The following is a 51036-nucleotide window of genomic DNA, read 5'->3' as shown; positions in this document are numbered from 1 at the left end:
GTAACTGTCCCAGATTTTGAAGTATTGCCGGTTATGATAGATGCCGCCATTTTTGAAACCGATACAGTCTTTCCGTAGAGGTATCCAGCCTAAAGAGCGGCGCACACCGCCAGACTTACGCCAGTTCAGGCGGGGTTTTTTGAACTGTTTTCTTCGGGTGACGTATTCATGACCGATCATTTGAACCGTAGCAGAATTAAGCCCCAGTTCTTTAGCTGAACCTTTGGTGTAATCCTGCAGGTCGTAGCCGGACAGCCAGGTCTGGCGTTCCTTGATACTGCGATGGCTCAGCTCATTGCAATAATTCCATACCTGATTCACAGAAAAAGCCCAAGTCCTTAGCACTTTGGCGTGCTTATCACGAACTCTAACCTTCAATGTTTTTGTATGGCAGGTATTTCTCATAAGTGATAATTTAGCAAAAAATATTATTGGTGTAAATCCAATGAAGTCACACTATCACTGCGTTTATGATATGAAATACCATTTGGTATTAGTCTCAAAATATAGAAGAAAATGCTTCACGGATGAAATGCTTAAGCGATTGGAAGCTATCTCTAATGAGCTTTGCGCTAAATGGGACATTGAGTTGCTTGAGTTTGGCGGTGAATCCGACCATATCCATCTTTTACTTGCGCTAAACCCAACGATTCAGCCATCTAAGCTGGTCAACAGCCTAAAGACGGTCACAAGCCGAAGGATTAGGAAGGAGTTTTCGGAGCACCTAAAAGAGTATTATTGGAAGCCAGTGCTCTGGAGTCGAGCTTACTGCCTGCTGACTGCAGGCGGAGCGCCAGTTGAAGTGCTTAGAGAGTATATTGAGAATCAAGATAGGCCAACTTGACGTTGGCCGCGCTATCCATCTCCCACCAAAATATCTCGCCTAGGCTCGTTAGTTTTGGAAGGAGAATTACGCGCTATCCGTTAAATAATTAAGTCTTTGTACAATTAATTCCTTGTACGATTAAGTCTTTGTACAACGCGGTACTCGGTTTAAGCGCTAAACGGTGCCAGACTCAAGTTCGTCATCATAACGCCTTGGAAAACGCCATGCAGATTCGCTTTATCAACCAGATCAGCCAGATCTCTGAGCAACAGTTTCAGCAACTGAGCAACCGTGATAACAACCCCTTTATCCGGCAGTCATTTTTGCGAGCTTTGGAGTGTTCCGGTGTCGCCAGTGAGAAAGGTGGTTGGCAGCCCCATCATCTGGTTATCAACGATGATGGTTCATTGATCGCCTTTATGCCGCTGTATATTAAAAGCCACTCCTATGGCGAATATGTCTTTGATTGGTCTTGGGCTGAAGCCTACCAGCGCTACGGTTTAACCTATTATCCGAAATTGGTGACAGCGATCCCTTACACCCCCAGTCAGGGGGAGCGCCTACTGGTAAAAGCTGGTTATCAAAAAGCAGATCTAATGCCTTTAATCGTTACCGCAATAAAGACCGAAGCCAAACGATTGGGTGCATCTAGCTGGCATCTACTTTTTCCGCAGAATGATGAGCTATCCCTGGTTGAGCAACAGCAACTTCATACCCGGCTGACGTGTCAATTTCATTGGTTTAATACCGAACATTGGCAAACATTCGATGATTTTCTGGGTAGTTTCAGCGCTAAAAAGCGTAAAAATGTAAAACAGGAGCGGCGTAAGGTCGCTCAACAAGGCCTAACCCTAAGACGCATAGAGGGCGGTGATATTACCCCCGAGCAGTTGGAACATTTCTATCACTGTTACCACCTTACTTACTTGCAGCGAGGGCGGCAGGGCTATCTTAATCGAGCCTTTTTTCAGCAGCTGATTCAAGAGATGTCAGAACAGCTAATGTTGGTTATCGCCTATGAAGAGATGTCCAATACGCCGGTGGCAGCAGCTTTGTTCTTGCATGATAAAACCAGCTTATATGGCCGTTACTGGGGCAGTAAGGTAGACGCTAACAGCCTGCATTTTGAAGCCTGTTACTACCAAGGTATTGAATATTGCTTAGAAAAAGGTCTTCGTCATTTTGACCCCGGCACCCAGGGCGAGCATAAAATCAGCCGCGGTTTTCACCCTATACTCACGGGGTCAACCCACTGGCTAGTGGAATCGGGCTTTGATGATGCGATACGGGATTTTGTGGAGGAAGAAGCAAGGCATGTTCAGCAGTATGCAGAGCAGGCCCGTGAAATGCTACCCTTTAAAGAATAGAAATAGAAAGAGCAGGTTAAAGAATAGAGCGCGGTAAAAAAACAGCGAGCCAATATAATCCACCTTGCAAATCAGATAAATCGATCATTCAGCTGCTTTACGCATAAATATAAATAAGAAATTCGCGCAGATACTTCTTTAGGCAGATGAAATACTTGGTTATTCGTTTATACTAAATTAGTTTTAAAGAACAATGACTTGAAGCGACACGGTTATTTTTCGAAGAAAAGCAATACAACCGGAGCCTTTCAGCCTCTCAGGGAATGCTTTCAGCCTTTCAGGGAATAGGAGTGGTTAGCGTTTTTCTCTATTAAGCGACATATAATACCACCGTACATACGATGGCAGACTGCCGACAGACCAACGCGCCTCCCCTAATAATGAAACATCCAGACTAAGAACCGTCATCCGCTGACAAATATTCAACAGGGAGAAAAACGTGAAACGAGCAATAACGGGCGTGATTTTAATACTGGTCGCCGCCGGTGGCTGGGTGCTATGGCAATCCTTTCAAGAACCCGCACTACCGGTCAGTATCGCCTCAGGTAATGGGCGAATTGAAGCGGTGCAAATCGATGTTTCAACAAAAATAGCTGGGCGTGTCGCCTCTGTTTTGGTGAAAGAAGGTGATCTTGTTAAGCCAGGTCAGGTCGTTGCTACGATTGATACCACCCAATTGATGGCGGAACAATTAAGAGCTGAAGCTGAGATTGCCGGTGCAGAAAGTCAAGTTGCTGCCGCAGAAGCCTCTATTGCACAGGCTAAGGCTAAGCTTATTTTGGCACAGCAAGAGTTGCGCCGTGTTCAGGAGCTACTCAAAAAAGGCCATGCCAGCAAAGAAACCTACGATATACGCACCAGTGAAGTTGCTGTTGCTAAAGCCAATCTTAAGGCCTCTGAGGCAATGCTGGTTGCTCGTCAGCGTAGTGTTGATGCGGCTCAAGCCGTTGCACAGGGTATTCAATCCCAGATCGACGATGCCACCTTAGTTGCCCCAAGCCTTGGCCGTGTCTTGTATCGTCTGTCGGAGTCTGGAGAGGTTCTCGGCAATGGCGGTAAAGTATTAACCCTGGTTAATCTCACCGATATTTATATGGAAACCTTTCTGCCTTCCTCTCAAGCCCACCGTGTTGCTATCGGTGCCGAGGCTCGGGTTAAGTTGGATATTTTGGATATAGCCATTCCCGCTACCGTTAGTTTTGTGTCCCCTGAATCCCAATTTACCCCGAAAGAGGTTGAAACGGCCAGCGAGCGTGAAAAACTGATGTTCCGCGTTAAAGTGCGTGTACCAGAAGAACTGGTGATGGCCTACATTGATCGCGTTAAAACAGGGATACGAGGTATGGCCTATATTCGCTTATCACCCTTGTCCGGTGAAGCGCCTGAACCATGGCCAGATTTTTTGCAGAAACTACCTTCAACCGTTCATTCAGCTAACACTCATTAACAGCCCATAGATACCGTCATTGATAACGAAACGGCCTATGGCTGGGGATTCAACTATTCATGGTAGGGCATAACTATCCATGGTTTAGGTTTTAGGGCATAACGACTTGTGGTTTAGGGATAACGATGGCTGAACAAAACCGACTGATCGCACGTATTCAGGGTGTGACTCATACCTATAAGAAGATACATGCGGTTGATGATATAACGCTGGATATTCCTTCAGGTTTGATGGTTGGCTTACTCGGGCCTGATGGTGTTGGTAAATCAACACTGATGGGGCTTATTTCAGGGGCTCGCAAACTGCAACAAGGTCATCTTGAGGTGCTGGGTGGCGATATGGCCTCTGCGGCGCACCGTAACATGATCGGCCCGAGTATCGCCTATATGCCTCAGGGACTTGGCAAAAACCTTTACGCAGAACTCAGTGTTGAAGAAAATCTGGACTTTTTTGGCAAGCTATTTGGCCAAAGCTCTGCCGAGCGCCGTGCCCGCATCAATCGACTAACAAAAGCGACAGGACTGCATGGCTTTCTGTCGCGACCAGCCGGTAAATTATCCGGCGGTATGAAACAGAAGCTAGGGCTTTGCTGCTCTCTTATTCATGATCCCGATCTGCTGATCCTGGATGAGCCAACCACTGGCGTTGACCCGCTTTCACGGCGTCAGTTTTGGCAGTTAATCGCTACGATCCGCCAGGAACGCCCCAGCATGAGCGTTTTGGTCTCCACCGCCTATATGGATGAGGCGGAGGGCTTTGATTGGCTGGTTGCTATGGATGCCGGGCGTGTGCTGGATACAGGCACCCCTGAAGCCCTTAAGGCCCGAACCGGTGCTGAAGATCTGGAAACCGCCTTTGTGCGTCTGTTACCGAAAGAGAAACGCGGTGATATCACCGAGCTGGTGATCCCACCTTTAGAACAGAGTGAGGCAACCCCTGCTATTGTCGCTAAAGGGCTGACCCGGCGTTTTGGCAGTTTCACCGCCGTCGATAATGTGAGTTTTGAGATTCAGGCGGGAGAGATCTTTGGCTTTCTTGGCTCAAACGGCTGCGGAAAAACCACCACCATGAAGATGCTCACCGGCCTATTACCCGTCTCTGAAGGTGAGGCATTTTTGTTCGGTAAGCCCGTGGATGCCGGTGATTTAGAAACCCGTAAACGGGTGGGCTTTATGACCCAAGCCTTCTCCCTTTACGGCGAACTAACCGTAGCACAAAACCTAAAGCTACACGCCCGCTTATTCCATTTAACACCGGAGAAAACCCTAGAGCGCATCAATACCTTGGTTGAGCGTTTTAGCTTGGCAGAGCATTTGGATGCTCTGGCCTCATCTCTACCCTTAGGGATGCGCCAGCGCCTTTCTTTAGCGGTAGCTGTGATCCATGAGCCGGAGATGTTGATCCTTGATGAACCCACTTCAGGTGTTGACCCCGTTGCTCGGGATGGATTCTGGCAGTTATTGGTGGAGCTGTCCCGTCAGGACAAAGTGACCATTTTTATCTCTACCCACTTTATGAATGAGGCCCTGCGCTGTGATCGTATTTCACTGATGCATGCCGGTCAGGTACTGGTCTATGATAAACCTCAGCATCTGGTTGCAGCGAAAGGCGCAGATTCTTTAGAAGAGGCTTTTATTGGCTATCTGGAAGATGCCATCAGTGAGCAAGAGCAGAAACAAGACGTTCATAAAAAAGAGAAAGAGAAGCAAGGCGCACAAAAACAAGAGAAACAGCAACAAGCTCCCCTTGATCAAAGCGCTCTTTCAGCTGTTGCGGAAACCACGGAAGAACCCAAAAAGGCTAAGCTGCACCGTTTCAGCGTGAGTCGACTGCTGGCCTATAGTTATCGTGAAATCATGGAGGTGATCCGTGACCCTGTGCGTATGGGCTTTGCTTTTCTCGGTAGTGCACTGCTGCTGATTGTTATCGCCTACGGAATATCACTGGATGTTGAGAACCTCAACTATGCAGCCCTTGACCATGATCAAACCCCTGCAAGCCGCGACTATCTCAGCAATTTTGAAGGCTCCCGATATTTTAACAAACAGCCGGATCTGCACAGCAAAGAGGCACTCGATCAGGGGCTGAAATCAGGCGATATTACTCTGGCAGTAGAGATTCCGCCGGGTTTTGGCAGAAGCCTGAAAAAAGGGGAAACACCGGAAATCTCAGCGTGGATTGATGGTGCGAACACCACTCGGGCGAATACTATTTCCGGCTATGTCAGTGGTGCCCATATTAACTATCTGTCGGAACTGGCCGCCAATGCCGGTGTGGATGCTAGCGCCGTATCCAAAGTAACCTTAGAGCCGCGCTACCGCTATAATCCAACCTTTGAGACTATTTACTCCATTGGACCAAAAGCCCCTGCCGTACTGTTGTTGCTGTTTCCGGCCATTCTGATGGCGGTCAGTATGGCTCGGGAAAAAGAGATCGGTACTATTACCAATTTTTATGTTACCCCAACCAGGCGACTGGAATTTCTTATCGGCAAACAGCTGCCCTATATCGGCATCGGTATGGTTAACTTTGTTACCTTAACCTTGCTGGTGGTCTTTCTGCTCGATGTTCCTTTAAAGGGCAGCTTTTGGGGGTTGGCATTAGGAGCCCTGCTCTATGTTTTCACATCCACCAGTTTTGGCCTGCTGGTCTCTACGTTAACCAAATCACAGGTCGCGGCGGTATTTGCCACCGCTATTTTGCTGATTATGCCGACGATCAATTTTTCGGGTCTCGTACAGCCAACCTCAACCATGGAAGGGGGCGGTCATATTATCGGCCTGTTATGGCCTGCAAGCTACTATATGCACCTCAGTGTTGCCGCTTTTACTAAAGGGCTTGGGTTTACAGATCTGATCGGAGATATCCTTGTACTCTCATTATTCGGGCCTATTTTAATCGCCATAACCGCCGCATTTCTGAAAAAGCAGGAGGCTTAAGCAATGAAAGCTTGGATTAATATTTTCTGGCTTGGCACTAAGGAGTTGCGCAGCGTTTTCAGTGATATTGTGATGGTCGTGCTGATTCTCTATTCATTCAGCCTCGCCATATACTCCCAGGCAACAGCGACCAGCGAGTCGGTTAATAATGCCTCCGTTGCTATTGTGGATGAAGATCACTCTACGTTATCACGGGCCATAGCCAACGCGCTGTATCCGCCCTATTTTAAAGCGCCAGAACTAATTGCGCCTAATCAGGTTGATCAAAGTATGGATCTGGATCACTTTATGTTTGTGATCGAAATCCCGCCGCAATTTGAAGAGGATGTACGTAAAGGCCGTCAACCCAGCGTAAAGATTAATATTGATGCCACCGCAGTCACCCAAGCGGCTCTTGGTAATCAGTATATTCAGAATATCATCGTGGATGAGGTTAACCACTTTATCAATCGTTCAGATAAAACAACGCCCTATCCCGTGACACAGGTACAGCGGCGAGCGTTTAATCCCAATGGTACCGGCATGTGGTTTGGGGCGATGAACGCCCTGATCAACCAGATCTCACTGATTACGATTATCCTGACCGGGGCAGCACTGCTGCGGGAGCGGGAGCACGGCACTATCGAGCATTTGCTTGTGATGCCACTTAATTCATTTCAGATTGTGATGTCTAAGGTTTGGGCTAATGGCTTAATTATTTTGGTGGCCTTCACCCTATCCATGCAGCTTGTGGTGGAAACTATCCTGGATGTGCCCATTAGTGGCTCTCGGGTGTTATTGTTGAGCGGTACAACGCTCTATCTGCTGGCCGCCGCCGCTATCGGGATCTTTTTGGGTACGATCGCCCGCACCATGGCACAATTTGCTCTATTGATGATTATGGTGATTGTCCCCATCACCATGCTTTCCGGCGGCTTAACACCCGTAGAAAGCCAACCTGAAATCATACAGCCGATGACATGGCTATTGCCTTCACGTCACTATATGTCCTTTGCCCAAGCGGTTGTTTTCCGTGGTGCAGACCTGAGTATTATCTGGCCGCAACTGCTCATTATTACCGGTTTAGGGGGAATATTTTTCAGCGCCAGTCTGGCGCTGTTCCGCCGTTCAATCGCTACCAGCCATTAAGGGAACAGCCAGATCTTAGAATCTGGCTTTATTGACTGTCTATTTAGCGATATTAGATTAGCCCTAATACTATGCCGTTAAAAAAGCCTCAATATCCCGATACCTGAGCAACTCGCAGCTACCAAAGCCGTTAATCTGGCGAGCTTTGATTTTGGTAAAGATGGGTTGAGTCAGCCCGGCTAAAAAACGAGCACTGAGGGTGTATTTCTCTTCTTCGGTTAATTCCAGAGGGCTATCTGCGTTTAATTTCTGCAAAAATGCCTGCACATTGGCTTTAAGCTGCGCTTGATCCGGCCAATGGGGTTCCTTTACATAGCTCAGCTGGGCAACCTGCCCTCGACAAACAGAGCAATGGCCGCAGGCGTTGGGGCTGGAATTTTCATCAAAATAACGGGATAGGTTGTGAGTCAGGCAGCGATCCAGCTGGAAGAAGCGAAGCAGAGTTGCAATCCGCTCGATCTCTTTTTGCTCTTTCTCGGTCACATAAGCGTAGAGTTTGGCAACAGGGTCATCATTTTTTAGGCGGTGGGTATCCACTCGAAACACTTCGGTCATCCTGGAGGCGGACAGTTCGATCAAGCCCTGTTCATGGAGGTAGTCCAGCGCCGCTATGACTCTATGGCGCTCTGCCCCTGAATTATAAGTCTGGTAAAGAGAATCAAAATTCGGCACACCCCAGATTTTTTTAAATGCCGTGTTTGCAAATATGGCCTGCAGAAAAGACGCACGCTCACCAGAAAACTTTGCCAGTATCGCCTCTTTATCAGCCACAAACTTGTATTTGTACTCGGCAAAGTAACTACGCAGCGGTTCCAGAATGCCCATCAGTTCCAGCTGCACCAACAGGGTTTTCAGCGGCAGTTGGCGAATGTTGGTTTGGTTGGAAAGACTATACAGCTGCACTTCCCAGTGGGAGGCTGAGCTTCCGGCAACAAAGCTCTCCTCCTCTATGGCCTGAATCAGTCGCTGAATATCGGAATGCAGCGGCGTATCGCCATAGACAAAGTTTTCCAGCACCGGCACACCATCAAGACTGGCCAGGGTGATGCAATTAGACGGCTGACCATCCCGCCCTGCCCGACCGATTTCCTGACTGTAGTTCTCGATGGATTTCGGCAGATCATAGTGCACCACAAAGCGGATATCAGACTTATCAATACCCATACCAAAGGCGATGGTGGCCACAACGACACGGATGCTACCGGCCATAAAATCGGATTGAATCTGCTGGCGCTGATCGTTGGGCAATCCCGCATGATAGGCAGTGGCCTGAATACCTTGCTGGCTTAAATAGCTGGCAACCTCTTCAGCAGTATGTTGTAGGGTGACGTAAACGATACCTGCACCTTCTTGCTGATCAATAACTTCTTTTAGCGCCGCTTTCGGCTGCTTGTCGGATCGCAACGGCAGCACGCTAAGGTCAAGATTAGGGCGATAAAAGCCGGTCTGTACAATATGTTCCGGCGCGATACCAAACTTCAGTGCCATATCCTTTTTCACCCGACGGGTGGCGGTGGCGGTCAACAGCAGCACCAGTGGAATATTTAATTGAGCGCAGTATTCCGGCAGTTTCAGGTAATCAGGCCGAAAATTATGGCCCCATTCGGAGATGCAGTGAGCCTCATCGACTACCAGCATAGAAATCGGCACGGATTCGATAAACTGACGGAAGCGCTCATTCTTAAAACGCTCCACCGATACCATCAGGATTTTCAGCCGACCGGAACGGGCATCCTGCACCACCTGCTGATGCTCTTCGTTAGTCAGGGTGGAATCAATACTGGCCGCCGCGATGCCTTTACTGTGCAGAAATTCCAGCTGATCTTTCATCAGCGCCAGCAGCGGCGACACCACCAAGGTCAGATGTGGCAATTGCAGCGCCGTAAACTGATAACAGAGGGATTTACCGGAACCGGTGGGGAAGATCGCCAGCGAAGAGTGCCCCGCTAACAGCTGCTCAACAGTTTGTTGCTGACCACCCCGAAAAGCGGGGAAGCCAAAGGTTTGCTGGAGTTTGCTGTTTAGTTCCTGCACAGAAACGGACGACGGTTGTTGCTCAGACATAAACGCTCCTTGTTATTAATATGAATGGAGAGCCAGTAGAAATGGAAAATCAAGAAGATTCAGGGCCGCTCATCCCTCGGCGCACTCTGATCGCATTTCTTACACTCAAGTTGTGAGCCTAACATACTCGCTCGCCCTTCTGGTGTTATCACCCAAGGCCGTTCCTGCCAGGGTGGATTGTGCCGCACATGCTGGTTATGGCCGCAGGCCAGTTGGGCCACCCAATGGCCTTCTTCGTCGGTATGGTAGCCGGAAATCGGTTGTTGCATATTCAATCTCGCCAAAGTTACTGGCAATAATATCTCTGTTTCGAGCTTCTCGGTTTATCGGGAATTTCCAGATACAGCCAACCCGCATCCAGTAGCGGTTTCAGAACACTTTTGCGGAAGTTTTCCCTGTCTTTTAAACCACAAAACGCCTGCAACTCCTGCCTTGAACGTGGCTTAAGGCAGTAACTTTCAAGGCCGGAATAACGCCCCAGAATATCAAGCACTACTTGCGGGGTAACTTGCGGGGTAACTTGCGGGGTAACTTGCGGGTTCAGCTGCTCTTTCAAAGTTTCATCGATCACCTGCAGCATAAACTCAATAAACGGAGCGCAATCCGTAGCCTGAGTGCTTGACCCAATCGCCTGATAGTATTCAGCCTGATGCTGATGCACGAGGCTTTCAATTGGCAGGTTAGCAAACAGCGCATTCCAGCGGGCCAGAATAAGACTTTGCCACAAGCGCCCCATTCGCCCGTTACCATCTGCAAAGGGGTGAATAAACTCAAACTCGTAGTGAAATACAGCACTGGCGATCAAGGGGTGATGATCGGTTCGACCCAACCAAGCAAAAAGATCCGACATCAATCTTGGCACCTGATTAGCCGGAGGTGCCATGTGTATTACCTCTGAGCCACTCATCACGCCAACACCGCCACTGCGGTAATTCCCCTCGCCATCGACTAACCCCATCATCAGAATACGATGGGCTTCCAGCATGTCCGCTTCCCGACCGGGTAACCAGTGCTCAAACCGTTCATAGACCGCCAAGGCATTCTTAACTTCCTGCACTTCTTTCTGAGGCGCGATAACCGGCTTACCTTCTAACACCGCTGTTATCTGTTCAACCGTAAGGGTGTTGCCTTCAATCGCTAATGAACCCTGAATTGTGCGGATCTGATTTGCCCGGCGTAAACGCAACGCCTGTGCCTGTTCAGTCAAAGCAGACAAGCGTCCCAGCTGCTCACTGATTGAAGCGATCAGATTGAGCGTGGTTGCGGAGATCGAAAAAGGTGGTTCGTAGGCCATCTGTTTTACTCAAAACGGTACTAAAACGGGGTCGTATAAACAGTTTACTCAGAGGAATAACCTGCGTCACTTCCTGCCGGAATACCGGCAGGAGGCAACTCGTCTGCTCTAAATCACGAATTCAGAATCTTCAGCGGCAGTGCCAATAGGTCATCTCCAGTTCCCGCCAGATAAAGAATAACGGCACAGAAACCGGCGACGGTTATCACATACCAAACCGCAGAGAAAATTTGGCCGTAACGATCCAAGGGCAAAAGATGACTTTGATGGCGTTGCTTCCATTCAAAGAAGATCTCTGCGGTGCCGATCAGTAGCAGAAAACCAAGTAACGCTAGGCCAAAGCTGTAGCTGATCAGTACGCCCAAGCCTGCTCCGGCACCGCACAGCAACAGACCTGCGATGGAGTTCATGGAGAAACTGACACTTTTCAGCACATGGCCCCCATCCAACGGTAAAATGGGTAAGAGGTTGAACAGGTTCAGTAAGCTATTAAATGCGGCGATACCGGCAAAGAAAATATTGCCGGTGATCCAGTAGGCGAGTAAAGCCAGCAGCGACATACCCAGACCAAAAAACGGCCCCATTAGAGAGATCACCACGTCTTGCCAGCGGGTGTTGATTTTGGCATCACCCAAGGCCAAGCCACCCATAAATGGAATGAGGTAGATGCCTTTGGTTTTCATGCCGAAGTGCTGCATAGCGCGTATATGGCCGTACTCGTGTACGACGAGGCAGGCGATTAAGCTTAATGCAAAGGGCAGAGAAAACAGCCAAGAATAAGCCGCAAGACTGGCTCCGGCCAAGACAACTTTAATCACCTTGGCGCTTTTTAATAGCTTAAAGCCTAAAGAGAGCAAACCTATGGTGCTCGGTTTACGTGTCACTTTTGGTGCTACTTCTGGGGTTTGGCGCTCAATATCTTTAACGTCTCGCTCGCCATTGGCCAAGGTTTGCTCAGCAACGGTTAGCTGATACTCAAAGCTGAAGGGTTGCCAATGGAGCTTAAAGGCCAGTTCACAGGGGATCACTTGTCCGCTGTTCTGATCCTTAAGTTCAAAATGCAGGTTAAAATCGCCCTCTGCATTACCGTCGGCATTTTTACCGGCGACGGGCTGCCCACCCCAGTAAAGTATCTGCCAACCCGCCATAGAAGCTTCTAGCCGTAGCGATTGGCCCAAACAATCAATATTTAGCAGTTCCAAGGTCATCCCCGTTACAAATCAAACGCTTAAAATGACTCGCTATTATGCCTGAAGTCGGCTTAATTCACAGGCTGATTAACCTTGCCTTGGTCAGGATATTTGCGGTGTCATTATTTCGAGCGTGATGATCTTTTCTGCTATGGCAGCCATTACTGGGCACTAAAACTTAGATTGCCATAAAAAGCTTCGGCACTACTTTTAGAATTGTCGGTATCGGTCATTACCGCAACGGCTTTAACCGTGGTGATATCTTTGCCGAATAGTTGTTTTAGGTCGGCCTTTAAATTGCGATTCTCGGTATACCAAGTATCACCGGCCGCTTGCTGGCGCACGGATACCATCATGGCGCTTTTACCGGTAAAAGGGTTTGGCCACTGTTGGCCTTCGGGAATCTTTGCTGACCAAACGTAGCTGATCGCTTGAGTTGAAAGAAAAGTCCAGCCATCGTTCACCACGATATAAATACGGGCGGCAAAGTCATCGCCATTTTTCTTTAATTCATTGTCAAGCATGGGTAGCTGGGTAATCTTCCAGCGCCAGCTTAAGTAGGGCGTTTTATTCAAGTCGATCTCGGTTTCATAGAAAAGACCTGAAGCAGTTCCTTGGCTGTTTGCCCTTAGCACTTGTTCTCCGTCCTCTAAAACAAGCCGATACTGTGTTGTTCCTTCAAATATTTTTGCATCCCAGTTAAATATCTCGCCGGGGGTAAAGTGTGTATCAGGGGGTGGTGTTTTTTCTGGGGTATCAGCAGCAAAGGCCGCCCCGCTAGCCAATCCCCCGCTAACCAATACCCCGCTAAAAAAGAGGGAAGCCCAGCGGTTCAGCCTAGAAAAAATGCGGCTGTCAGATGAAAGAACATGGCCTATCAATAGCATAGAATTACTCCAAATCGCGGTTATTCATTTCTAAATACTTGTCGATATACGCAGCAAACACTATTCTGTATTCATTTTTGTCTACGACTTTTATCGTAAGACCTTTATCGTAATATCTTTGTCATAAAGCTGAATATTTCGATAGCGGTGCTTGCGCTAAAGGAGCGAGACGTAACAAGCCAATGTGTAAGGATAAATCAGAAAATGGCAGAACATATCACGGTAATTAAAGGTAGCAAGGCTCAGCAATATCAAAGTCTACTACCTCAGATTGAAGCATTAGTTAGCACAGAAGCAGATGTTATTGCTAATTTGGCTAATATTTGTGCGGCATTAAAAGAGAGTATGGGGTTTTTCTGGGTGGGATTTTATCGTGCAGAAACACCGGATATGCTCGTTTTAGGACCATTTCAAGGGCCGGTTGCTTGCACACGTATTCCTAGAGGTAAAGGGGTTTGCGGCGTGGTATTAGAGCAGCGGAAAACTTTGATTGTGCCGAATGTGGATGAATTTCCAGGACATATCGCCTGTTCTAGCGCCTCAAAGTCTGAGATTGTGTTGCCTATTTTTAGCAAAGGCAAGGTTGCCTGGGTCTTGGATGTTGACAGTGACCGTCTCAATGATTTTGACGAGACTGATCAACATTGGCTGGAAAAAATTACCGTAATGGTTGGTCTTATGCTCTAGTCAGTGAAAACTTAGGCAGAGAGTCGCGCGTAAACTCGCGTAAAAAGTCTCGTGTAAAATATTGACAGCGCCCGTGAGAGCGGGCGCTTATTTTAGTCGTTAGTAGTCATATTTAACTTGTATCTTTTTTCGATAACGCCAACTCTGGTCGCTTTAAAATCCAACGCCCCAAGAGCCAAGCCGTGCCGTAACAGATATAACCGGCAAAGATAATATCACTGAGGAAGTGCCCACCCTGTATCACTCTAACTCCACCGACAAACAGACCTAAGCCTAAACCAATAACCAACCATAAACGGCTTTGTAGCACCCAAGCTAAAGCGATAAAAGCAAACCCCATCGCCGCATGACCACTGGTAAATGAGCAGTTTTTATCACACTGATCACTAACAACCAATGGGGGGGTGAACTGATGATTGCCGCCAAATTCAACCACGTTTCTTGGTCGTGCCCGATCCCAGTTATCTTTAAACCCTGTGTGGACAATTAAGCCTGGACCTAATAATAGAAATATCAGCATAAACGCATAGTTCAGCCGGTTTTTTCGACAGGTTCTGGGGCATTTTTTTAATAGACTTATACCGCATAAGCCCAATAATAACGGCACAATAACCGTTGGCATAACTTTAAAAAGCCAGTACACAAACTTGACAACAAGGTTGTCATTGGCGGGGAAACGCCCTGTTTCAGGATCAAAAAATAATCGTGAAACCTGTATGTCCAGCTCAGGCCAGAGGCTAAATAACAGGACAAAAAATAAAAAACTACCGAACATCCAGTTACCAAGCATCCAGCTTGTATTAAAAAATCGTAATTTCATTTTAAAACCTGTGTTCAGTTAATGTTATTAGGAAGGCCCATCTCGGCTGCTCCGTACTGTAGCAAATAATCTGACGCGCCTTGGTAAAAACTAATAGCACGATTAATCATTACTTGAATCTCTGGTTGAGATTGATCGACAACAGTACCGCTTTCAGCTTCAACAACCCTTACTTGTTGTTTAGGTCGTAACTCTACTATCAAACCAGACTCCATATAACCTAAGGTCAGATAATTGGCCATAAATGCCCTAGGTTTGTAGTGAGGCGTATTCTGTAGGTTCTGCCCAAACAAGCAAGAATCATGCTCAATTCCCATTAAACTCAATAGCGTTGGCGCAACATCAATCTGAGAGGCCATACGCTCATCTCGCTCAGGTAGAATAAAGTTAGGGCTATCAATAATCAAAGGAATACGGTAATTTTCCGGCGGTATATCGGTGCGCCCCTATGTGGGATGAAATTGAAACCCAATGTTTAGAGTAAGCGTAAGAACGGTGGTTTGAGGTTGTCATCACATGGGCAAATAATTTCCGACTGGCTTCCGCTTTTTGATCCAGCTCTTTGCCTCTACCTTGCCTCTGCTTTCTTAACGAATACTTAACGCTTTATTTTTGACCTCTTTTGTTTCTTTTTAGCCGTCAAAAGGTCAATCTGCCTAGGGTAGGTTATAATCCAAAAACATCCTTCATCTCGGAAATAATTAAGATGTCAAAAGAGACTCGTGGTCGATTAACGACCCGTACCATTGCAATGCCTGCGGATACGAACCCTTCTGGTGATATTTTTGGAGGCTGGGTTTTATCTCAAATGGATATCGCCGCTGGAATATGTGCAAGCCAACGGGCGCAGGAGCGGGTTGTAACCGCTTCATTAGAAGGTATGAGCTTTATTAAACCGGTAAAAGTTGGTGATATATTGGGGGTGTACACCGAGGTTGTAGAGGTGGGTCGTACATCAATGAAAGTCCATGTTGAAGCTTGGGTTCGGCGTGGAAAAATTGGCCTTAGGGAAAAAGTGACCGAGGCTATATTTAAATTTGTCGCCCTTGATGCCGATGGCAACCCAACCCCTGTACCTGACGAAAGCCAACTGCCGGATTATGCCACCGGTGATTTCTTGCTGTAGCGGGTCAAATTAACTAACGGTCAAACTTAGCCGAGCGACAAGGAAGTCAACGGCTGCTTTAATTTTGGGTACTTGATAACGATTTTGAGGGTATAGCAGATAAATACCTAACGTATCGTTACGAGAAACCGCCACCGGTGACGGCAGCGTAACTTCTAACAGTAACCCTTGATCGAGCGCTTTCTGCAATGCCCAGCGAGGTAACATAATCAATCCCTGACCCTTGATCGCTTTGTCTATCAGCCAAGACCCCGCATTACTCACCGCAAGTGCCTGTGGTGATACATCTTGCCACTTACCTTCGATGAAGCTTAACCAGGGTAAAATACCCTGTGGTGCTCGGTACAGCAGGCCGTTATGTTGTTTTAGTGCTAATGCATCAGCGGGCATCCCCTGTTGATCCAAGTAATGGGGCGAAGCCGCAAGAATAAAACGATTGTCTTTTAATTTTACGGCCACGACTCGTTCATCCGGTATATAGCCTCCCCGAATGGCAATATCCACGTCATCCCTACCCAAGGCAGAAAGTGCATCACTTAACTCAATATCCAGCACCACATCAGGGTAACGTTGACTAAATTCATCCATCAGGGGCAGTAGCAAGCTTTCGCCAAAACCGACCGTTGCACTAATTTTTAACTGTCCCATGGGCTTACTTTGGTAGCTGCCCACAAGCTCATCCGTTGCGGATAAGCGCGCCAGAATATCCCGCACCTGTTGCTGATAAACACGACCAATCTCGGTGAGGCGCACCACGCGAGTTGATCGTTTAAGCAGTACCGCCCCAAGATGGTTTTCTAGATCCGCCACCCGTCGGGATAAGGATGATGCCGGCACATCAAAATGTTGAGCGGCCTTCGTAAAACTGCCGGTTTCGGCAACCTTGACAAAATAACGCATCGCTTTGAGTTGATCCATGGGCACTTCCGTTAATTAAAAAATGCTAACGCTATTATTATTGTCATTAAGACAAAGATGATTCTTATTTTAGTACCTATATCTCTTGAATTCAGCCGTTAAAATAGCCTCATTAGCAACAATCATGATTCAATAAGGTTTACTCAAATGTCTTCTATAACACAAAATACGCAAATTAAACTGATTGCTCGTCCACAGGGCGCGCCAACGGCTGAACTGTTTAAAGTAGAAACCCAGCCAGTACCCAAGATTGAGACAGGTCAGTTTCTTGTTAAGCAAAGCCATATGTCCCTTGACCCTGCGATGCTCGGTTGGATGTCTGCTGACCGTGACAGCTATATTCCGCCGGTTGAGTTAAATGATGTGATGCGCTCCAGTGGCTATGCTGAAGTGATTGAAAGCCAGCACCCTGATTTTGCCGTTGGTGACTCTGTGACCGGCATGTTTGGCTGGCAAGAATATGCGGTCAGTAATGGTCAGGGGATCAATAAGGTTGATCCGTCTCTTCCTGCGGATATGGTGCTTTCGGTTTTAGCACTACCTGGCTTAACCGCCACCCAAGGGCTGTTACGAATGGCTCAGCCTAAGTCAGGGGATACACTCGTTGTGACAGGTGCGGCAGGTTCCGTGGGATCTATTGTTGGTCAGCTTGCAAAAGCAAAAGGTCTGCGTGTTATTGGTGTGGTTGGCAGCGATGATAAAGCCGACTGGATCGTTAACATCCTGGGTTTTGACGGTGCAATTAACTATAAAACGGATAACCTGAACGAGAAACTGACCGAGCTAACCCCCGACGGTATTGATCTATTCTTTGAGAATACCGGTGGCCCGATTCAATCGTTGATTTTCCAGCGTATGAACGCCCACGGACAGATCATTGTTTGCGGTATGATCGCGGATTACACCGTCGCAGAACCCGCACCAGGGCCAAACTGGATCAATATCATTAAGAAGCGGCTAACCATTCAAGGTTTCACCATGCCGGACCACTTCCATGAAGTACCTCAGATACTGGAGCTGTTGGTACCCTTTGTACAAAAAGGCCAGATTCAGTACCGCAGCCATACCTTAAAAGGGCTAACCTCGGCTATCGGCGGACTGAATTTGCTCTTTACCGGTGGTAATCAAGGTAAGTTGATCGTAGAGCTCTAGCCTTATTCTTGGCGCTGTTTTAAAACAGCGCCTTGATGTTTTTATCTATGTATTTCCTTTATTTTCTAGTCTAATCAACTAGATATAGCGTAAAAAGACAAAATACTGGCCTAAAAAAATGCTTTTGGGTAGTATCCCCGCCTATTCAAACTCTTATATCACTTCACGTCATAATGACGACAATACTGGGGGCAACAGGTGGCATCCACTCGCTTTTTAGGTAGTACACTTCTCGTAGCAGGGACGGCATTAGGCGCAGGTATGCTTGCTATTCCAATGGTTTTAGCGCCTCTTGGGTTAGCCATGGGTTTAGGCTTGCTGTTTTTTGTTTGGGCATTTACAACCCTTGCTGCTTTGCTTCTACTGGAAGTGAATGTCAACCATCATCCCGGTGAAAACATGCACGCGATGTCCGGCCACTGGTTAGGGCGGGTTGGGCAGCTAATCACCAATATCAGCATGATTTTTCTGCTGGTTTTTCTATTGATGGCCTATATCTTGGGGGCTAGTGAGTTGCTACAGGCGGCTCTTAGCTATATTGGGGTTGAAGTGAGTCTTGGTTTTAGCCGAATACTATTTACTCTGCTTGCGGGTATTACTATCGTACTCGGCACTGGGGCGGTAGATCGCTTAAATCGCTTCTTTTTCGTGGTCATGCTGATGACTATGGCATTTGCCCTTTACTCCTTAGCGACACTGGATGCGGAGCATTCTGTTCACTTAGCACTAGCCCGTGTTCAGACCGGAGATACGGCGTCTCAGATAATGATGGCGCTGCCTGTATTGTTTACCTCATTTGGCTTTATGGTGGTGATTCCACCGTTGGTGCGTTACACCGGTGATGCAGAAGGTAAGCATTTTAGTCATGTGGTGATTATCGGTAGTCTGATTCCCCTCATCTGCTATATCGCTTGGTTTTGGGCCTGCATGAGCGCGGTTGATCCGGCTAAACTCGCCCAGCTTAGCGGCGTTGAACAGCTCGTTAGCACTGTTGGTGAAAGCGAAGCAGGCTTAGGTTCTATACTGAAGTGGTTTGCGGCGATGGCGCTGTTAACCTCTTTTCTTGGGGTCGCCTTGGCTCTGTTCGGCTTTATTCGTGAGATGTGCGATCAAAAACCGATGGTTAACGGTAAATTACCAGCGATCATATTAACGCTGGTTCCTTCTTTGATCATGGCCTCTAGTGCGCCAGGGGAATTTATTAAGGCCTTGAGCTATGCCGGTTTAGCCTTAACGATCTTAGCTATTTTTATTCCTGTAGCGATGGTCTGGCGTAGCCGCCAACAAGGTGAAATGGCCTATATAACCCCCGGCGGTCAGCTAACACTTATCAGTACATTGTTATTTGGGTTCTTACTGGTCGGTGCTCAGTTCTATTAGCACGCTGGTCTATTAGCACGCTGGGCAAAACGCCGCTATAAAAAACCCTGCCATTTGGCAGGGCTATGTTGATTATGTTGATGGTATTAGTGATATAGCCGCGTTATTTAGGCTCTGGCACATCCAATGTTTGTTTCGCCCCATCACGTTCTGGCTGATAGAGGATCTCTTCGATCATCATCTGTACCTCTCCGCCAGCAGGCTTTGGCCAACTAATATTTTGACCAACGGATAAACCCAAAAGAGCGCTTCCCACAGGAGCAAGCACTGAAATCGTGCCTTCTTGCCCCGCATTTTTAGGGTAAACCAATGTCATGATAAAGCTCTTTTCAGAAGTGGTATCTTTAAAACGCACTTTAGAGTTCATGGTCACAACATTAGCCGGAATTTTTGCAGAAGGCACGATTGAGGCGCGATCTAGCTCTTTTTCCAGATTAGCTTTACCGGGAAAATCTTTCAGAGAGACCTTAGCCAAAAGCTCATCTAGCATCTCTGCATCATGTTCAGAAACGACAATATCCGGCTGTGTATTTTGCATCTTCTTTTTCCTTAACAACACTTCAGGCGATTTGCCTGAAAACAGTTTCGAATGCATCAATAAATGGTATTAAAAAGAAACTTAAAAAAATAAAACCGAGCCAATAAAAAACACCTGAGGCCAAAAAGGCATCAGGTGTTTGGTTCGTTGAGGCTTAGACAAGTACTATAAAAACAAAGTTCCCTCTGAGCAATATTTTTTATTTGTCTCTTTAATGATGATTTTTTTATGAAGTTGTAGCGCTGTTTCAATTATATTTTTCTAAGTAGATACCTTTCTAAGTCTAAGTAAATACCAACGGCCAACAATCACAAGGAAGATACCGCCTAGAATCATCAGTGATGCGATGATTAATGTCATGGTGATCGGTTCAGAAACAAATGCTACGCCTCCCAGGCTGGCGATAACCGGCACTAGTAACTGTAAAACAGCGGCTTGGGTTGAGGTATAAAAAGGCAAGGTTGCGTACCAGATAACGTAACCCAGACCAGATGTGATCGCACCGGACAACAGCGCCAATAAAACACCGTCTTGGCTCCAATCGATGCCTTGTACAAATAACCACACTAGTAAAAGCAGGAGCCAAGGCCATGTCAGCAAAAAGTTTTTAGCGGTGTCCAATGCTGGGGTTTTAGAGCCACGCCCCATGAGGGTGTAAAAGCCCCAGGCAATACCCGATACGGTCATTAGAATAAAGCCGGAGAAACTTGGAGTACTAAACCCTGGTAGCACTAAATAGACAAAACCTGCGAAGGCAAGTCCCACGCCTAACCATTCAATAGGATAAAGTTTATGTCCTTGCAACCAACCGGCAAGAATCATGGTGAGCTGAACCGCTCCAAAGAGAATTAGCGCCCCAGCCCCTGTTTCTAAATCAAGGTAAGCCACCGAGAATGAGAACGCATACAAAAACAACATAAAGGCGGCTTTGTAGCTTCCCCCAGACTGAGCTTTGGTCGTTTGTGTTTTCGCATTTTTAAAACGCAAAGCCATCACTAACAACCACAACATAACAATGCCGGCACCAAGGCGTAATAAGGTAAAGCTAACGGGGTCAATACCGGTTGAACCCCCAGTCTCAGTTGACCCTATATTCGTTGTCCCCGTTAACGCTAAGCGGCACAGAACAGAGTTTGCCGATAGTGCCATTAGCGATAATAGGGTTAAGAGTAACGTTCTTAACATGGCAAACCTCAAATATTTAGTAAACAATCATTATCATGATGGCCGGCTCTTAAGACGGTTTAGAGCCATGAGAGAAGTTTTAGGATCATGGTACACTCAACCTACGATTAACAGGCTTAGTTTTTGCAGCGCATAACGGCTGCAACTCATTAACATAGCACATATCAGTACTTAAACAGGACCCATTAAGGTGATGACCAGTAGCTCGAAATCTTTAAATTCCTCGAACGCTTTGAACCCATCTAAGCTTCAGCAGGTGCTTGACCTGATAGATCAGGCCAATAATGAAGACCCGAATCAGGAGTCCTGGAACAATCAAAACGTTGCCAAAGAATGGCTTTACGGCCAACGTATGAGTCAAACGCTGAATCAATTTGCACCGGAGGCATCAGAGTTGTTACAGATTGCGGCACGGGGCCAACATATTCAGCGTTGGAGTATCCCTCGCTCAGATTACCCAGAAGGCCGTGTGGGTTATAAACACTGGCGTACCCAGTTAGGCAAGTTTCACGGTGAAAAAACCGCCGAACTAATGCTACAAGCGGGTTACAGTCCAGAAAATGCAGAACGGGTACAGATCCTGCTACAGAAAAAACAGCTTAAACAAGATCCTGAGGTACAAGCATTAGAAGATGTTATTTGCTTAGTGTTTCTTGAATTTTATCTAACACCTTTTATGGCTAAACATACGGAACCGAGGCTGATTGATATTATTCAAAAAACTTGGGGGAAAATGTCTGAGGCAGGCCATCAAGCCGCGCTGCAACTTCCACTGACAGAAGAGCAGTTGGCTCTTGTTAAAAAGGCATTGAGTTAATTTAAAAAGACATTGAGTTAATTTTCGCAAAAGGATCTCGCGTGATCTCCCTTAATTGGATGTATTTTGCTAGACGATTATTTGGTCTTACAACACTTCTACTGTCCGTTATTATGGCCGGTTGTAGCTCCAACCCCTTAGGTATTGACGATGATCATTGGGACATAATGAGCAGCGCTCAAAAACTGGAAGCCCACAAGGCACAGGCTGAGGTTGAAAAAGAACAGCAGCGAGCTGCCACCGCCCGCTATCAAGCGGAACTAGAGGCCAAAACCGAGCGCCAGAAGCTCCGTGAGTCGATTCGACGTAATGCCCTGTACGGTGATCTTATTCAGTGCGTGCTTGATCCTATCTATACTTATTCCAGTAAAAAGTGGAAACCACTGAAAGGGGTTTCTTTTGAGCTTGTTCGCGGAGAAAGCCAAGCGCTAACATTGGAGCGGGTTGATATTAACAGCGATGAAACCGTCTATACCCTTGCAGATATATCCGGTCAACAAGTTCAGATATGTCAGAATTATTCTGAAGCATACGGCGTGTCAACATGCTTTGGTCTACACGCTACAACCCGAGAAATGGCCTACGGTGTCAACCGTTATTTTGAACTTAAAAAAGAACTAAAAGGGCAGCTTCGATGCGACCTTAAGCCTGTTGGCGATCAGGGTTATACCAGAAGCCCAAGAATAAAAAACAAACCTGATCCTTCATGGTCAAAACCTTCTCGCCGAGTTCCTCAGGGTTGATAGCCTTGAAAGCTCAACCCGATATGACTAAACGAGTGCGTTATTTTGCCAACAAAGGCAGCGCACCAAAACCTAACACGCAGGACCCTGCAATAATCTAAAGTGGTGCACACAATGCAAGAAACTATCCGAAAAGAGATGCATGTTTTACCTGAAATTGATCCGCCTTTTGAGATTCGCCGTCGCACCGACTTTATTAAACAGACATTAAAAGCTGCCCATTGTAAGACCCTTGTGCTGGGTATTAGCGGCGGTGTTGATTCCACGACCTGTGGCCGTCTTGCTCAGCAGGCCGTGGATGAGTTAAATGCAGAAAATAGCAATGACTATCAGTTTATTGCGGTTCGGCTTCCCTTTGGCGCGCAAAAAGATGAAGAAGAGGCTCAGCTAGCACTGCGCTTTATTCAGCCGTCGCATTCTGTCAGTGTCAATATTCGAACGGGGGTAGACGGCCTTCACAGCAGTACTCTTGATGCCCTTGCAGGTACAGGATTAATCCCAGAATCCCCAGCAACCATCGACTTTGTTAAAGGCAATGTCAAAGCCCGCGCGCGTATGATCGCCCAATATGAAATTGCGGGTATGACCGGAGGCTTAGTATTAGGCACCGATCATTCCGCAGAAAATATCACCGGTTTTTACACTAAATATGGCGATGGTGCCTGTGATCTGGCTCCGCTATTTGGCTTGAATAAACGTCAAGTTCGCCAACTTGCAGCGGAGCTTGGCGCTCCCGAGCTGTTGGTTCACAAAACCCCTACCGCAGATCTTGAAGAATTAGCACCACAAAAAGCGGATGAAGATGCACTGGCTCTAAGCTACGACCAAATTGATGATTTTCTGGAAGGTAAGCCAGTACCAGAAGAGGTTGTCGAACGGCTGGTTAAAATCTACCAGACGACGCAACATAAACGTCAACCAATACCGACTATTTACGATTAATCCCGTAGTTTATTTTCCATAGATTCCCCACCGTAGTCTGTCTACAGTCTACCGTTGATCTCTGAATTGGCAGCACGGATAACGTCTATTATCTATCTGTGCTGCTTTTTTCTTTATAGCTTCTTTTTTATTTGTAGCTTCTTCATAAGTTATGCTTTTACCGCTTTGTCATCCAAGTGGAACCATTTGTTCCAAAGGGCGTTAACGACCAAGGATAGAATAATAATACCACCGCCAATTGCCAGGCGAAGCCAGTCAACGTCACGGTTCCAAATGGTGAAATTGACAATCAAGCCTGTCGGCACTAAGGCGTTATTCATAATGCCAAGGGTCCCCGCATCAACAAGGCAAGCGCCTTTATTCCAAAGATAAAAACCTAAGCCTGATGCCACTAGCCCTAGCCAAGATAGAACGCCCCACTGTAATGCCGTTGAAGGCAGTTTGTCGGCGTTCCCAAAAACTAAGAACGCCGGTAGCACCACTAACAATGCGCCTAAGAAGAAGTAGCCAAAGAAGCGCCAAGCAGGCAGATCCACAGGGTAACGTTTGATCAGATTAGCGTAACCTACTTGCCCCAAAGCAAAGGCGATATTCGCCACTTGAAGCAATAAAAAACCCGTTACAAAATCATCGCTTAAATCTTTATAACGAATCACACCGGCACCAATCACGGCAATGGCCGTTGCTACCAGAGGCGCTAAAGTAAACCGACGATTCATAAGGTCATCAATTAAGGTGACATACAGTGGCGTAAAGATCGTAAACAGCAAGACCTCTGGCACACTCAAATACAGAAAGGATTGATATAAGCAGACATAGGTAATACCAAACTGCAAACTGCCCACCAGTGTAATGCCGCCTTTCAGGCGATTAGGTAAACCATTCCAGCGGGTGAAAGGTAAAAACAGCAGCCCTGCCAGCACAATACGTGTTAATACGGCAAAATAGCCATCCACTTGCCCTGCTAAATAAACCCCAATAAGGCTAAAGGACACGGCCCAAAGCACTGTCACAAAAGAAAGATAAATCACAAGGTAGCATCCTGTTATTTAGAGAACCAGATGGTTATTAGAGTACCAGATCATCTGGCTATTACGGCGGCATTCTATAGCAGTTCTTTTTGCTACGCACCTGCAATGGCTTTATCCTACCGTAAGTTAATGATAATTGATCTCGTTTGTTGACAGGCAAAACGTTAACCCTTGATAATCATAGGATTACGGAATAGCAATGTCTCTTGATACCATATCAACGATCAACTTATTTAAGGCTGCGGATAATGTCTGAGAAAACCTCTAATATTGATAACAGTACTCTTTACGACATCATGAACAATCGTCGATTTGGAGCGGAATATCAGCCTATCGTTGAGTTAGCGTCAGGCCATATTATGGGTTGGGAGTGCCTTGCACGGTTTTACAATCACTTAGGTAAAAGTGTGCGCCCAGATTGGGTTTTTGACGCACTGCATGAAGATAAACTCAGCTTATTTAATATTGAATACCAAATGAAGCAGCTTCAGTTAGAGGCGGCACCAAAGGATACAAAACTTTTCCTCAATATAGACCCTCATGCATTTGTCGTCTTCGGCGATAACTCAGAAAATCCCTTGCTGAACCTAATCGCCGGTAAACGTAATCTGGTTGTCGAAATTATTGAAAACAGCAGTGCCAGTGATGCACTTTATAGCAGTCAAATGGGAGCCGCATTTCAGGAAAACGGCGTGCAGATTGCGTTAGATGATATTGGTGCGCCTAACAGTATGCTCTCGTTTGAGGTGCTTTTAAGTGTCGATTTTTTAAAACTTGATCGGTCGTGGCTTAAAAATCAGAACGTACCTCACCATAAAGAACTGCTGCACTCTCTTTGTGATTTTGCCCGCGCTACAGGCAAAAAGCTGATACTTGAAGGTGTCGAGACAGAAAACGATCTTGAATTCGCTCACCTGTTGGGTGTTGATTACATTCAAGGTTTTATCTACAGAGAGCTTTTTCAGTCAGCACGATTTTGACCGCCTGCTTTGATCGCGCGCGCGCTTTTTAAGCAAAGATAATGCAGATTTTTCAGTGTCACGACATTATTCTTACTTTGCGCTTTAAGCGTACTTTACCCTTTAAGCACACTGTGTTCTTATTGCTTCGGTTTATATCAACAGTTTGGCTGCTTGCGCATTTATTTATTAGTACCGTTTATCGTTTTAGTAATGCCTAATAATATGCGTCGTAGTGGCCAAGAAACAGACGCGATAATCTGTAATTTAAGGTCGACCAATGCCTCAAGATACGCAAGTTCAGCCCGATAACCTTGGAATGGAACTGATCAGCCAAGCAAGCCAAACGCTTCACGCAGAAACATGGGTCATTCAAATTTTTGCGGTTTTGCTCGCCACAGGTATTTTAAACCTGTTGCAGGTTCGAGTGATCAAAAAGCTTCATGATGTTGCCAATAAAACCCAAACCCCTTGGGATGATGCCGTTATTTATGCAATTCAGCGCCCGTTAACCTATGCGCTCTGGGTTTTAGGTATCGCGTTTAGCTGTAAAATTATCGGACAAGAAACCGACGCAACAATCTTTGAGGCGGTTCCTGCGATACGGGATGTGTTAATCATCGTCCTTATTTCTATGGCGTTAACACGGCTGATTAAGCGCGCTGAACATAATTTAATTGAAGCGAAAACCATTGCCGGTAAACCTTTTGACCGAACCACGCTGGATGCGATTACTAAGCTATTGCGTCTTTCTGTGTTTATTACCTCGGCTTTAGTGGCACTACAAACCTTAGGTTTTAGCGTTTCAGGTGTGCTCGCCTTTGGTGGTATCGGTGGGATGGCTATCGGTTTTGCGGCTAAAGATATGCTGGCAAACTTCTTTGGTGGGTTAACGATTTATCTGGACCGCCCTTTTACCGAAGGAGACTGGATTCGTTCGCCAGATCGTAATATTGAAGGGGTTGTTGAACGTATTGGCTGGCGGCAAACGGTTATTCGCACTTTTGATAAGCGCCCGCTATATGTGCCCAATGCTAGCTTTTCATCCATTGCCGTTGAAAACCCATCACGGATGAACAATCGACGCATCTACGAAACCCTAGGTATCCGCTACGATGATGCCAGTAAAATGCGTGAAATAACCGAAGAGGTGCGTCTGATGATAAAAAATCATCCAGAGATAGACACCAACCAAACATTGATTGTTAATTTCAATCAGTTCTCCAGCTCGTCTCTCGATTTCTTTATCTATTGCTTCACCAAAACAACCGATTGGGTTCGTTATCATCATATTAAAGAAGATGTACTGCTAAAGGTGATGGATATTATTATAGAGAAAGGTGCTGAATGTGCCTTCCCGACATCAACCATACATTTTGCTCAAAATCAGGATACGCCACCAGAGAGCCTTTCATTACACGGCGATCCTCAAGATTTTGTTCGCACAGGGCAGGAGCCGTCGATGGCGAGCACTTTTAAGGATGGCCGCTAGGACTTAAGCCTTGAACTTAGAACTTAAAGTCTTAAGCCGCCTAACGCAGGGTGGCTTAGCCTAGTCTCCCTGTGAAGACTAATTTAAGGTAAGATCATTTATCTTTTAGAACATCTCTTCCAAGGATATCTGCTGTATGTCTCGTGCCTTAACGTCGTTATGTAGCATCGCTTTGATACTCTGTGCCTTAGCTTCGCCTGTTCAGGCCAATACTAAAGTGATTTTGCAGTTACCTTGGACGCATCAGTTTGAGTTTGCTGGTTTTTACGCCGCTAAGGAAAAAGGTTTTTTTGACCGCGAAGGCTTAGACGTAGAGATACGAACAGGCCGGGCCAATCAAGCCCCTATTAGCGAAGTGCTTAGTGGCAATGCCGATTTTGGCGTGTCTGCGTCAGAACTGCTGTTAGCACGTACCAGCGGGCAGCCGGTTGTGGCTTTGGGGGTTATTTTTCAGCACTCCGCATCAGGCCTGATGGCTTTAGCCGAAAATAATATTTATACCCCGCAAGACTTTATCGCAGGCAGCCTTGAAATGGGTGCGCTTTCCAATGATGCAGAAAGCCATGCGATGCTACAGGCAGAGGGCATTACGCCTCGTCAATATGAGCGCATTCCATCAACCTTTTCGATGGAAAAGCTCATTAACAAAGAAGTTAATGCCACATCTATTTTTATCACTAATCAGCCATTTTATTTAGAGCAGCAGAATATCCCCTATCGACTGATTCTCCCACGTTCCTATGGTATTGACTTTTATGGGGATACTCTTTTTACCCGTGAAAAATTGATAGAAGAACATCCTGAGGTTGTTAAAGGGTTTCATCACGCGGCTATGAGAGGCTGGCGTTATGCCTTCGAGCGCCCCGATGAGATCATCGATGTTATTCTGGAAAAATACAGTGATTATCCGTTCGCCCACAGCCGCGAGCACCTTAAGTTTGAATACAATAAGATGAAAGAGCTTATTCTGCCCGATCTGATCGAGGTTGGTTATATGGATATTAACCGCTGGCGACACATGGCGAACACTTTCGTGTCGCTGGGGTTGCTTCAGCCTGATTATGAGCTAGACGGTTTTCTTTGGTCTCTGAACCAAAATAACAGTCATTTTTTTAGCAAAAATCACCAAATTGTTATAACCCTTATTTTTTGCACGTTACTGATGGTGATCTTGCTGTTGATATTTAATCGTCGATTGCAGGAACAGCTACAAGAGAACAAGCGGCTTCTAGCTGACAGTGAATGCAATAAGCAAAAGTATGAACTAGCACTATGGGGGGGCGATCTAGGCTATTGGCGCTGGGATCGAACTGAGAACGCCCTATTTCTTGATGAAAAAGGTGCTTTTTTTCTGGGGGGGCAACATGAATCTTGTCTTTTCACCTTACAAGAAGTGAAGGCGGATGATTCTCTGTTGTCGGTTCAAAATTTCTTTAAGCATTTCAGCGATGATATTCGTAAACAAGACGCTGCTTTTAAGCTTGAGGCGGAGCTGATTAATGATGAAAGCCACAATCGCTGGATACTGTGTCATGGTCAGGTTCTATCAAGTATGAGTGATGGCAGTATTGAAATAGCCCACGGTGTGCTTCTGGATGTTACCGATGCCCGTAAAACCCGTCGACAAGTTGAGCAGTTAACCATTACCGATGGTATGACCGGGGTGCTCAACCGTCGTTACTTTATGAGTCGATTGAGCGCCTTTATGCAACGGGTAAAATTTGGCGAGGGCCATTTTTCCATTGCGCTTATTGATATCGACTGTATGGAAGTCATTAACACCAAATACGGCCAGCCCACGGGGGATTACACCATTGAAACGCTGGCGGATGTGATTCAGCAGCAAGTTCGCCCTATGGATTTAATCGCCCGCTATGCGGGTCAGAATTTTGCTATTTTATTGCCCAATACGGATTCAGAAGAAGCCTTTACTGCTTGCGACAGAATCCGAAACTATATCGCTCATCATCGATTTGATACTGGCAGTGATAGCTTTTTTGTCTCTGTTACCATCGGCATTGTGGATACGAAAGAGTTTTCTAATACCGAACTCAATAGCAAACAATTGCTCCATATAGCAGAAGAGCGGGTTAAACGAGGCAAAATTAAAGGACGGGATGTTCTTATCTCTAAAGTGAATCAAGGCCTAACGAATATCTAGGTTAAAAAGCATACCAAATGAAACTCAAATGATTTATATGGCGTATAACGTAAAAACCAAGGCATAAATCACCTGAGCTATTAAGATACATTGACCGTCACGCGCAATTTATTTGGAACTTACCATGTTAAAAAACACATCAATTCCTAGAGCGCTACAGCTGGTATTTGGCGCAACCATTGTAGCCATTGTTGCGCTAAGTATTTATCTGTTATTAGCCCTAAATAATATTCAAAATCAATTTGTTACCGTAGTAGATCGAAATGTTAGCCTTTTATCTACCGTATCAAATTTACGCTACTACACGGTTACTTACCGTCGCTTTGCATTGGATTACGGCTTAACCGATAGCGATAGTCAGCACCGGAATATCATCGAAACCATTCGTTTTAACGATGAAAAAGTTGCGATAGCGATGACCAATATGCAGCGTTTAGCGGATACGCCAGAGATTAAGCAAGATATTGTCGATTACCAGAAACGTATTGCTGATTACCGTGATATGCAGGAAAACTATATCCGCTTAATCGACAATGGTCGCATAGATGTTGCCCGTAAAGAGATGCTTGGCCCTATGCTGGCGCCTTTTAATGCCATTGTTGAGCTGCTTAGCCGCTTGCAGATGGATTTAGAGAAAGAGGCTATCGCGATAAAAACCGCCGAGGCGGAGAAAATTGATGGCTTAATTCAGCAGACCATTGTGATCTTGATCCTGATTACCGGGTTTATGCTCTCCATGGGTATCATCATGGCTCGTAAAGTAACGCTACCATTGGGCTTGTTAATCAAACAGATGAAGGCGGTTGGTCAGGGCGATCTTAGCGTACGCTTAGATATGAACCACTTTGCCAAAGATGAGCTAGGTACGGCTGCGGACTACTTTGATCAGATGCAAGTCAGTCTTGCTCGCCTTGCCACTGATATTAACGAAAGCGTTCTTAGTCTAGAAAATACCAGCCAGAATCTGCGTCTGCATGTTAGTGAAACCACCATCAACCTAGATACTCAGCGCCATGGCATATCACAAATTGCCGCCGCGACGGATCAGATGCAAGCCGGCTTTGCAGAAGTTGTTCAGCGTACCTTGGAAGCATCGGATCATAGTGATCAAGCAAAAACAGAAGCACAACAAAGTCAGAGCAATATTCAACGCTCGGTCAGTCAAAGCGAATCTCTTGCGGCAGCTTTAAGCCAAACCGCAGAGGTAGTGCTTAAGTTACAAAAAGATAGTCACAGTATTAGCGTTATCTCTGAGGTTATCGGTAATGTGACCGATCAAACGAACTTACTGGCGTTAAACGCGGCGATTGAAGCTGCAAGAGCCGGTGAAGCCGGTAGAGGTTTTGCGGTGGTTGCTGATGAGGTACGCCAGCTGGCGCAAAAAACGCAATCATCTCTTGGTGAAATTGCCCAGATTATTGAATCTCTGCAACATCATGCAGGGCAAGCGGCCTCAATGATGACCAATAGCCAAGAAGAGATGCGGGTGGGGCTGGAGCACGTTAGAGATGCAGGGGACTCTTTTGGTCATATTTTGAAGGCCTCAGAGCAAATCGCCGCCATGAGCAGTCAGATAGCTACCGCCACAGAAGAACAAACCGCCGTGGCTAGAAACTTAAGCGAAAGCGTAAGCGCTATTCACTTAGCATCAGATCAAATTGCAGAGGGCGCAACAGATACCCAAGCCGCCTGCGATATGCTCAGCCAAGAGAGTGAAAACCTAAATGCTCTAGCAAGCCGGTTTAAGCTCTAGCATTGCAGAATATGGTTGTAGAAGATAACACTGTAATGCTTTCTTCTTTGCTATCGGTATAATTTACGTTAGAGTGCCCTGCCAGCTGGCAGTGCCAGCCCATTAACCCAAGATTGAATCAGGAGTGCTATGAGCATTCAGGAAATTGCTGTTTCAAACAGCCAAAAGAAGAAGATCCAGAAAGCGATTAAAGATGATAGCGTTTTAATCGTTGATGATAACGGTGATCTTGCTGTTCAAGTGATCACGTATGACCTTTACAAGCAAAAGTCTCGCTCAACGCCATTAGAAGATATTCTAGGTGAAGATGCTCTAAGTCCCGATGCAGAGTATTACGTTTTTAGCTGCTAGATTTTTAACGGCTAGGTTGCAGCACCTAGAACCTACGTTTTGATTCAAAGAAAATGGCGCACTTGTGTAGCGAATAGCTTAACTGACGCGCCATTTCTTATTAGCTGCACGCATCATGCTTACGTTAATCAATAGAAAAATTCGGCTGCATCTCTTCAATCATCCAGTCTTTAAACACCTTCATCGCATGTGATAAAGGTCTGTGTTTTTGGTAAACCAGATAAAAGGACTTATGGGTGTCCAGCTTAATATCAAAAGGCATGATTAAACGGCCTTGCTCAATTTCTCGAGATGTTAAGGTGCTATCCGCTAAGGCAACACCTAAACCCTCTTGGGCGGCCCCTGTGGCAAGCTGACTGCTAGAAAGCTGTAATCCTCGACTGAACCCCGTGTATTCAACCCCTGCCAATTGTAGCCATTCAGGCCACTCGTGCTGACGTTTCCCCACATGAATCAGCGTATGACGCTTAAGGTCTTCTGGATGATCAAGCCGTTTTTTCCCCTTCAATAGACCGGGGCTGCATACCGGAACTAAAAGAACATGTCTTAAAAAGTGCGCTTCAATATCATGCCACTCACCGTTGCCGTAATAGACAGCCATATCCGTGTTTTGTTTACTAAAATCGATCAAACCCGATGATGCGCTAATCTGTAATTCCACATCCGGGAACAATGCTTGAAAACGATTCATCCTTGGCATTAACCATCGGATCAAAAAGTTAGGTGCCACGCTAATTGTCACCGTATCTCGCTCGGGATTAGAGGTTAGCCGATAAGTCGCTGCTTCAATCTCATCTAAAGCCGCCCGAATCGACTGTAGATACTGTGTGCCCGCCGCCGATAGCTCTACCTTGCGCTTATTACGACGAAATAAGCTTAACCCCAGATAACTTTCTAAGCTCTTAATCTGGTGGCTTACCGCAGAAGCGGTAATAAATAATTCTTCTGCCGCTTGGGCAAAACTCTCATTACGGGCCGCAGCTTCAAAGACACGCAGCGCGTTCATGGGGGGTAAGCGTCTGATAGAAAACTCCAAAGTATCAGGATCAGTGATAAACCATTATTGATTAGTTTTTCTCATCAATGAAGTTAAAAAAGGTCGTTTGTCGATCATAAGATAAAGGCTTAATATACCCCTACTTTAGTTTAACACCGAAAGTTACTCGCTCTCCGGCATTGCTAAAGCCTTTATCCCATAATTTATGTAGGAATACTTATGAATAACAATTTTAAAACTGACGCACAAGGCAATATCGATATCGAATTTTACATCGCACAAGCAAAAGCTGAGCGTGATATCGCTATCGCTGCATTTTTCACTAACCTAAAAGCTTCTATCGTTCGTAGCCTTAGCTTCAAACTGCCAAAAATTAGCCTAAACTTTGGCCGTCACGCTCACTAAGCGTATCTTGAGAAGCGTTCTATTAATTAGTCATTGAGCGGTTGAGCGATATTAAGCTCAATATCTCTCTTTAGCTAACATCTAAGACAGACATTCCTAAGCTTTTCCCCTAACGGGGGCCACGGCTAGGAAACCAACCAACCCGCAAAATAAACTACTGCCAAATAACGCAGGGTTTTTCCTATAGCCACCAGCACTAAAAAGGGTAATAAACGCACTTTCATTATTCCCGCGATTAATGTCAAAACATCTCCGACTATCGGCAACCATGCCAGTAGCAAACTCCAAACCCCATAACGCTGAAAGACTGCTTGCATACGTTCAATCTGTTGCGGCTTAAAATAAAACCAGCGTTTGTGCTGATACGTTAATAAGTATTTACCCAAATACCAGTTCACCACTGCCCCAAGGGTGTTACCCAGTGATGCGATGGCTATTAACAACGCTGCATTGTGCCCCTGCTGAAGCAAAACAACCAACCAAGCCTCAGAGTAAAATGGGAAAATAGTGGCTGCCATAAAAGCAGAAAAAAACAGCACCGCCATTTCTACTAAAAATGACGCCTCCATCAAGATTGCCTCTGATAACTGGGTTGTTGTTTATGGACTTGTTGTTTATGGGGGCGTTGCTTATGGGCTTTGCGGTAATTTTCTTGATAGTAGAGATGTCCAGAGCGATCTAACCGATAGACTTCGAAATCATCCGCTAGAAACATCTTACCGGTGAAATACAGCTTTGCCTCTTCCCGTAATTGCTCAATGCTGCGCTCACGGGGTTTACGGGCTCTATGCAGATAACGCGGGCTAAAGTGGGTGAGCAACAAATGACGTAACCCTACTTTTTGCGCAAATACCGCCACCATTTTCGCAGATGAATGCTGAGGCTCCGGCCCTACGTGTTCTAGTACATCCTGGGTGTACGTTGATTCATGCACGAGAACATGCGCGCCGTTGCAAGCTTCTGACAGTAGGTCAGGGCAATCGTTATCACCGGCAACAACAGCCACTCGCTTCTGCCATGAGGGAAAGGTTAGCTCGCCACTGCACAGCTTCTGACCATCCACTAGGGTCATATCCTCTCCCTTTTGTAAGCGGCCAAGGTGCTCACCTGTTGGGATATTGAGGGCGGCTAGGCGTTCCATATCCAGCTTAAGTGGAATACCTACTTCTTCAAACCGATAAGCCCAACTGGGTACGCGATGGCTTAACATATGGGCCGTAATGCGAAAGCCCGATACGGTAAGATCCAGAGCCTTCGACACTGGTATAAATTCAAGGGGAAAGGTGATGTGTAGATCCGTTAGCTGAATCATCGCTTGCAGGTACTGCCAAACCTCTTCAGGGGCTACCAGTACCAAGGGTTCCGTTCGACCGTTCAGTTGGCAAGAGGCCAAAAGCCCCGGTAAGCCATAGCAATGGTCGCCGTGGCGATGGGTAATTAACACCGCGGCTAGTTTTTGTGGTGATAAGGGCACATAAAGTAGCTGATGCTGGGTTGCCTCACCGCAATCAACCAGTACCCAAGATTTACTCTTCTCTGGCTGAATGGCCGTTGCACTGACATTGCGATATCGGGAGGGGGCACCAGATGAGGTACCTAAAAAAGTAATTTGCACAAATAGCTCAATATAAACAAAGGGTTGTTAGCAGTTCGCTAGATTAGCCCAGACGCCCATCTTTGGGAACAGATAAACCGTTAAAAACCACGTTAAGTGCTTACCCAAACGGCTGCTATTTTGCTATAGTCCCTCTCTTGATAGCCGCATAATTTTGAACCATTGCCAACATAGTCGCCGGTATCAATCAGGCCACTGCCAGACCCTCTTTTTTTATTTGAAAGCTGCTTGCCAACTACTTACTAACACCGAGATTCCCGATGCCATTTTCTAAACTAGGATTAAGCGATTCACTTGTTCAAGCGATTACTGAACAGGGCTACCAGAAACCGACACCTATTCAGCAACAAGCGATTCCTGAGGTGTTGGCAGGTAAAGATCTGATCGCAGCCGCACAGACGGGAACCGGTAAAACCGCCAGCTTTGTGCTACCGATTCTGCAACAACTAGACCCTGATGTAAGCGTTCGAGCGAAGCGGGTTCAGGCTCTAATTTTGGTACCCACCCGAGAGCTTGCGATTCAGGTTGAGAATAATATTCAGCTGTACGGCAAGCATCTAAACTTTACCTCTATGGCGATGTTTGGTGGCAGTAAAATTGATGACCAAAAGCAGCGCCTTATTGAAGGGGTTGACCTACTGGTTGCCACCCCTGGCCGCTTGATTGATATGCTCTATCAACGAGCGCTGCAGTTGGATGAGTTGAAATACTTTGTTTTAGATGAAGCGGATCGCATGTTGGATATGGGCTTTATCGCCGATATCAACAGAATTATTGAGCGCTTGCCAGCAGTGCGTCAAAACCTACTGTTTTCTGCCACCTTATCAGAAGATGTTCGTCTGCTGGCTCGCACCGCGTTGCATCACGCGGTTGAGATTAAAATCTCCGAAAGTCCTGATGCTCAACCTAAAATTGACCAGTGGATTATCACGGTAGATAAAGATGCCAAGTCAGCGTTATTAAGCCACCTGATTACTGATAATGACTGGGATCAGGCATTGATCTTTATTCGTACCAAGCATGGCGCGGCTAAGCTGGCCACTCAGCTTGAAAAGCGAGGCATTGCTGCAGACACCATCCACAGCGGTCGCAGTCAAGCAGAACGTACCCGTGTGTTAGCGGAGTTTAAGTCCGGCAAAATACGTTACTTAGTTGCAACCGATGTTGCGGCCCGTGGTATTGATATTGACCAACTGAGTCGTGTAGTCAATTATGACCTTCCGCAAGAATCTCAAGATTATATTCACCGCATTGGCCGTACAGGCCGTGCCGGTGCCTCTGGTGAGGCGATCTCGTTAACATCGAAAGATGATTTTAAAAACCTATGCGCCATTGAAAGCCGCCTAAATCATCTGTTAGAGCGTCGTACGGTTGAAGGTTTTACACCTAAAAAAGAAGTGCCGGTGTCTATTCTTAACTACGTGCCTAAAAATGGCCGCGTGCTAGGCAGTGCTGATGAAGCTGAGCGCCCACGCCATAAGCGTAAGGCTCCTGATGCCAGTGAGAAAAAAGGTGAACGCCGTAGTAAACCCGCTGCAGGCCGAGGCAATACACAAAAACGGGGACAGGCTCCTCAACGACGTTCTGAGCCGAGTAACCGTAGCGAATCTGGCAATAAACCCGTTGATCCTTGGGCTAAATTTAGAAAATAATTCACTGCCAATAAACATAAATGCTAGCTGAGGCTAGTCAAGCAGCCAAATCTTAAATCACAAGGAGCATAACATGGGCCTGTTTTCCTCGTTAAAAGCACTATTCGCCGGTGGTGAATCGACACCAAAAGAACCTGACGTTATGCCTTCAGAAACCTACAATGATTATATTATTACCCCTGCCCCAGTTCATGAAGAACACAGCTATAGAATTAACGGTACGATCACCAAAGGTGAGCAGACGCATCTCTTTATTCGTGCGGATGCTCTGCCGACACAGGAGCAATGTGCCCAAGAGATGATTCGAAAAGCCAAACAGATGATTGACCAGCAAGGCGATCGGATTTTTAACTAACGGATTCTTTAATAAGCGCCTGTCAGAAGAGATATAGCTAGTAATAACCATGCCATGATCCCCCTTGAATAAGCAGACGCAGTAACAGAAGCAACACTTGCAGCATATTGTTAAATCTTTGATCTGCTAGAAGCTTAGTGTTATAACCTGCGAACTGCAGTTTTAGCCACATATTTAGTGGGAAACATTCATATAATAGGAATAATCCAATAAATCTTCAGTGAATTCTGAGGGCATGATTATTTATTAAGAGACCTAAGAGGCGTGACATGTTAAAGAAGATTATTGGTTTGACTGCAATGATGGCAGCTCTAACAGCCTGTGGTGGAAGCAGTAGCAGTTCATCTTCGACGGGAGATGTTAGTGATGGTGCCGGTGATAGCTCTGGTTCTGGCGATGGCACTAGTTCTGGCAGTACTACTGTTTTAGAAGGTGTCTGGACAAAACCCTGCGGGATTGCGGATAAGCTAGACCCTGATTCCCACTACGATATCGTCACAGCGACATTTTCTGGTAACCTTTACGCGTCCAATATTGAGAACTATATTGATCCAGCTTGTTCCGTGCCTCTTAGCTATGCACCGAATCCTACGGCTGATGGTACATTCAGCGTCGGCAACGAAATAACAACATCAAGTGGCACAGCGGCCCGAGAGTTAGACGCCCATGTTACCCGCTATAACGGTGCTGAATTTGATATTCATGACTATACAACGTTCGTCATTACAGGGAATACGCTTTACTTTGGTGATCAGAGCGGTGTAAACGATGGTACAACGCAGGCACAGCGCTCAACAACACTCGACTTTGAGCGCGCTTTTTTTAAGCAATAGGTGCGAAATGCCACGGTGAGAAACGAATAACACAGCGTTATCAGCCAACCAATCAATATCAAACTCTTCCGGCAATAAAATGGGCAGCCTTACATCACGCTATACATCACACGATGCCAAGGCCAGGGCTGCCCAATAGATTATCGAAGATTTGTCTTATTTAATCTGAACTTCAGCGGTCTGATTTTTCTTGAGTGCGTGGCTTAAATACAGCGCAATAATCAACGACATGCCGACATGGGACACAAAAGAAGACTGAGTATAAGCGCCAAAGCCCATCATAAATTCTCGGCCCATGGCCGGAGCCAGTACGCCCTGAGCGATAAACCACAACATTAGACCTGAAATAAAGCCCGACAAAATCGCTCGGCCCCGAAAAGCCTTATAGAACAACAATGTAAATATTCCAAAGCCTAGGGTACCAATAAGCGCATGAAGGCTAAAGGCCACTGAGTATGAAGGCGTTACTCCTACATATTGTTCAAACAAGCCTATAACAAGAAAGGCTGGCTGCAGCTTTGGGCCAAACACAAGGGGAGAAATAAGCCATGCGTAGGCCTCAAAGGCAATTTGTGCGATCAAGCCACCAATAATGGCGACTTTTATTTCACTTATCTTCAATTTCATCTATAGCGTTCTCATTATGGGAAAGGGTTCACTTTAGTGAACATCATTGAGCTGCCTGAGCTGCCGGAAAAAATCTTAATGTGTAAGACTGATCCTTTCTTTACGCTAGAGGTTACGCTAAAGATTCAATTTTTATGGATATTTTAAGTGGACCCTACAGAAGTGGGATAAAACAAGACCCCGTCACTCTAATGCTTTAAGAAAAATCAAGAAGTCTTCTTCTATAAACGCCATGCTATCTCTTAGTTGGTGGTCATCTGCTACCAAGTGGATTTTACAGCCTAGCTTTTGGCTCAAGTCATTAGAGTTCATCCAAGGGATTATTCGATCAAACAGGCCGTGTATCAGATAAATAGAATCAGCCCGAATCTCAGGCCATTTTACAGGGTAATTATCCAGTCCCAAGGCGGGAGCCAATAAAAACAATCCTACGGCTTTGTAATATTGGCTGGCGCGGGCGGCAACATAACCACCCATACTGGAGCCGACGAGTACGAGCTCTTCTGGAGGGATACGGTTTTCTGCCAGATAACTCTTAAGCATTTTAACGCGAGACTCTGGGTCATCGGGGTTCTCTGCCGTTAAATAATTGAGCGCGCTGTATTCGTGGCCATGCTCATGGGCGAGACGAGAAAACAGTTGCCCCTTATTGCCCCAAGGTCCGCTTTCTTTCCCGTGAATAAAACAGATATGTAACGGCATTCTGGCTCCTTAAACAGAGGCTACTGGTTGCTAGTGATAAAAATAAGAATTATGGCGTAAGCCCTGTGGCCTGTTCACGAAAGCCAATCGGTTTGTCCCGTCGATCACCGATCACTCGGGCTGGATTACCTGCCACAATAGCAAAATCGGGCACATTTTGGGTCACCATGGCATTCATAGCCACGACCGCATGATCGCCAATGGTAACGCCATCGCGAACACCGACTCCAGCTCCAATCCAAGCATCGCAACCAATGACAATGCCCTTGGAGGTATTTGGTTGCTGATAGATTGGGCTATCGTAGGCCATGCCGTGATCAAAAGCATACAGTTTACACTGGTTGGCAATGCGGGTTTGATCACCGATGCGAATACCTGCCTTACCGCCGTCAAAGGAGCAGCCGTGATTGATCGCGACTTCTCGGCCAAGGGTTAGCGGCCCATGGAGAAAACAGTTTGCGGCGACAAAGCTTTCTTCCCCAATGGTTATATTTCGTCCTTGTTCTGCAAATAGTGCTGCTTCGGGGGCTATAAAAACCCGTTCTGCCAGTGTTATGGTTTCCAGCTGCATTAAGGCGTGTTGAATATCATCTTGCCACGGCTTAGCCCAAGATAGATGTTTTGGCTTTAAGCGGAAATATAACCACGGCATCCAGCTTAAACGTTTTTTATGCTGTTCACGGTAAAATTCAGAGGCTGTATCAGAAGCCATAGAAGCAGACATAAAGTGCCTATTTGGTATGGTGAAAGGTTGAAGGATATTTAAGCTTGAAATACTGATTGTGCCAGATCGCATAGAATCGGCAAGGGGAAGCATGAGATCGCTGGCTCAATGATATAAAGAACCCTAAAATAGCCGAATGATTTAATGGTAACCGATACTTTGAGAGCCTTGTTTTGAAGCCTACTGATACAGAGATTGATCCATGGGCTTGCCCACTTTGCGGTAATAGTAATGATTGTGGTAATAACGATTGCGGTAATGCAGCCGGAAGTAACGATAATAACGCCTGCTGGTGCCGTGACCCTGCCATTAAATTTCCTGAAACACTATTGTCACAAGTCCCTATACCGGCCAGAAAAAAAGCCTGTATCTGTCGTGCCTGTGTGTTGGCATTTCAGGCCACGGAAGTGAAATCAAGCGGCTATTGATTCGGCTATTGACTCAAAGGCCAAGACTCAGCGCTGAAAAAATGGATAATAGCGGGCAGTGAGCGCCTGTGCGCTAAATCTGTTTTTACTGAGTAGCCTGTTTCATGCAAATTAACGTCAATTTTCTCGATAATCTTCGCCTAGAAGCCAAGTTTGATGATTTTACGGTGGTCGCTGATCAGCCTATCCGGTATAAGGGGGATGGTTCTGCTCCGGGGCCGTTTGATTATTTTCTGGCGTCGTCTGCCATGTGTGCGGCTTACTTTGTTAAGGTTTACTGCCTTGCCCGTGATATACCAACGGACAATATCCGCCTTTCCCAAAACAATATTGTTGATCCGCAAAACCGCTATAATCAGATCTTCAAAATTCAGGTTGAACTACCGGAAGATATTTCCGAAAAAGATCGCCAAGGTATTCTGCGATCTATTGAACGTTGCACCGTGAAAAAAGTAGTACAAACCGGCCCTGAGTTTGTTATTGAAGTAGTCGATAATCTGGATGATGATTCACAGGCCTTGCTAATGGCTGAGGTTTCCAGTGAAGCGAGTACTTACATTGCCGGTAAAGATCTGCCGCTGGAACAAACCATCGCCAAGATGACCCAGTTACTGGCGGATATGGGGATGAAGATTGAAATTACCTCATGGCGCAATATTGTCCCTAATGCTTGGTCCTTAAATATTCGGGATGCGGCGTCGCAAATGTGTTTCACCAACGGTAAAGGTGCCACAAAAGAAGCGGCGTTAGCGTCGGCATTAGGTGAGTTTCTGGAGCGGTTAAATTTTAACTTCTTCTATAACGATCAATTCTTTGGTGATGAGATCGCCAATAGTGATTTTGTTCATTATCCCGATGAGCAGTGGTTTCAGCCTGGGCCTGAGGACGCGCTACCGGACGGTATCTTGGATGATTACTGCCTTGCTATTTATAACCCAGAAGGGGAGCTATTGGGTTCCCATCTGTACGATACTAACTCCGGTAATATCGAGCGTGGTATCTGTTCTTTGCCTTTTGTACGTCAATCTGATGGTGAGACGGTTTATTTCCCCTCTAACTTGATCGAAAACCTCTATTTAAGCAACGGCATGAGTGCCGGTAATACCCTAGCGGAAGCACAGGTACAGTGCCTGTCGGAGATCTTTGAGCGAGCGGTTAAGCGAGAAATTCTAGAGCAAGAGCTGGCGCTGCCGGATGTGCCTGATGCTGTAATAGCGAAGTTTCCTCGTATCCTTGAAGGTATTCAAGGCTTAGAAGAGCAGGGCTTTCCGATTTTTGTAAAAGATGCCTCTTTAGGCGGTCAGTTCCCAGTGATGTGTATTACCTTGATGAATCCGCGAACGGGTGGCGTATTAACCTCGTTTGGTGCGCATCCAAGTCTTGAAATAGCGCTGGAACGCTGTATCACGGAATTGATGCAAGGCCGTAGCTTTGAAGGCTTGAACGATATGGCGCAGCCTACGTTTGAAAGCCATGCGGTGACTGAGCCAAATAACTTTGTTGAGCACTTTATAGACTCAACCGGCGTCGTGTCTTGGCGTTTCTTTAGCGATAAAGCAGACTATGAGTTCTGTGAGTGGGATTTTACCGCCAATGATAATAGCCTAACCTCAGAACAAGCCAACCAGCAGGAAGCAGAAACCCTATTCGGTATTTTACGCGAGCTGGATAAAGAGGTTTATGTGACGGTTCGTGATGATCTAGGGGTACCAACGTGCCGCATTCTTGTACCTGACTATTCTGAAATCTACCCAGTGGAAGATCTGGTGTGGGATAATACGAATAAAGCCCTCTTTTTCCGAGAAGATATACTTAATCTGCACCGCCTTGATGATGATCAGCTAGAAGACCTAGTGCAGCGACTGGAAGAGAGTGAGCTGGATGACTACACCGATATTATCACCCTGATTGGCATCGAATTTGATGAAAATACCGTTTGGGGTCAGCTGACAATTTTAGAGTTAAAGCTGATGATCTATCTCGCTCTAGGGGCCCTGGAAGACGCGAAAGAGGGGATAGAAGCTTTCCTTCAATATAATGATAACTCGGCAGAGCGAGGGTTGTTTTATCAGGGAATGAACGCAGCATTGGAAGTGGTTCTCGATGATGAGATGGCCTTGGCCGATTACCTAACCAGTTTCCGCCGTATGTTTGGTGAAGCCCGTATGGACGACATCGTTGGTGTTATCGAAGGCCGTGTTCGTTTCCACGGTCTTACCGAAACCAATATGCAGTTAGAGGGCATTGATAAACACCTGCGCCTGATTGATAGTTATAAAAAACTGCACAGCGCCCGAGGGGCAAAAGTAAAAGCATAAAGTGAAGGGTGGTTTTGCGGAAGATTGGTTGGCTTTCAATAAGCGATCTTCCGCTTTGAATCATCACGTGACCAGTGTCCTACCATTGAGAAGGTAAAGCTATCTTTGCAATAAATTTTTCTGCTCTGTGAGTAGTGTTGCACCATGAAACGCCTTGTGATCCCTTATATCTGAAAATCCTTGCCCAAGTTTAAATTTGTTAAAGCGAGGCTCTTTTATCATCTAAGTTGTTTTGGTTTAGGTGATTTTTTCCCATAATGGACATCGCAAATGGCTTTGCGATTTTAGCGACAATGTCATATGGATGGTTCATATGAATGGTATTGCACGTTTCATTGAAGTTTACAGCGTAAAACATCGGCTGTAACAAGGGGGAAGTATGACCGATATGGAGATAAAGCGGCGTCTAGGTGAGCCTCATAGTATTGCAAACTGGCTTTCAAATTGCTGCTCTCATGGCAATGGGGCCAGAGATCATCAACAGCGTAACGCCCAGAATACTTGGCTTGTTTTTAAAGATGATACGGCACCTTTGACCCTACAGACACCGCTTTACTCGGTGCTAGAGGAAGAAGAGCTGCTTTCGAGCAGAAGCTTTGAGGACTTTGAAGCCTCCATGATCAACTCCGGCTACAGCTATTTTATTGATACCCGTATGCTAGGGCGCGTGATTGACACTCTCACCGTACAGAAAACAGACTATACGGATCAAGAGCTGTTTGATGCCGTGCTTTTTTACTTTGAACAAGATGTTCTTGTTGGGCTGTAATCCTCTATTCTGAGATATAAAAGCCCTTAAAGGGTTTACCTTGAAGCCTCTTCGCGTTTTTACGTCTATGACGGCCGCGATCATGGCTTCCGTGGACTAAACCATAAGTTGAGAAAAACTCAGGCTTTTTCCACTCTTTGAGTGTGCTCTTTTTGAAATTGAGCTTACTATAGGTCATCAATGTTTACCGAAATGTTGTCTTCAGATTGACACTCTTTTGTCATAGTCAGTAGCTCAAGATCTTCGAGTCTATCGATTACTCTTTCGTATGCTTCAGCGGGCACACAATAGAATACGGGTTCATTTGCCATTTTGAGTTTATTTTTTCGGTTAAGCCCTCGTAAGAATGTCAAAAAACTATTCCTTAGGATTTTTCGGGTAGAAGTGATCTGGCTGACACTCCAAGTGGCTAAAGCTACGGGTGTTCTTGTAGGGTAGTTTCATAAAGCCAGAGATCCCCTGCCCATCAATCAATGGGATATGTTGCAGAATGATCTGTAATGCCTCTCTAAACTCATCCTCTTTACGATCATCCAGTAAGACATAATAGCTGTGTAGTTTAAGATGGTGAGGCAGGCTCTCGAAAATAATACAGCCGGTATGGCGAATACTGTTCAGGCGCTCAATTTGCTTTCGGATGGGGTCTGGAAGTACAAGCAGTTCTTCTGGATCTTCACCATCTTCAAAGTAGGAATGCAGGCGGCTTGGCTCATCAACCAAGGGCGCTGGCGTGATTTCAAAGGGGATTGAAACGCCTTTTGGGGCAATAAAGGGCTGAGACGGGTCGTCACGCTCCATGTGGAGCGTAACCCGAGCGTTAAACATACAGCATTTAAAAACACCGACTCGGCGAATAGATCTTGCAAGATGCACCATATTGTTGACGGCGGCGGTAAAGGCCGCTTGTAGTTCCGGCTGATGCTTTTCCTGTGAGACGGCATCTAACAGGGAGCGTTCCGGTTGGTAGAGATTAAGGCTGGAATCAATATGTACGCCTTTTTCATTCCAATGAATGCCCAGACCGCCCACTAACGGATATTTGCCTAATCGGCTGATACTGGCAAGAAAAGCTCGTTCGGTTTTGCCCATGCCATGCATAAAGTTTTTGTAGTATTTTTCCAGCTCCACGTCGTTAACCTCCGCCAGATAGTGATCCATCTGCTCTTCACGCAGAAAGGTTTTCCGAGAGTTGTAAACGACCGTGTCGATGGCGCTGGTGTGCTGGTGGCTCCAAATCGGAATTAAGGGTTTGGGTTGCGGCCATTGATCTTTTGCAAACACCAAATGCTGCATCTTAGGCATTTCACGAATAAAGTAGTCCCCTGCTTGCTGGCGCTTTTTAACATCATCATCCAGTAATGTTTGCAGGGTGCGCGCAAACTCTATCGGTAAGCCTAGGGACGTTGCAGGAATAGCTTGATGGCCGTAACGGCAGGATTGTCCTGAAGCGATGGCGTAGAGGGTTCCTGCAACACCTTGTTCATCAAAACGAGGCGAAGAAAGCGCGCCATTTAGTTGCTCTTCACCAATAAAGTAGACGTCACCCAGTTTGGCATTGGTATGTTGATGGTCGGCGCTCATCATGCTGATACCGTTATCGCTAACGGGTTGACCTTGGCTGTCCAGTTGAGCAAAAACGCTGGAACCCCAATCGATTAGCTTAATGGTTTCTGTTTCAGGGTCGATCACAACGTTAGAAGGTTTGATATCACCGTGAACAATGGGCTTAAGGCTTGGGGTGGCGGTATAGGCGGATGTTTCTTTAAAGTTTCTCAACTGCCAGAGAATATCCCGTAATTGGGCGGCAATACTCACTACTAATCTGGGTGGCAGAGGGCCGTTTTTTAAGCTGAATTGTTCTAAATCCATGCCTTTTGCCCGTTCCATAATCAATACGGACTGTTTTTTAATACGGGTGTATTCAATCACGGCTGGAATATTATTGTGCTGCAGTTGGTTCTGCATCCACGCTTCTTCTTCTAGTCGATCTTGCACATGTTGGGGCAGATTTATGCGGGAGAATTTAAAAACGTAGGGTTTACCTGTGGGGGATAAACCGCCAAATACAAAGCCGTAAGCGCCTTTGCCAATAAACTCAATCTCAGAAAAGCCATGTTGTTTCAGTTGGCTCTCGCACAGAACCACCCAATCTTTGATCTTTTGGGCATCCTGATGGCTCATCAGGTAGATGGATTGCTCTTCGTTGATGTAAAAGTGCTGAAGATGAGAGTCGTATTCTGTTTTCTTTTCTACCTTGCCTTTCTCAGACATAAACCACCCCAATGGCTGGAACATTTAAAAAGGTTGATGCCAAAATCAAAACAGGCACCCAGAGGTCTTCTGGATGCCTGTTAAGGTATCGGCTATTAGCGGATAACATGGCTGAAATAGGATGATCTACTTCTGCCGCCTTTGCCGTCTAAAAACCATTGTCAGTGCAGGTCGACCAGCATGGTGGTGGGATCTTCCAGATATTCTTTCCATAAATTACAGAAGCGAGCGATAGTGCCACCATCAATAATTCGATGGTCACCGGACCAGCTAACTTGCATGATATTCCGTGCAACAACGCCGCCGTTATCATCAAAGCGTGGTAGAGATTGTGTCCTACCTAGGGCCACAATGGCAGCTTCTGGTTTGTTGATAATCGGTGTGGCGATAGTGCCACCTAATGCACCAATGTTAGAGATACTGATAGTGCCGCCTTTTAGGTCATCTTGGCTGACACGGCCTGCACGGGCGGACTCGGTTAAACGGCTGACCTCCTGTGCGATCTCTTTAATGCTCAAATTTTGCACATTTTTCACATTGGGCACTAAAAGACCAATAGGCGTATCAACGGCCATGCCGATATTGACACTGTCCAAATAGGTCAGTTCGGTGCAGTCATCATTTACGCGGCTATTGAGTACGGGGTACTGCTCAATCGCCATCGCCATCGCTTTCATAAAGAAAGGCATTAGCGTTAGTTTGACGCCCTTCGCTTCCATGCTTGCTTTTAGTTTTTTACGCAGGGTAATCAGATCGGTAATATCCATCTCTTCCGCATAGGTAAAATGAGGAATCGTGGAAACCGAGCGGATCATCTGTTTTGCCATCGCCGCTTTGATACCACGGATAGGCTCTACGCGATTCTCTGCTGTTTTTTCCGTTGCCTTAGCATTGGATGGTGATGTTTCAGATGGTGTTTGAATTCCCAGTTGAGCGCTAGGGGCTGATGAGCAAGCGTTTTTACCATCAAGGGTTCCGTCTACGAAGGCCTGAATATCGCTTTTTAGTACACGGCCATCTTTGCCGCTGCCCTTTACCTGGCTAATATCAACATCATGCTCACGGGCAATACGGCGTACGGCAGGGCTAGCTAACGCCTTACCCATTGCCACAACACCCATTGTCACAACCGTAGCGTTTTCTTGGCTTGAGCTTTGAGCCGCTTGAGCCTGCTGTTGTGGTTGCTGTTGTGGCTGACATGAATCTACAGATGCTGGCTCCGGTTGAGCGTCATCTGCAATCTCAATTTCAAACAAAGGCCCATGTACTTTGGCAATTTCACCTTGTTTATAATAGAGCTTGCTGATACGGCCTTGATCCATACAGGGAATCTGTACGAGGGCTTTGTCGGTCATAACGTCAGCTACAGGTTGATCTTCTTCAACCCAGTCACCTTCTTTAACCAGCCATTCAACCAGTTCACACTCAACAATACCTTCGCCAATATCCGGTAGGATAAAGTCCTTGCGGCGAGTACCGCTGCTAGTTGTCGCCGCCGTCGCCTTTGATGGATCAGAAAGGGTTTCGGTGGTGGTATCTGAAGCCGCGGCGGTGTCTTGAGGTTCAACGTCCATTGCGAATAATGGCGCATGTACTTTAGCAATTTCGCCTTGCTTGTAGTGTAGCTTAACCACTTTACCGTGATGCATGGCAGGGATCTGAACCAGTGCCTTGTCGGTCATGACATCGGCTACCGGCTGATCTTCGGCAATAATATCACCTTCCTTCACCAGCCATTCAACCAGCTCGCACTCAACGATACCTTCACCGATATCCGGCAGAATAAATTCCTGAATCATAGTTTTCTCCTGCGATTATCAGAACGATACGCTGCGTTTAATGGCTTCGTAGTTTTTAAGGTGATCTGGCATATATTCTTTATCATGGGCCAGAGGGAATGGCGTATCCAAACCCGTAACACGAGCAATGGGAGCTTCTAGATAAAGGAAGCTCGTATCCTGAATCGTTGCGGCTATCTCACCTGCAAAGCCACCGGATAGCGGTGCTTCGTGGCTAATCAGTAGGCGGCCTGTTTTCTGTACCGACCGACTCACTGTCTCAACATCCCACGGCATTAGCGTGCGAAGATCGATTAGCTCACAGGAGATACCGTCTGCGGCGGCCATTTCAACCGCTTTTTCGAGCACTTCCATCTGAGCACCCCAGCCAAGAACGGTAATATCACTACCTTCTTGCATAATGTCAGCTTTACCGATCGGTAGTTCATAGTCTTCTTCTGGTACTTCACCGGTTGAGGCTCGATAAAGACGTTTTGGCTCAAAGAAAATGACTGGGTTGTCATCGCGAATCGAGGCTAAAAGCAGGCCTTTCGCTTGGTAGGGGTTGCGGGGAATAACAACTTTTAGCCCCGGAGTACCGGTGAAATAAGCTTCCGGTGATTGAGAATGATACAGACCACCATGAATACCGCCGCCATAAGGCGAACGAATCGTTAGCCCACCAACGTTAAACTCATTACCCGAGCGGTAGCGGAATTTAGCGGCTTCGTTCACGATTTGATCAAAAGCAGGGAAGATATAATCGGCAAATTGAATCTCTGCAATGGCTTTATGGCCACCAGAGGCCAAACCGTTGGCAAAACCAATAATGCCTTGCTCGGTAAGTGGCGTGTTAAAGCAGCGGTTTTTACCGTATTTTTCTTGAAGGCGACTGGTTGCGCGGAAAACACCACCAAAGTGACCCACATCTTCACCAAAACAAACGACTTTTGAGTCTTTGTCCATGGCAATATCCAAGGCGTTATTAACCGCTTGGAGCAGATTCATATTACTCATTGTCTAATCTCCCTGCCGTTTTTGGATAAGCGTCTGGGTATTGTCGGATATGCGCTTTCAACGCGGCTAACTGATCCTGCAGGTGCTTTGGAGGGGTGTCATAGACATCGGTAATAAGGTCGTCAAGGTGCGGCGCTGCTACTTTTTCTGCTTCTTTCATTGCGGCCATAACGGCTTTACGTTTCGCGTCAGAAACGTCTTGATCCTGTTCTTCAGTCCACCAGCCCTGTTGAATCAGCCAGTTTTTAAAGCGAAGTACAGGGTCTTTTTCTCGCCACTTCTCTTCTTCTTTTTTACTACGGTAACCGGATGGGTCATCGGAGGTGGAGTGCGCGCCTAAGCGATAGGTCATCGCCTCAATCAAAACGGGCTGATTATGTTCAACGGCCAGCTTGCGAGCTTCTTGTGTTGCCTTTAGAACGGCTAGTACATCATTACCATCAACACGAATGGCTTTTAAACCGTAGGCGATTGCTCTAGGGGCAATACCATCACCGGCAAACTGCTGGCTGGATGGGGTTGAAATGGCGTAGCCATTGTTTCGGCAGAAGAAAATAGCCGGTACTTTAAAAACACCAGCCATATTAATAGCGGCGTGGAAATCGCCTTCAGACGCTGCGCCTTCGCCAAAATAGCAGATTACACAGTTATCTTTCTCTTCTAATTTATAACCGTAGGCGTAACCGACCGCCTGAGGGAGTTGAGTCCCCAGAGGCGAAGAGATCGTCATATAGTTTAATTCACGGCAGCCATAGTGAATGGGCATTTGGCGACCTTTGCCCAGATCTTTCTCATTGCTGAACATCTGGTTCATAAACTGCTGTAAAGGAAAACCACGAAACGCCAGTGCGCCTTGTTCACGGTATTGCGCCATGATCATATCGTCATGGGCTAAAGCAGCGGTGCTACCTATGTCGGCAGCTTCTTCCCCAACCTCTGTCATATAAAAGCTGATACGTCCCTGACGCTGGGCTGCGACCATACGTTCGTCAAGGGCGCGAATAAACAGAAAAGTGTCATAGATTTTTAAGGCCAGTGTTTGATCAATATCTGGCAGTTCTGCTCCTTCGTAAAGAGAGCCATCTTGACGAAGTATTTTGAGAGTAGGGGTTGTTAAGTCACTGCCATCGATAAAGACAGGACGGTGAACCACCGGAGCCTCGGACTGCTTTGAGGTGCTCATAAGCTTTCCTTTATTGTTTTTGTCGTTGCTATCTGATTGTGTCAGAAGTACAGGCGATACCGATTTTGTCGGTGACTGCTTAATCGGGTGAAAAAGCCGCTTGCCTGTGGCCTGATTACTCTGTACCTGATAAGGCACACACAATAGACATCTCATTTCTATTTAATATAGCGCGTTTTTTTACTTTGCTAACGCTAGAGATATCTTGTTTGTACGGTTGAATATAAGAGACGTTGACGTAAAAGTAAACTTTGATGGTTTATCAAACTGGCTTAAAATGATAAAACAGGAAAATCATCTGTCTTTACTGGTGCGTGGCCTATGAAAAAAGGTATCGGCGGGTGAATCTGTTCAGGAGGAGTGATAAGATAGAATTTTAATAAAATCAAAGGGTAAGCCTTAAAATGAGCGAACTGAACACAGTTGAAGCAAAAGTAGGTTACGGCATTGGTCGTCAAATGGGCGAACAGCTTGCTAGCAGCGGAATTGAAGGCTTAGGACTTGATCAAGTCGTTCTAGGCTTGCGTGACGCTTATGAAGGCAAAGAAAGTAGTCTAACGGATATGGAGCTTCATGAAGCGTTTGAAGTGATCCAGCAGCGTCTTGCTGAAAAACAAAAAGAAGCCCATAAAGAAACCGTTGATGCCGGTGCTCACTATTTGGCTGATAATGCTAAGAAAGAAGGCGTTACAGTGACAGCGTCAGGTCTTCAGTATGAAGTACTGGCAATTGGTGAGGGTGAAAAACCTTCAGCGACAGATAAAGTTCGTGTTCATTATCACGGCGAGCTAATTAATGGTGAAGTATTTGACAGCTCTGTTGTTCGCAATGAGCCTGCCGAATTCCCTGTTAACGGTGTTATTTCGGGTTGGGTTGAAGCTTTGCAGTTAATGCCAGCAGGATCGAAATGGCGCCTAACTATTCCTTCAGAGTTAGCATATGGTGAGCGTGGCGCAGGTGCTATTCCTCCATACTCTGTGCTTGTGTTTGAAGTTGAACTACTGGCTATTCTTTAGTAAGTAGTCAGCCTTGTTTTAAATAGATCTCGTTTTTCAATGGGTCTATGTTTTAGCAAGGTTTTAGCGAGCCACCCTATCGCAGCGACAGTTTTTAGTGGTGGCTCTGCTAATAGATTGTAAGACGGGTCGTGTGCATGACCGGCTTAGCTTTTATCATTCTCAATAATAAATTCTCTAAAGCTTTGAACGGATATTTTAAACACTCTGAAGAATTCAGTGACATGCTCCACTGACAATCCTCCGTTAGCGAGCAAATCAGATTCCAGTACGGGGTCTTCGTCGGAGTCTAAATAAGCACGAGAAAGGCGTCTGGTTTTATTCCATTCGTTAATATCTTTGTAAGATACCTTTACGCCGCCGATGCCATAGTAAGCTTGAAGATCACCATCGTCCTTGTTGATTAAGATGTATGATTTTCCCTCAACTTTGATCCTTATTACTCCGTCTCTCAGTTTCTTTACGCCGCTATAGCCTTCATCTTTAATAATTTGAACCAGTTCAGAGTCGGTATATTTATCGGTGAGCCTAACTTCTGCGAAGGCGTGTATGGGTAACAGTAGGTAAATAGCGGTTAGAATTGCAATTATACGTATTTTCATTTTTTCTCCATTGGTTGGTCTGGTTGAAACAGTCAATGTTGTTATTTTTTTACCTCTTAGGTTTTCTTCTGGCAAGCAGTAGCCCTTGTTTTATAAAAGGTAAACCCTCTCATGTCATTTAATTTGCTGTTTTTTTGATTTCTTAGAAAAGAGAGACAATGCTGCTTCGCTTTTTACAATGATTTTCTCAGACTTGAAATAAAACCTTGCACTTCCTTATTTTGTGGGTATAATTCGCCCTCGTTGTCACAGAGCAAGTCTCTCGGCAACGGTTAACACTTTGTTTTCTATCACTTTTCTCCATAAGCAACGTTGAAAAGAGTTTTGAAAGTTTTGATTTAAGTGTTGACACCGAGGATTGCCTCTGTATAATACGCAGCCTCAGTTAAGCAAGTCGATTCGCTTCGAGCGCTTCTTGTCTAACAGCTCTTTAAAAATTCAGTCAGATAATTCGTGTGGGCGCTTGCCGAGACGATCTTGGAAAAGTCACAAGATCATCAAGGTAAGCTTTCAAATCTCGAATCAATTCATTGATGTATTGTTTGTT

Annotated in this window: 48 protein-coding genes; 25 read left to right on the top strand and 23 right to left on the bottom strand. The window is 46.1% G+C overall.

What is annotated here, in order from left to right; genetic code table 11:
• Window positions 1–321 (bottom strand): hypothetical protein (locus tag G517_RS18745; protein ID WP_028304404.1); only part of this gene is annotated, 321 nt, incomplete at its 3' end.
• 124 nt (window positions 322–445) lie between these two features.
• On the opposite strand from G517_RS18745, the gene tnpA reads away from it, so the two are divergent.
• From tnpA to G517_RS0110655, 5 genes are all read left to right on the top strand, one after another.
• On the top strand, window positions 446–844 hold the full coding sequence (tnpA, locus tag G517_RS0110675; RefSeq protein WP_084632169.1) for an IS200/IS605 family transposase: 399 nt from the start codon (window positions 446–448) through the stop codon (window positions 842–844).
• A gap of 206 nt (window positions 845–1050) precedes the next feature.
• Window positions 1051–2193 carry a GNAT family N-acetyltransferase gene (locus G517_RS0110670; protein ID WP_028304402.1) on the top strand — a complete coding sequence of 381 codons (1143 nt, stop codon included), beginning with the start codon at window positions 1051–1053 and terminating at the stop codon, window positions 2191–2193.
• Between the two features lie 439 nt (window positions 2194–2632).
• Complete coding sequence (locus G517_RS0110665) at window positions 2633–3640, top strand: HlyD family secretion protein (protein WP_028304401.1); 1008 nt, start codon at window positions 2633–2635, stop codon at window positions 3638–3640.
• 125 nt (window positions 3641–3765) lie between these two features.
• Window positions 3766–6579 (top strand): ribosome-associated ATPase/putative transporter RbbA, encoded by a 2814-nt coding sequence (gene rbbA, locus G517_RS0110660; protein WP_028304400.1) that lies wholly within the window; start codon window positions 3766–3768, stop codon window positions 6577–6579.
• A gap of 3 nt (window positions 6580–6582) precedes the next feature.
• Window positions 6583–7707, top strand: a complete 1125-nt coding sequence (locus tag G517_RS0110655; protein ID WP_028304399.1) for an ABC transporter permease — start codon at window positions 6583–6585, stop codon at window positions 7705–7707.
• Window positions 7708–7776: 69 nt separating this feature from the next.
• On the opposite strand, the gene G517_RS0110650 is transcribed toward G517_RS0110655, so the two are convergent.
• From G517_RS0110650 to G517_RS0110630, 5 genes are all read right to left on the bottom strand, one after another.
• On the bottom strand, window positions 7777–9771 hold the full coding sequence (locus G517_RS0110650; protein WP_051206304.1) for a RecQ family ATP-dependent DNA helicase: 1995 nt from the start codon (window positions 9769–9771) through the stop codon (window positions 7777–7779).
• Window positions 9772–9830: 59 nt separating this feature from the next.
• Complete coding sequence (locus G517_RS20515; RefSeq protein ID WP_084632168.1) at window positions 9831–10040, bottom strand: DUF3565 domain-containing protein; 210 nt, start codon at window positions 10038–10040, stop codon at window positions 9831–9833.
• A 17-nt stretch (window positions 10041–10057) separates the two neighbouring features.
• A complete protein-coding gene (locus G517_RS0110640; RefSeq protein WP_028304397.1) occupies window positions 10058–11065 on the bottom strand; it encodes a Fic family protein in 1008 nt (335 codons plus the stop codon).
• A gap of 113 nt (window positions 11066–11178) precedes the next feature.
• Window positions 11179–12273: a site-2 protease family protein gene (locus G517_RS0110635; RefSeq protein ID WP_245543234.1), complete on the bottom strand. Its 1095-nt coding sequence runs from the start codon at window positions 12271–12273 to the stop codon at window positions 11179–11181.
• Between the two features lie 143 nt (window positions 12274–12416).
• A complete protein-coding gene (locus tag G517_RS0110630; RefSeq protein WP_084632167.1) occupies window positions 12417–13142 on the bottom strand; it encodes a DUF3047 domain-containing protein in 726 nt (241 codons plus the stop codon).
• Between the two features lie 204 nt (window positions 13143–13346).
• Between G517_RS0110630 and G517_RS0110625 the strand changes: the two genes are divergently transcribed.
• Window positions 13347–13829 (top strand): GAF domain-containing protein, encoded by a 483-nt coding sequence (locus G517_RS0110625; RefSeq protein ID WP_028304394.1) that lies wholly within the window; start codon window positions 13347–13349, stop codon window positions 13827–13829.
• Window positions 13830–13941: 112 nt separating this feature from the next.
• Here G517_RS0110625 and G517_RS0110620 read toward each other — a convergent pair whose 3' ends face one another.
• Both G517_RS0110620 and G517_RS0110615 read right to left on the bottom strand, forming a co-directional pair.
• Window positions 13942–14649 (bottom strand): phosphatase PAP2 family protein, encoded by a 708-nt coding sequence (locus tag G517_RS0110620; RefSeq protein ID WP_051206303.1) that lies wholly within the window; start codon window positions 14647–14649, stop codon window positions 13942–13944.
• 14 nt (window positions 14650–14663) lie between these two features.
• Entirely contained in the window at window positions 14664–15056 is a 393-nt protein-coding gene (locus G517_RS0110615; RefSeq protein ID WP_028304392.1) for a hypothetical protein, read from the bottom strand.
• A 299-nt stretch (window positions 15057–15355) separates the two neighbouring features.
• On the opposite strand from G517_RS0110615, the gene G517_RS0110610 reads away from it, so the two are divergent.
• Entirely contained in the window at window positions 15356–15775 is a 420-nt protein-coding gene (locus tag G517_RS0110610; RefSeq protein ID WP_028304391.1) for an acyl-CoA thioesterase, read from the top strand.
• Window positions 15776–15784: 9 nt separating this feature from the next.
• Here the strand turns inward: G517_RS0110610 and G517_RS0110605 are convergent, their stop codons facing one another.
• Window positions 15785–16693 (bottom strand): LysR family transcriptional regulator, encoded by a 909-nt coding sequence (locus G517_RS0110605; protein WP_028304390.1) that lies wholly within the window; start codon window positions 16691–16693, stop codon window positions 15785–15787.
• Between the two features lie 147 nt (window positions 16694–16840).
• Between G517_RS0110605 and G517_RS0110600 the strand changes: the two genes are divergently transcribed.
• Both G517_RS0110600 and G517_RS0110595 read left to right on the top strand, forming a co-directional pair.
• A complete protein-coding gene (locus G517_RS0110600) occupies window positions 16841–17845 on the top strand; it encodes an NADP-dependent oxidoreductase (RefSeq protein WP_211224283.1) in 1005 nt (334 codons plus the stop codon).
• Between the two features lie 198 nt (window positions 17846–18043).
• Window positions 18044–19225 (top strand): amino acid permease, encoded by a 1182-nt coding sequence (locus G517_RS0110595; RefSeq protein WP_028304388.1) that lies wholly within the window; start codon window positions 18044–18046, stop codon window positions 19223–19225.
• A 103-nt stretch (window positions 19226–19328) separates the two neighbouring features.
• Here the strand turns inward: G517_RS0110595 and rnk are convergent, their stop codons facing one another.
• On the bottom strand, window positions 19329–19763 hold the full coding sequence (gene rnk / locus G517_RS18740) for a nucleoside diphosphate kinase regulator (protein WP_051206301.1): 435 nt from the start codon (window positions 19761–19763) through the stop codon (window positions 19329–19331).
• A 261-nt stretch (window positions 19764–20024) separates the two neighbouring features.
• Window positions 20025–20948, bottom strand: coding sequence for a DMT family transporter (locus G517_RS0110585; protein ID WP_028304387.1), 924 nt, complete (start codon window positions 20946–20948; stop codon window positions 20025–20027).
• Window positions 20949–21141: 193 nt separating this feature from the next.
• On the opposite strand from G517_RS0110585, the gene G517_RS0110580 reads away from it, so the two are divergent.
• From G517_RS0110580 to nadE, 3 genes are all read left to right on the top strand, one after another.
• Window positions 21142–21765, top strand: coding sequence for a DUF4202 domain-containing protein (locus tag G517_RS0110580; RefSeq protein WP_084632166.1), 624 nt, complete (start codon window positions 21142–21144; stop codon window positions 21763–21765).
• Between the two features lie 41 nt (window positions 21766–21806).
• A complete protein-coding gene (locus G517_RS0110575; RefSeq protein ID WP_157833183.1) occupies window positions 21807–22508 on the top strand; it encodes a hypothetical protein in 702 nt (233 codons plus the stop codon).
• 114 nt (window positions 22509–22622) lie between these two features.
• Window positions 22623–23450: an ammonia-dependent NAD(+) synthetase gene (nadE, locus tag G517_RS0110570; protein ID WP_028304384.1), complete on the top strand. Its 828-nt coding sequence runs from the start codon at window positions 22623–22625 to the stop codon at window positions 23448–23450.
• 149 nt (window positions 23451–23599) lie between these two features.
• Here the strand turns inward: nadE and G517_RS18735 are convergent, their stop codons facing one another.
• On the bottom strand, window positions 23600–24481 hold the full coding sequence (locus G517_RS18735; RefSeq protein WP_036591194.1) for a carboxylate/amino acid/amine transporter: 882 nt from the start codon (window positions 24479–24481) through the stop codon (window positions 23600–23602).
• A gap of 248 nt (window positions 24482–24729) precedes the next feature.
• Here G517_RS18735 and G517_RS0110560 point away from each other — a divergent pair, with 248 nt between their 5' ends.
• The 5 genes from G517_RS0110560 to G517_RS0110540 all read left to right on the top strand — a co-directional run bounded on the left by G517_RS0110560 (window position 24730) and on the right by G517_RS0110540 (window position 31197).
• Window positions 24730–25461 carry an EAL domain-containing protein gene (locus tag G517_RS0110560; protein ID WP_051206300.1) on the top strand — a complete coding sequence of 244 codons (732 nt, stop codon included), beginning with the start codon at window positions 24730–24732 and terminating at the stop codon, window positions 25459–25461.
• Window positions 25462–25720: 259 nt separating this feature from the next.
• Window positions 25721–26932, top strand: coding sequence for a mechanosensitive ion channel family protein (locus tag G517_RS18730; RefSeq protein ID WP_245543233.1), 1212 nt, complete (start codon window positions 25721–25723; stop codon window positions 26930–26932).
• A gap of 136 nt (window positions 26933–27068) precedes the next feature.
• Window positions 27069–29093 (top strand): ABC transporter substrate-binding protein, encoded by a 2025-nt coding sequence (locus G517_RS20165; RefSeq protein WP_051206299.1) that lies wholly within the window; start codon window positions 27069–27071, stop codon window positions 29091–29093.
• Window positions 29094–29217: 124 nt separating this feature from the next.
• The gene (locus G517_RS0110545) at window positions 29218–30846 is read left to right on the top strand and encodes a methyl-accepting chemotaxis protein (protein ID WP_028304382.1); all 1629 of its coding nucleotides are present in this window, start codon (window positions 29218–29220) and stop codon (window positions 30844–30846) included.
• A gap of 129 nt (window positions 30847–30975) precedes the next feature.
• Window positions 30976–31197, top strand: coding sequence for a hypothetical protein (locus G517_RS0110540; RefSeq protein ID WP_028304381.1), 222 nt, complete (start codon window positions 30976–30978; stop codon window positions 31195–31197).
• Between the two features lie 124 nt (window positions 31198–31321).
• On the opposite strand, the gene gcvA is transcribed toward G517_RS0110540, so the two are convergent.
• Window positions 31322–32233, bottom strand: a complete 912-nt coding sequence (gene gcvA / locus G517_RS0110535) for a transcriptional regulator GcvA (RefSeq protein ID WP_342662503.1) — start codon at window positions 32231–32233, stop codon at window positions 31322–31324.
• 180 nt (window positions 32234–32413) lie between these two features.
• Between gcvA and G517_RS0110530 the strand changes: the two genes are divergently transcribed.
• Window positions 32414–32599 (top strand): hypothetical protein, encoded by a 186-nt coding sequence (locus G517_RS0110530; protein ID WP_028304379.1) that lies wholly within the window; start codon window positions 32414–32416, stop codon window positions 32597–32599.
• A gap of 125 nt (window positions 32600–32724) precedes the next feature.
• Here the strand turns inward: G517_RS0110530 and G517_RS0110525 are convergent, their stop codons facing one another.
• Together G517_RS0110525 and G517_RS18720 are read right to left on the bottom strand one after the other, a co-directional pair.
• A complete protein-coding gene (locus G517_RS0110525; protein WP_028304378.1) occupies window positions 32725–33168 on the bottom strand; it encodes a YqaA family protein in 444 nt (147 codons plus the stop codon).
• On the bottom strand, window positions 33168–34214 hold the full coding sequence (locus G517_RS18720) for a ribonuclease Z (protein ID WP_084632165.1): 1047 nt from the start codon (window positions 34212–34214) through the stop codon (window positions 33168–33170). The genes G517_RS0110525 and G517_RS18720 overlap by 1 nt, the downstream gene beginning before the upstream one ends.
• 260 nt (window positions 34215–34474) lie before the next feature.
• Here G517_RS18720 and G517_RS18715 point away from each other — a divergent pair, with 260 nt between their 5' ends.
• From G517_RS18715 to G517_RS0110500, 3 genes are all read left to right on the top strand, one after another.
• A complete protein-coding gene (locus G517_RS18715; RefSeq protein ID WP_051206298.1) occupies window positions 34475–35866 on the top strand; it encodes a DEAD/DEAH box helicase in 1392 nt (463 codons plus the stop codon).
• Window positions 35867–35939: 73 nt separating this feature from the next.
• Entirely contained in the window at window positions 35940–36221 is a 282-nt protein-coding gene (locus G517_RS0110510; protein ID WP_028304377.1) for an HlyU family transcriptional regulator, read from the top strand.
• Window positions 36222–36490: 269 nt separating this feature from the next.
• Window positions 36491–37054 (top strand): hypothetical protein, encoded by a 564-nt coding sequence (locus tag G517_RS0110500; RefSeq protein WP_028304376.1) that lies wholly within the window; start codon window positions 36491–36493, stop codon window positions 37052–37054.
• Between the two features lie 156 nt (window positions 37055–37210).
• Here the strand turns inward: G517_RS0110500 and G517_RS18710 are convergent, their stop codons facing one another.
• From G517_RS18710 to G517_RS18700, 3 genes are all read right to left on the bottom strand, one after another.
• On the bottom strand, window positions 37211–37681 hold the full coding sequence (locus G517_RS18710) for a hypothetical protein (RefSeq protein ID WP_051206297.1): 471 nt from the start codon (window positions 37679–37681) through the stop codon (window positions 37211–37213).
• 183 nt (window positions 37682–37864) lie between these two features.
• Window positions 37865–38383: a YqiA/YcfP family alpha/beta fold hydrolase gene (locus G517_RS18705; RefSeq protein ID WP_051206296.1), complete on the bottom strand. Its 519-nt coding sequence runs from the start codon at window positions 38381–38383 to the stop codon at window positions 37865–37867.
• Window positions 38384–38432: 49 nt separating this feature from the next.
• Complete coding sequence (locus tag G517_RS18700) at window positions 38433–39107, bottom strand: acyltransferase (RefSeq protein WP_051206295.1); 675 nt, start codon at window positions 39105–39107, stop codon at window positions 38433–38435.
• Window positions 39108–39280: 173 nt separating this feature from the next.
• Between G517_RS18700 and G517_RS20510 the strand changes: the two genes are divergently transcribed.
• The 3 genes from G517_RS20510 (at window position 39281) to G517_RS0110475 (ending at window position 42622) form a co-directional block, all read left to right on the top strand.
• Entirely contained in the window at window positions 39281–39535 is a 255-nt protein-coding gene (locus G517_RS20510) for a cysteine-rich CWC family protein (protein WP_084632164.1), read from the top strand.
• Between the two features lie 104 nt (window positions 39536–39639).
• The gene (locus G517_RS0110480) at window positions 39640–41853 is read left to right on the top strand and encodes an OsmC domain/YcaO domain-containing protein (protein ID WP_028304375.1); all 2214 of its coding nucleotides are present in this window, start codon (window positions 39640–39642) and stop codon (window positions 41851–41853) included.
• Between the two features lie 379 nt (window positions 41854–42232).
• Window positions 42233–42622, top strand: a complete 390-nt coding sequence (locus G517_RS0110475; RefSeq protein ID WP_028304374.1) for a DUF7716 domain-containing protein — start codon at window positions 42233–42235, stop codon at window positions 42620–42622.
• Between the two features lie 357 nt (window positions 42623–42979).
• On the opposite strand, the gene G517_RS0110460 is transcribed toward G517_RS0110475, so the two are convergent.
• From G517_RS0110460 to G517_RS0110445, 4 genes are all read right to left on the bottom strand, one after another.
• Window positions 42980–44893, bottom strand: coding sequence for a protein kinase domain-containing protein (locus tag G517_RS0110460; protein WP_051206293.1), 1914 nt, complete (start codon window positions 44891–44893; stop codon window positions 42980–42982).
• A 161-nt stretch (window positions 44894–45054) separates the two neighbouring features.
• Window positions 45055–46692 carry a dihydrolipoyllysine-residue acetyltransferase gene (locus G517_RS0110455; protein ID WP_028304372.1) on the bottom strand — a complete coding sequence of 546 codons (1638 nt, stop codon included), beginning with the start codon at window positions 46690–46692 and terminating at the stop codon, window positions 45055–45057.
• 18 nt (window positions 46693–46710) lie between these two features.
• Window positions 46711–47688: an alpha-ketoacid dehydrogenase subunit beta gene (locus tag G517_RS0110450; RefSeq protein ID WP_028304371.1), complete on the bottom strand. Its 978-nt coding sequence runs from the start codon at window positions 47686–47688 to the stop codon at window positions 46711–46713.
• Complete coding sequence (locus G517_RS0110445; RefSeq protein WP_028304370.1) at window positions 47681–48871, bottom strand: thiamine pyrophosphate-dependent dehydrogenase E1 component subunit alpha; 1191 nt, start codon at window positions 48869–48871, stop codon at window positions 47681–47683. Before G517_RS0110445 ends, G517_RS0110450 begins: the two co-directional genes overlap by 8 nt.
• Before the next feature lie 404 nt (window positions 48872–49275).
• On the opposite strand from G517_RS0110445, the gene bamJ reads away from it, so the two are divergent.
• Complete coding sequence (bamJ, locus tag G517_RS0110440; RefSeq protein ID WP_028304369.1) at window positions 49276–49887, top strand: BamJ family beta-barrel-assembly machinery protein; 612 nt, start codon at window positions 49276–49278, stop codon at window positions 49885–49887.
• A 146-nt stretch (window positions 49888–50033) separates the two neighbouring features.
• Here bamJ and G517_RS20160 read toward each other — a convergent pair whose 3' ends face one another.
• Window positions 50034–50564, bottom strand: a complete 531-nt coding sequence (locus G517_RS20160) for a YbjN domain-containing protein (RefSeq protein WP_157833182.1) — start codon at window positions 50562–50564, stop codon at window positions 50034–50036.
• Window positions 50565–51036 lie beyond the last annotated feature (472 nt).

This window comes from Oceanospirillum maris DSM 6286 (genome assembly GCF_000422865.1).
Taxonomy (GTDB): Bacteria; Pseudomonadota; Gammaproteobacteria; order Pseudomonadales; family Halomonadaceae; genus Oceanospirillum; species Oceanospirillum maris.
Note: the sequence above shows the minus strand (reverse complement) of the source record. Positions and strands in the feature narration are given on the sequence as shown.

Bases quoted from the DNA above. Each gene is read 5' to 3' on its own strand.
- G517_RS18710 (WP_051206297.1), bottom strand. From the start codon at position 37,681: ATGAAATTGAAGATAAGTGAAATAAAAGTCGCCATTATTGGTGGCTTG.
- G517_RS0110475 (WP_028304374.1), top strand. From the start codon at position 42,233: ATGACCGATATGGAGATAAAGCGGCGTCTAGGTGAGCCTCATAGTATT.
- G517_RS0110600 (WP_211224283.1), top strand. From the start codon at position 16,841: ATGTCTTCTATAACACAAAATACGCAAATTAAACTGATTGCTCGTCCA.
- G517_RS0110610 (WP_028304391.1), top strand. From the start codon at position 15,356: ATGTCAAAAGAGACTCGTGGTCGATTAACGACCCGTACCATTGCAATG.
- nadE (WP_028304384.1), top strand. From the start codon at position 22,623: ATGCAAGAAACTATCCGAAAAGAGATGCATGTTTTACCTGAAATTGAT.
- G517_RS0110635 (WP_245543234.1), bottom strand. From the start codon at position 12,273: ATGACCTTGGAACTGCTAAATATTGATTGTTTGGGCCAATCGCTACGG.
- G517_RS0110650 (WP_051206304.1), bottom strand. From the start codon at position 9,771: ATGTCTGAGCAACAACCGTCGTCCGTTTCTGTGCAGGAACTAAACAGC.
- G517_RS0110620 (WP_051206303.1), bottom strand. From the start codon at position 14,649: ATGAAATTACGATTTTTTAATACAAGCTGGATGCTTGGTAACTGGATG.
- G517_RS0110445 (WP_028304370.1), bottom strand. From the start codon at position 48,871: ATGAGCACCTCAAAGCAGTCCGAGGCTCCGGTGGTTCACCGTCCTGTC.
- G517_RS0110500 (WP_028304376.1), top strand. From the start codon at position 36,491: ATGTTAAAGAAGATTATTGGTTTGACTGCAATGATGGCAGCTCTAACA.
- G517_RS0110530 (WP_028304379.1), top strand. From the start codon at position 32,414: ATGAATAACAATTTTAAAACTGACGCACAAGGCAATATCGATATCGAA.
- bamJ (WP_028304369.1), top strand. From the start codon at position 49,276: ATGAGCGAACTGAACACAGTTGAAGCAAAAGTAGGTTACGGCATTGGT.
- G517_RS0110605 (WP_028304390.1), bottom strand. From the start codon at position 16,693: ATGGATCAACTCAAAGCGATGCGTTATTTTGTCAAGGTTGCCGAAACC.
- rbbA (WP_028304400.1), top strand. From the start codon at position 3,766: ATGGCTGAACAAAACCGACTGATCGCACGTATTCAGGGTGTGACTCAT.
- G517_RS0110525 (WP_028304378.1), bottom strand. From the start codon at position 33,168: ATGGAGGCGTCATTTTTAGTAGAAATGGCGGTGCTGTTTTTTTCTGCT.
- G517_RS0110545 (WP_028304382.1), top strand. From the start codon at position 29,218: ATGTTAAAAAACACATCAATTCCTAGAGCGCTACAGCTGGTATTTGGC.
- G517_RS18715 (WP_051206298.1), top strand. From the start codon at position 34,475: ATGCCATTTTCTAAACTAGGATTAAGCGATTCACTTGTTCAAGCGATT.
- G517_RS0110585 (WP_028304387.1), bottom strand. From the start codon at position 20,948: ATGTTAAGAACGTTACTCTTAACCCTATTATCGCTAATGGCACTATCG.
- G517_RS0110540 (WP_028304381.1), top strand. From the start codon at position 30,976: ATGAGCATTCAGGAAATTGCTGTTTCAAACAGCCAAAAGAAGAAGATC.
- G517_RS0110640 (WP_028304397.1), bottom strand. From the start codon at position 11,065: ATGGCCTACGAACCACCTTTTTCGATCTCCGCAACCACGCTCAATCTG.
- G517_RS0110460 (WP_051206293.1), bottom strand. From the start codon at position 44,893: ATGTCTGAGAAAGGCAAGGTAGAAAAGAAAACAGAATACGACTCTCAT.
- G517_RS0110625 (WP_028304394.1), top strand. From the start codon at position 13,347: ATGGCAGAACATATCACGGTAATTAAAGGTAGCAAGGCTCAGCAATAT.
- G517_RS18705 (WP_051206296.1), bottom strand. From the start codon at position 38,383: ATGCCGTTACATATCTGTTTTATTCACGGGAAAGAAAGCGGACCTTGG.
- G517_RS0110630 (WP_084632167.1), bottom strand. From the start codon at position 13,142: ATGCTATTGATAGGCCATGTTCTTTCATCTGACAGCCGCATTTTTTCT.
- G517_RS0110455 (WP_028304372.1), bottom strand. From the start codon at position 46,692: ATGATTCAGGAATTTATTCTGCCGGATATCGGTGAAGGTATCGTTGAG.
- G517_RS0110580 (WP_084632166.1), top strand. From the start codon at position 21,142: ATGACCAGTAGCTCGAAATCTTTAAATTCCTCGAACGCTTTGAACCCA.
- rnk (WP_051206301.1), bottom strand. From the start codon at position 19,763: ATGCAAAATACACAGCCGGATATTGTCGTTTCTGAACATGATGCAGAG.
- G517_RS20515 (WP_084632168.1), bottom strand. From the start codon at position 10,040: ATGCAACAACCGATTTCCGGCTACCATACCGACGAAGAAGGCCATTGG.
- G517_RS20165 (WP_051206299.1), top strand. From the start codon at position 27,069: ATGTCTCGTGCCTTAACGTCGTTATGTAGCATCGCTTTGATACTCTGT.
- G517_RS0110560 (WP_051206300.1), top strand. From the start codon at position 24,730: ATGTCTGAGAAAACCTCTAATATTGATAACAGTACTCTTTACGACATC.
- G517_RS0110670 (WP_028304402.1), top strand. From the start codon at position 1,051: ATGCAGATTCGCTTTATCAACCAGATCAGCCAGATCTCTGAGCAACAG.
- G517_RS18700 (WP_051206295.1), bottom strand. From the start codon at position 39,107: ATGTCTGCTTCTATGGCTTCTGATACAGCCTCTGAATTTTACCGTGAA.
- G517_RS0110510 (WP_028304377.1), top strand. From the start codon at position 35,940: ATGGGCCTGTTTTCCTCGTTAAAAGCACTATTCGCCGGTGGTGAATCG.
- G517_RS0110450 (WP_028304371.1), bottom strand. From the start codon at position 47,688: ATGAGTAATATGAATCTGCTCCAAGCGGTTAATAACGCCTTGGATATT.
- G517_RS18730 (WP_245543233.1), top strand. From the start codon at position 25,721: ATGCCTCAAGATACGCAAGTTCAGCCCGATAACCTTGGAATGGAACTG.
- G517_RS0110480 (WP_028304375.1), top strand. From the start codon at position 39,640: ATGCAAATTAACGTCAATTTTCTCGATAATCTTCGCCTAGAAGCCAAG.
- G517_RS0110655 (WP_028304399.1), top strand. From the start codon at position 6,583: ATGAAAGCTTGGATTAATATTTTCTGGCTTGGCACTAAGGAGTTGCGC.
- tnpA (WP_084632169.1), top strand. From the start codon at position 446: ATGAAGTCACACTATCACTGCGTTTATGATATGAAATACCATTTGGTA.